Origin of the sequence: Microbacterium sp. KRD172, assembly GCF_017168295.1 — a bacterium.
GTDB classification, from domain to species: Bacteria; Actinomycetota; Actinomycetes; order Actinomycetales; family Microbacteriaceae; genus Microbacterium; species Microbacterium profundi.
Window position 1 is genome coordinate 1018357 of the sequence record NZ_JABFAS010000002.1, and the last position, 53992, is coordinate 1072348.

A 53992-nucleotide genomic window follows, 5' to 3' on the forward strand; every position below is an offset into this window, starting at 1 on the left:
ACGAGATCGTCACCGAGATCAACAACCGACCCCGCCGAGTCCTCGGCTGGGCAACCCCCGCCGAGATCTTCAACGAACTATGCTCAAGCCAAGCCACACCACGTTGCACCTCGAACTAGAACCCGGGCTCGCCGCCGTGCACCCGCCCCGGGGGTAGAGTGGGGGTCATGGATCTCGTCGCACTCGAACTCTTCTTCATCGGTCTGCTGGGCCTTGCGAGTCTCGCGATCGCCTTCGTGGCCGGCACCGTGCTGTGGAACCTTTTCCGCGGTCAGCGCTGATCCGAGACGACTGCTGATCGGAGAGCGCCATGCTCGAGCTTCCCACTGACCTCCCGGCAGATCTTGCCCCGCTGAGCTGGCTCATCGGCGTGTGGGAAGGCACGGGCGTCATCGAGTACACCGCTGACGGCCACCGCTTCGAGGGCGAGTTCACGCATCGCGTCAGCTTCAGTCACGACGGCGCCGGGTACCTGAACTATTCGGCCACGGGATGGATGGCGGTCGCCGAGGGCGAGTCGTCGGTCGCGCTGGTCGCCGAGTCCGGATTCTGGCGCCTCTCCCGGCCCGCCACTGCGGCGGATCCTGGGCCGGCCCTGCTGCCGCCCATCGAGAGCATACCTGCGCGCACGGTAGACGACGTCGAGCGACTGCGAGCCGACTCGGGCGGGTTCCCGATCGAGGTGTCCCTCGCGCACTCGGACGGCACGCTCGAGCTGTATCTGGGCGAGATCAACGGGCCCCGTATCGACATCGCGACTGACGCGATCGTGCGCGGCGCCGGCGGCAAGGAGTACGGCGCGGCGAGTCGTATGTACGGCCTGGTCGAAGGTCATCTGCTGTGGGCCTGGGACATCGCAGCGCTCGGATCCGAGCTCGCCTCGCATGCGTCGGCTCGTCTGGCGAAGGTCTGACGATGAGCGCCTTCTCCGCCCTGCCCGGCGCCGTGTCAGAAGACGAGGTCGTTCTCCATTTCGGGGATCCGATCCGCGAGCAGCGACGACTCGTCGCCGGCACCGCAGTGGCGCCTCTCGGCGATCGTGTCGTCATCGAGGTCGCGGGAGAAGACCGCCTGAGCTGGCTGGACTCCATCACGTCGCAGTCGGTCGCCCGCCTCGGCGCCGGCGACAGCACCGAACTGCTGATCCTCGATCCGCAGGGGCGCGTCGAGCACGCCGCCGGTGTTCTGGAGGACGGTTCGTCGGTCTGGCTGATCGCGGATGCCGCGGATGCCGAATCGCTCGCGACCTGGTTGCAGCGCATGGTGTTCCGCTCCCGCGTGACCGTCGCCGTTCGCCCTGAACTCGACCTGGTCGGCTTCTTCGCCGGCGGCGACGCCGAGGCCGTCGTGCGTGGGCTGGCACTCACGCCGAACGGCACCGCCCTCGTGTGGGCCGACCCGTGGGCTGCCGTGCAGCTGGGCGGCCACCAGTACGCGACGATCGAACAGCACCCGTCCGCCTCGTACGAGTGGCGGGTGGCGATCGTCGATGCGGATGCCGCGGCATCCGCAGTCGGTCTGATCGACGAAACCGCGGTGGGCGTCGCAGGCATCCTCGCAACAGAGGCTCTGCGCGTCGCCGCCTGGCGTCCCCGCTGGGCGAGCGAGGTCGATGAGCGCTCGCTGCCGCACGAATCCGACTGGATCCGCAGCGCGGTGCACCTGAGCAAGGGATGCTATCGCGGCCAGGAGACCGTGGCGAAGGTGCACAACCTCGGCCATCCTCCACGCCGCCTCGCAGCGCTGCAGCTCGATGGCAGCGATGACGTCCTTCCCTCACCTGGCGACGCCGTGTTCGCGGCCGAAGACGAGGTCGGTCGCATCACGTCCGTGGCGCGGCATCATGAGGACGGACCGATCGCCCTCGCGATCCTGTCGCGGAGGGCGCCGATCGGCGACCTGATCGTGAAGGCGGAGGGCGCCGACATCGCGGCCTCGCAGCAGGTGATCGTTCCGGCCGACGCCGGAGCCACGGCCGACGTGCCACGCCTGACGCGCCTCTCGCGGCGCCCGGCCGGTCAGGATCCGCGCAACGCCTGACCGGGTGCCACGGCATCCCAGGCCACGATTGTCCCAGACCTCATAGACTGAACGCATGACTGCGACGCGCACCCTCATCCTGCTCCGCCACGGCCAGAGCGAGTGGAACGAACTGAACCTCTTCACCGGCTGGGTGGATGTCCGCCTCACCGAGCAGGGCGAGAACGAGGCCCGTCGCGGCGGTGAGCTGCTCGCAGAGTCCGGTCTGCTGCCCGACGTGCTGCACACCTCCCTGCTCAGCCGCGCCATCCAGACCGCCGACATCGCGCTGGACGCCGCCGACCGTCTCTGGATCCCGGTGACGCGCTCCTGGCGCCTCAACGAGCGCCATTACGGCGCGCTGCAGGGCAAGGACAAGGCGCAGACGCTCGAGGAGTTCGGTCCTGAGCAGTTCCAGCTGTGGCGTCGCTCGTTCGATGTGCCGCCGCCCCTGCTCGACGATGACAGTGAATTCAGTCAGGTGAATGACCCCCGGTACGCCGACATCGACGGAGAGGTGCCTCGCACCGAGTCGCTGAAGATCGTCATCGACCGGATGCTGCCCTACTGGGAGGGCGCGATCGTGCCGGACCTCGATGCGGGCAAGACGGTTCTCGTCGCAGCACACGGCAATTCGCTGCGCGGCCTGGTCAAGCACCTCGACGGCATCAGCGACGACGCGATCGCCGAGCTGAACATCCCCACCGGCATCCCGCTGGTGTACGAACTGGACGAGAACAACATGCCCACCGGCCCCGGCCGCTACCTCGACCCCGAGGCCGCAGCCGCAGGCGCTGCCGCTGTCGCCTCCCAGGGCAAGAAGTAACACCCGTCACGCTCGACGAAGGAACCCCCTGCAGAGATCTGCAGGGGGTTCCTTCATTAAACCGGAGGACCTGGGTCAGGCGAGGCCCTTGCCGTCGGGATCTTGAACTTCTGCCACCTGAGCTTCCGCCTCTGCAGCGGCAAGGGCGATGTCTTCCTCGTCGACCGCCCAGTCGCCGGTCGCGAGGTAGACGACCTTCTTCGCGATGGCGACCGCGTGATCGGCGAAGCGCTCGTGATAGCGGCTCGCGAGGGTCGCGTCGACGGTGGCGCCCGCCTCGCCCTTCCAGTTGTCGCTGAGCACCTTCTCGAAGACCTTGGCGTGCAACTCGTCCACGTCGTCATCCGAATTGCGGATCTCGTCTGCAAAGCGCAGATCCTGGGTGCGCAGGAGCTCGCTGAGCGTACGCGCGATCTCGACGTCGAGCTCACCCATCCGGGTGAACGTGCTCTTCAGACCCTTCGGGATGGCGCGCTCGGGGAAGCGCAGTCGCGCGAGCTGGGCGATGTGCTCCGACATGTCGCCCATGCGCTCGAGGGACGCGCTCACTCGGAGCGCGAAGACGACGATGCGCAGATCGCGTGCGACGGGCTGCTGACGGGCGAGGATCTCGATGGCCTGCTCGTCGAGCTTCACCGCGAGCTCGTCGATCTTCGCGTCGTCGGCGATCACCTCTTCTGCGAGCGCGACATCGCCCGTGGCGAAGGCGCGGGTGGCCTTGTCGATGGAGACGTTGACGAGGTCGGCGATCTCCACGAGACGGGACTGCACATCCTCGAGGGACTGGTGGAAGAGTTCACGCATGAGCGGCGCAACCTTTCGTTCGGAGCTCGGGTGGTCTGGCCGGCTGATGACGGGGCGCTGCCATGTGCGCACGCCCTTGCTGATTGTGTTCGTCGAAGGTTAACGAACGGTGCCCAGCACGTGAATACTAGTTCGCCTGCATCCGCTGTGGCGCGCAAACCCGCCAGAGCCGAGGTGAACGCACTCTACGCTGGTGACATGACCACGCCGCAGATCGCGCTGCTCGCCCTCGCCGTCGGGCTGGCGATCGGCATAGGGCTGGCCGTGCTCGTTTTCTGGGCGTACCGTGCTCGCGCCAAGGTGGTGGAGGAATCGTCCACGACGGTTCCGCAGGGCACGGTCGACGTTCTCGAGAGCATGGACGATGCGGCGTGCGTGATCGACTCGTCCGGACTCGTGCTGGCCATCTCCCATGCTGCTGCGCGCTTCGGCATCGAGGTCGGGGCGACGCTCGACAACCCGGAGCTGCGAGAACTCGTGCGCACGGTCCGCTCGATCGGCGCGTCATCCACCGAGACGATGCGCATCACGCGTCCAGGGGTCAGCCTCGATCCGCGGCTGGTGTCCGCCAGGGCGAGCGAGCTGGCGGCGCGCCTCACCTTGCTGATCATCCGCGATGTGACGGAGCAGGAGCGCCTCGACCAGATGCGCCGCGACTTCGTCGCCAACACCAGCCATGAGCTGAAGACCCCTGTCGGGGCCGTGAGTCTGCTCGCCGAAGCCATCGAGTCCGCCGCCGACGATCCGGCGCAGGTGCGGATCTTCGCGTCACGCATCTCTGCCGAGGCGACAAGGCTCGGACAGCTCACCGGACGCATCATGAGTCTCTCGCGTCTTCAGACCGCCGACGGCGCCAACGACTTCGGTCCGGTGGCCATCGACGAGGTCGTCGCCGCGTCGATCGAGGCTCACGCCGTGCAGGCCGATTCCGCCGGCGTTGAGCTCATGCGCGGAGGCGACAGGGGAGTGTTCGTCCGCGGCGATCTGCAGATCCTGATCGAGGCGGTCGGCAACCTCGTCGCCAACGCGATCCTTTACTCTCCGACCGGCTCGCGCGTCGGCGTCGGCGTCAAGATCGAAGGGGAGACAGTGGAGATCGCCGTCTCCGATCAGGGCATCGGCATCTCGGAGTCGGATCGGGAGCGCATCTTCGAGCGTTTCTATCGCGCCGATGAGGCTCGCTCGCGGCGCACCGGCGGCACGGGGCTCGGACTCTCGATCGTGAAGCACGCCACGCAGCGTCACGGCGGTGAGGTGCGCGTATGGTCGAGGCCGAGTCGCGGATCGACCTTCACCATGGTGCTGCCTCGGATCGATGCTCCGATGCCCGACACGACAGACCGCAAGAACAAGAAGAAGCGCGCCAAGAAGGCGGCCAAGGCCGCGGCAGTGCGCGCCCGAAACGGAGAGACCGTATGACCCGAATTCTTCTCGTCGAGGACGAACCCGATCTCGCCGACCCCCTTGCCTATCTGCTGCGTCGTGAAGGCTACGAGGTGGAGATCGCAGAGGACGGCCCCGGCGCGCTGACGGCGTTCAGAGAGCGAGGTGCCGACATCGTCCTTCTCGATCTCATGCTTCCCGGCATGCCGGGCACCGAGGTGTGCCGGCAGATCCGCTCGACCTCGGCGGTTCCGATCATCATGCTCACGGCGAAGGACTCGGAGGTGGACATCGTCGTCGGGCTCGAGCTCGGCGCGGACGACTACATCACCAAGCCCTATTCGTCCCGTGAGCTGCTCGCACGCATGCGCGCCGTGCTGCGCCGTGTGGTGCAGGCCGACAGCGATCTCGATGAGCGCGTGCTCGACGGCGGGCGCGTCACGCTCGACATCGATCGGCACACCGTCACGGTCTCCGGTGAGGAGATCAACATGCCATTGAAGGAGTTCGAGCTGCTCGAGGTGCTGATGCGCAACTCAGGTCGAGTGCTCACTCGCGGTCAGCTGATCGACCGCGTATGGGGCAGCGACTACTTCGGCGACACCAAGACGCTCGACGTGCACATCAAGCGCATCCGCTCCCGAATCGAGGAGAACCCGGGCGAGCCGGTCATGCTCGTCACCGTGCGCGGACTCGGATACCGCTTCGAGGGCTGATATCCGCAGACGCAGAGAGGCCGGTCGCACCCATGGGGTGACCGGCCTCTCTGCGTGAAGAGCGCGGTAACGCCCGATCAGGCGTCGTCCTCCTGCGGGACCAGATCGGCGTAGTACGAGAGAGCGCCGTCGAGGACGGGCACGTCTGCAGCAGTACCGGTGGCGTCGCCCGACTGGAAGTAGATCTTGATCGTGGCGCCGGGCATCGTGTCGAGGTCGTCGATGCGCAGCGGCTCGGCGTTCGCGCCGAGGCTCACGGTGTCTCCCGCGCCCACCCGCAGGGTGAGGGGATCGAGACCCTCGATCTCGACGGTGAGTGTCGCGGGCTTGTCGGTCGGGTTGACGATCGCGGCGATGAGGTTGCCGGTGGCGCCGTCTTCGGTCGCGATGATCATCGCATTGCGGATCTCGAGCGGACCGTCGGAATCGGCGATGTTCACGCCGTCGGATGCTGAGTACGCGATCTCAGTCGACTGCGGGGTGATGAACGTGCATCCCGTGGCGCCGAGCAGAACAAGGGCGCTGATGGCGGCAGACGCTACAAGGCGCGATTTCACGAGTCCTCCTGGGAGATTTGGGATATCCGCATCCATTCTATGGGTACGCGAGGGGTGCCCACGTGGCCGTGCGGAGCAAACCTTAGTGCATGTCGCCTGTGGTATTCTGGAGGTTGCCGAAAGGACACGATTTTATGCTTTTTGAAGTTGGCGAGACGGTCGTCTATCCGCACCATGGGGCCGCGACGATCATCGAGGTCAAGGATCGCGTCATCAAGGGCGAGACGAAGAAGTACCTGAAGCTGAACGTCACCCAGGGTGACCTCATCATCGAGGTTCCTGCAGAGAACGTCGACCTCGTCGGTGTCCGCGACGTCATCGGCCAGGAGGGTCTCGATCACGTGTTCGAGGTGCTGCGCGCTCCGTTCACGGAAGAGCCCACGAACTGGTCACGTCGTTACAAGGCGAACCTCGAGAAGCTCGCCTCCGGCGATGTGATCAAGGTGAGCGAGGTCGTGCGCGACCTGTGGCGTCGCGATCAGGACCGCGGTCTGTCCGCGGGTGAGAAGCGCATGCTCGCGAAGGCGCGTCAGATCCTCATCTCCGAGCTCGCGCTCGCCGAGAAGTGCGACGAGGACAAGGCCGGGGCGCTGCTCGACGAGGTCCTTGCGTCCTGATGGCCGAGGCCTTCGGGCCTCGCTAGTGTTGAGCGTGTGACTCTCATCCCTGTGCCCGCGACGGCGATCATCGTCGTCGCGGCGGGTTCCGGAACACGTCTGGGCGCTGTCGCGCCCAAGGCGTTCGTCGGCATCGACGAGCACACGGTGCTCAGGCATGCGCTCGACGGCGTCTTCGCGGCTCAGGTCGCGCAGGTCGTCGTCGTCGCGCCCTCGGGGCACGAGGGGGATGCCGAGACCGAGTTGCTCGCAGCCGCGGGGGATCGACGCGACCTCGGTCGTGTCGTGATCGGTGGGGGGACCAGACAGCAGTCCGTCGCTGCTGGTCTTGCGGCGCTGTGGGGAGACATCACCACGGTCCTCGTCCACGATGCCGCGCGCGCTCTGACACCATCGGCCCAGATCGACGCCGTCGCCGTGGCAGTGACCGTCGATGCCGGAGTGATCCCGGCGATCGCCGTCATCGACACGCTCAAGCGCGTGGAGGGGGATGATGTCGTCGCTGCGGTGGATCGGTCGGAGCTGGCCGCTGCCCAGACCCCGCAGGGTTTTCCTCGAGCGCTTCTCGAAGCGGCGTATGCCGCCGCTTCGGCATCGGGCATCGAATACACCGACGACGCTGCGCTGTTCGCGGCAGCGGGGCATCCCGTGCGACACATCGCCGGTTCAGAACGCGCGTTCAAGATCACCACGCCGGGCGACCTTGCGCGCGCGCGACAGATCCTCGACGTGCGGGCGGAGCCGGCGGGCGTGTCTGCTCCCCGCATCGGCGTCGGCACCGACGTGCACGCGTTCGGTGGTGAAGGGAACCTCTGGCTGGCAGGGCTCGAATGGCCGGGTGAGCAGCCGCTGTCTGGCCATTCCGACGGCGACGCGGTCGCGCATGCCATCGTCGATGCCCTGCTCGGCGCTGCCGGACTCGGTGACATCGGCGAGCACTTCGGCACCTCGCATCCCGAGTACGCCGGTGCGCACGCCGATGTCTTCCTCGCACGCACAGCCGAACTCGTGACAGAGGCGGGTTTCGTGATCGGCAACGTCTCGGTGCAGTTCCAGGGAAACCGTCCGCGATTCAGCGCGCGTCGCGGTGAAGCCGAGCGCTCACTGTCTGCCGCACTCGGCGGAGCATCCGTCGCCGTGACCGCGACGACGACTGACGGCCTCGGATTCACCGGCCGCGGTGAAGGCGTCGCCGTCACAGCGGTCGCGCTCATATACCCCGGGTAGTCTGGTGCAGTGACTCTCCGCCTCTACGACACACGCGCACAGCAGCTGCGCGACTTCGTGCCTCTCGACCCCGAGAACGTCACGATGTACGTATGCGGACCCACGGTGCAATCCGGCCCTCACATCGGTCACGTCCGCGCGGCCCTGAGCTTCGACCTCCTTCGCCGCTGGCTCGCACATCGATTCGGTCGTGTGACCTTCGTGCGCAACGTCACCGACATCGACGACAAGGTTCTCGCCGGCGCCACCGCGAGTGAGCCGTGGTGGGCGCTGGCGTACCGGATGGAGCAGCAGTTCACGGCGGCATATGCCGGCGTCGGCATCCTCGCTCCGACGTACGAGCCGCATGCGACGGCATCCGTTCCTCAGATGCAGGAGCTCATCGAGACTCTGATCGGCCGCGGGCACGCCTACGCCGCGCCCGACGGCTCGGGCGACGTGTACTTCGACGTGCGATCGTGGTCGCAATACGGTGCGCTCACGCATCAGTCCGTCGACGCGATGGAGGCTGCTGAGGATGCCGATCCTCGAGGCAAGCGCAATCCGCAGGACTTCGCCCTCTGGAAGGGCTCCAAACCAGATGAGCCCGCCGACGCGATGTGGAGTTCGCCGTGGGGTGCTGGCCGACCCGGCTGGCATATCGAATGCTCGGCAATGGCCAGGCGCTACCTCGGATCAGAGTTCGACATCCACGGGGGTGGGCTCGATCTGCGCTTCCCGCACCATGAGAACGAGCTCGCGCAGTCGACGGCGGCAGGCGAAGGCTTCGCGCAGTACTGGGTGCACAACGGCCTGGTGACCGTCGACGGGCAGAAGATGTCGAAGTCGCTCGACAACTTCACACTCGCAGCCGACGTGCTCGCCGCGCACGACCCACTCGTCGTGCGCTACGCGCTCGCCGCCGCGCACTATCGATCGAGCCTCGATCTGACCGAGTCGTCATGGGCAGAGGCAGAGGCTGCCCTCGGACGCATCCACTCGTTCGTCGAGAGGGCGGGGCGGGCAGCCGAACGCAACGAGATGCGGCGGCGGGGGCGCGACCTGGACGACGAGGCCGTGGAGTACATCTCGTTGATCCCCGGAGAGTTCGCGGAAGCCATGGACGACGACCTCGGTGTGCCGCAGGCACTGGCCGTGGTGCACGATCGGGTGCGACGTGGAAACCAGGCGCTCGACCACGGCGACGATGCGGCCGCCGAACGGGCGTTGCATGAAGTGCGCGAGATGATCCAGGTGCTGGGGCTGGATGCGGCATCCGCGGCATCCGGTGATGCTGACGCCGAGGCATCCGCTCTCGACGCCCTCGTGCAGACCATGATCACGCAGCGCGCTCAGGCACGGGCCGACAAGGACTGGGCGACGGCCGACCGCATCCGCGACGCGATCGCGGCGGCAGGCATCGCTCTTGAAGACACAGCAGACGGAACTCATTGGAGTATTGATGGTTAAGCCACAGCGCCCCGGCGCAAGCAACGGCAAGAAGAAGGGCCCTCTCAAGGGCACCGGCGGACTCGGGCGCAAGTCGCTCGAGGGCCGTGGACCGACCCCGAAGGCGGAGGATCGAGCCTGGCACCCGGCCGGCAAGCGCAAGGCCGCCGCCGAACGCTTTGCGGCATCCGGCGGCAAGGGCAGGCCCGGTGGACGTCCCAGTAACGCGAGCAGCCAGAACCGCTCGTCCAAGGCGAAGGCCGGCGACGAGACCGAGAACGTCACCGGACGCAACTCGGTGCTGGAGGCGCTGCGCGCCAAGATCCCCGCGACGGCGTTCTACATCGCGCAGCGCGTCGAGATGGACGACCGCGTCAAGGAGATGCTCTCGATCGCCACGCATCGCGGAATCCCCGTGATGGAGGTCACGCGGCAGGAACTCGACCGTATGGCCGGTTTCGATGGAGTGCACCAGGGTGTCGCGCTCAAGGTCCCACCGTACGAGTACGCGCACCCGCAGGATCTGCTCGAACTGGTCTCAGGTCGCGGTGAGCTGCCGCTGTTCGTCGCGCTCGACGGCATCACCGATCCGCGCAATCTCGGAGCGATCATCCGCTCGACGGCCGCGTTCGGCGGGCACGGCATCATCCTGCCGCAGCGTCGCTCGGCCGGCGTGAACTCCGCGGCATGGAAGACGAGCGCCGGTGCCGCCGCCCGCATCCCCGTGGCGATGGCGACGAACCTGACCACGCAGCTGAAGGAATTCAAGAAGCAGGGCGTGTTCGTGATCGGCCTCGACGGCGGCGGTGATGTGTCGCTGCCCGACCTCGCACTCGCCGATCGCCCCGTCGTGATCGTCGTCGGCTCAGAGGGCAAGGGTCTCTCGCGTCTCGTGACGGAGAACTGCGACCAGATCGTCTCGATCCCGATCTCGGCGGCCACGGAATCGTTGAACGCAGGCATCGCGGCATCCGTCGCGCTGTATCAGGTCGCCACGGTGCGGGCGCAGCTCGCCGGAAAGTAGTCGGGAGAAATCATGGCTCGTATCGCCGTCATCGGAGGAACCGGCTACGCCGGCTCGAACATCGTCGCCGAGGCCGTCTCGCGCGGCCACTCCGTCGTCTCGTTGGCGCGTTCCGTGCCGACCGAGCGGGTGGAAGGCGCCGTGTACGTCGAAGGGAACATCCTCGACGTGCCAGGACTGCTCACCCAGATCGAAGAGGTCGACGTCGTCATCCAGGCGCTTTCGCCGCGTGGCGACATGATCGGCAAGGTGCGTCCGGCGACCGCGGAGCTGTTCGCGGCGCTGCCCGACGGCGTGCGTCTCGGCGTCGTCGGGGGAGCGGGCGGCAGCCTGGTCGCACCGGGCGGTCCTCGGCTCGTGGATGCGGGCTTCCCTGAGGAGTTCAAGGCCGAAGCCATGGAGGCGGTCGGCGTGCTGGAGGACCTTCAAGGGGCGCCGGAGGGCAAGGACTGGTTCTTCGTGCACCCGGCCGGCGGCTTCGGCAACTGGGCACCGGGTGAGCGCACCGGCACGTACCGCGACGGCGGGCCGGTCCTGGTGACGGATGCCGCGGGCGAGTCGTTCATCTCCGGACGAGATCTCGGTGTCGCATTCGTCGATGAGATCGAGAACCCGAAGCACCACCGCGAGAACTTCGCCGTCGGCTACTGAGGCGTCGGCTACTGGCCGTCAGACGAGGTCGCGCCAGTCGACCTCACCGGTGTCGTCGGCGACCGCCACGGCGCCGGTCATCACCGGCAGCGACATGGTCTCGGTCGGCGGGCCCATGATCGTGGCCTCGTCGCGGCGATGGCGCAGCACATCGTTGATGTACGAGGTGAGCACCTCTGCCAGCGGCACTGAGCGGTCGTTGGCCTGTGACAGGTACCAGCGGTGCTCGAGAACCTGGTGGAACACCTCTGCCGGCTCCAGCTTGGCGCGCAGCTCGTACGGGATCGCCCGCACGACGGGTTCGAACACCCTGGTCAGCCACTCGTGCGCGTACATCTCCTCATCCGCCCACTCCTTCTTGGAGCGTGCACGGAATTCATCCAGGTCGTTCAACAGCCGACGCGCCTGGTTCTCCTCGACATCGAGCCCGGTGAGCCGGATGAGGCGGCGCTGGTGATGACCGGCATCCACGACCTTCGGCTGGATCTCCACGACCGTCCCGTCTCCGGTGGTCGTCATCGACATCTCATCGATGTCGAAGCCGAGCGCGTTCAACTGCTCGACGCGCTCCGTGATGCGCCAGGTCTCGTTGGCCGAGAACGACTCCTCTGCGGTCAGCGCCGCCCACAGCGAGTGATACGACGACACGATGCCGTCGGCGATGGCGACCGCATCCACTCCGTGCTCCAGGCGCCCGCCGGCTGCGAGGTCCATGATCTCGCCGGCGATGTTCGTGCGGGCGAGGTCGAGGTCGTAGAGGCGCTGTCCTTCCGTGAGGCCCTCTTCGTGCAGTTCGCCGGTCTCGGCATCCACCAGGTAGGCGGCGAAGGCGCCGGCGTCGCGACGGAACAGCGTGTTCGACAGCGAGACGTCACCCCAGTAGAAGCCGACGTTGTGCACCCGGACGAGCAGCAGCGCCAGGGCATCGACGAGTCGGGTGGCGGTGTCGGGGCGCAGGACGCGCGTGAACAGCGCCCGGTAGGGCATGGAGAAGCGCAGGTGCGATGTCACCAGTACAGCCGGAAGCGGAGTACCTGCGTCGTCCGAGCGCCCGGCGATCACGGCGACGCGATCCACGCATGGCACGTCGAGGCGTGCGAGGTTGCCGAGCATGTCGTACTCGCGCTGCGCCATCTCGGCGGTGGTCTCTTTGACGGCGACGACACGGCCGGACAGATCGGCGAATCGCACGAGGTGCCGGGAGAGACCCTTGGGCAGCGAGACGATGCGCTCAGATGGCCATTTCGCGAGCGGAGTCGACCAGGGCAGCGACAGCAGCTCAGGGTTGACCTTGCTGGCGGTGATGCGCAGTGCGTCCTGCATGTGGCTCCCGGGGAAACGACACGGCGCGGGTGACCCGAAGGTCAGCCCGCGCCGTGTGCGATGGAACTTACGAGGCCGAGACGACCGGCTTGTCGTTCAGACGCAGACCGGACTCGATGTCGAACGCGTGAACGTGTCCGACGGATGCCGCGAGCGTGACCGTCTCGCCGGCATTCGGGTGGCTGCGGCCGTCGACGCGAGCGACCAGGTCGGTGCGCTTGCCGTTGATGTCGGTGTGGCCGTAGAGATAGCCGTCAGCACCGAGCTCCTCGACGAGGTCGACCGTGACCGAGAGGCCCTTGCCGTCGGCGGGGCCGACGACGATGTCCTCGGGGCGGACGCCGACCGTGACCTGGCTGCCGTTCGCGCGGCCGACGGTGTCGCGGTCGAGTCCGACGACCTCGGTGCCGAAGCGCACGCCACCCTCTGCAAGGTCAGCTGAGAAGAGGTTCATGGCAGGCGAGCCGATGAAGCCGGCGACGAACACGTTCTCCGGCTTCTCGTACAGGTCGCGCGGGGTGCCGACCTGCTGCAGGAGACCGTCCTTGAGGACGGCGATGCGGTCGCCCATGGTGAGGGCCTCGGTCTGGTCGTGCGTGACGTAGACCGTGGTGACGCCGAGGCGACGCTGCAGGGAAGCGATCTGCGTACGCGTCTGCACACGCAGCTTCGCGTCGAGGTTCGACAGCGGCTCGTCCATGAGGAACACCTGCGGCTGACGGACGATCGCGCGGCCCATGGCGACGCGCTGACGCTGACCACCCGAGAGGGCCTTCGGCTTGCGAGTCAGGTACTCCTCGAGGTCGAGCAGCTTGGCGGCCTCGAGCACGCGGGCTGCGCGCTCTTCCTTGTTGACGCCGGCGATCTTCAGGGCGAAGCCCATGTTCTCGGCGACCGTCATGTGCGGGTACAGCGCGTAGTTCTGGAAGACCATGGCGATGTCACGGTCCTTCGGCGGTACGTCGGTGACATCGCGGTCGCCGATGAGGATGCGGCCGTCGTTGACCTCTTCGAGGCCGGCGAGCATGCGCAGGGACGTGGACTTGCCGCAGCCGGAAGGGCCGACGAGGACGAGGAATTCGCCGTCAGCGACCTCGAGGTCGAGCTTGTCGACTGCTGGGCGGGTGCCGCCCGGGTACAGACGCGTGGCCGCGTCGAAAGTGACAGATGCCATTGTTTTCTCCTTCACCGGCAGGTACGTGCCGGACGATCCGTTGTGATGGATGCGGTGGGTATGAGCCACCGTGGCCCGCCTTCGGGCCGAGTCAAGTATGGCACGGAGGGGAGGCACCTGGGTATTTCCCAGCCTGACTGGTTAACATCGATTGCGGTCCTGCTTGTGCAGAGGACATCGGGGAGCCCGTCCCCACCACGACTTTCAAGAGGAACGATGTCGAGCGACGAAACGCCGAACGTCCCCTCCCCTCGCAGCTCCCGTGAGGCGGTTCGGGAAAAGGCCCAGCAGGTGCACGCCAAGCAGTCCAGGGCGCGGATCATGCGACGGATCATCGTCGGTGCCGTCGCCGTCGTCGCGGTGGGCGCCATCGGCACTGCGGTGGCGATGGCGGTGAACTCATCGGTATCGGAGCCGACCATGAGTCCGAGCGGTATGGACTCCGACGGCATCGTCGTGAACTCGGCGCCGAACGTCGGTGCCGAGGACGTGCCTGAGACGCCGGCTCCGGAGGAGACGACGTCCGGCGCGACCGAGACGCCTGATCCGACACCGCAGCCGACGGCATCGGCTGCGGCCGTCGATGTGCACATCTATGTCGACTACCTCTCGCCCGGTGCCGGAGAGTTCGAGCGAGCGAATGCGCGCCAGCTGGCGGGCTGGATCAACGAGGATGCCGTCACCGTGACATATCACCCGGTGTCGATGCTCACTGCCAGCTCCAACGGCACGAAGTACTCGCTGCGTGCGGCTGCGGCGGCGGCGTGCGTGTCCACGTATTCTCCGGCGCAGTTCTACTCGTTCAACAACGAACTGCTCGTCGACCAGCCCGAGGTCGACACCAACGGCCGGTCCAACGTCGAACTCGCCGACCTCGCCCAGGCGGTCGGCGTCGATGACCCCAAGGTCGTTCGCAAGTGCATCGAGAAGGAAGACTTCGTCTCTTGGGCGAAGGAGGCCACCTCGCGTGCCCTCGAAGGCCCACTCGTCGGCTCCGACGATCTCGTGCTCACGAGCGCTCCGATGATCGTCGTGAACGGCGAGGCCTACGTCGGCTCCCTGAAGGATCCTGCCGAGTTCGCGCAGTTCGTGCTGACAGTGGCCAGCGAGACCGACGAGACCCAGGCGCCGACGCACACTCCGGCCCCGACAGAGACACCCGCGGAGTAGCCCGGTTCGGAGACGTGCTCCACTCTCGCTAAACTGGACCCGTTCGCCGACTTAGCTCAGCTGGTAGAGCACCTGTCTTGTAAACAGGATGTCACGGGTTCGAATCCCGTAGTCGGCTCCATTCTTCGTGGGTCGCAGCGTCATCGCGCGCTGTTCGGCTTACGCCCGCGCCGCGGCCGATCGTGCCAGGCTGCGATCGCCTCGGGTGTGAGGTCGTCGCGATCCCACAGGTATCCCGAGACATTGCCGATCGGATCGATGAATGCATCGCTGGCGGATGACGCATCACCCGCATCGCGGCGGCGCATCGTCTGGCGCAGTGACACGGGTGTGACTCCGAGCAGCTCTGCGACCTCATCGATCGTCGCGTAGCGGGCCGCGAACCGCGGTTCTGCCGTGCCGTCGCGCAGAGCGCGCGGCCGGGAGCCGTTCTGTTCAGATGACATGGAAACCCTCCGTGTATGAACGCTCACGATAGCTCACGGCTGCAACGTCGCAGATAGCATGACCGCATGGATGAGCCCGTCAACCGCCTCGAGCTCGCGGGCACGCACAACTTCCGCGAGGTCGCTCCTGGCGTGCTGACACCCGGCATGCTGTACCGCTCCGACGCACTGCACCGGCTCACCCGCGAGGGACGCGGCACGTTGCACGAGCTCGGCATCCGGCAGGTCATCGACCTTCGTTCGGCATTCGACCGGCGCATCGGCGGGCGCGACCGGCTCCGTGGGACGGGCGCGACCCGGCTATCCGTGCCGATCGATGGCGCTCCGCGCGCGTTCGATCCGCGCACCCTCACCCTGCAGGAGATCTACGAGACCGTGCTCCGCCGTCATCAGAGCGATCTCGGGCGCGTCGTCCGCGCAGTCGCGTCGACCGACGGCCCTGTCCTCGTGCACTGCACCGCCGGCAAGGATCGCACCGGCCTCGTCGTGGCGCTCATCCTCACCGCGCTCGACATCGATCGCGACATCATCCTCGCCGACTACTCGGCCACTGCGGCGAACCTCTCGGGAGAGTGGACAGAGCGGATGCTGCGCAAGATCCGGCGCTTCCGCGTACCGATGACGGACAACCTGATGGAGGTGCTGACGAGATCGCCGGCCGCGGTCTTGAGCGGTACGTTCGACTGGCTCGACCGCGAACACGGCGGTGCCTTGGCCTACCTGCAGCAGGCCGGCGTCGACGGCGCTGTGCGCGACCAGCTGCGAGAGGCACTGCTTCCCCGCACCGGTTGACGCGAAGCGGCGTCAGGCGATCTCTTCGCCGACCTTTCGCCGATTCACGAGCAGCGGCGCGGCCAGTCCGTGCAGCAGAATGCTGCCGACGACGGTGGCGACCATGATCGTCAGCACGGCCACGCCCTCGTCCTCGGGGAGCGCGTTGTACGCCAGCAGCCCGAACACGATCGACGCCGTGCCGCGCGGGCCGAGCGCGCCGATCAGAAGCCGGTCGCGCCTGCCCACCGAGCTGCCCATGAGCGACAGGTACACCGGGACGACGCGCAGCAGAGTCAGCGCGAGCACGGCGAACAGCAGCATCCACCAGTCGATCCCCGACGTGATCACCAGGAGCGTGGCTCCGCCGAGTACGAACCACACGAAGTTCGCGGCCAGAGCCCCCACTTCCTCCACCAGGAGCAGCTCGCTGCGGTCGATCCCTTCGGATCGATGACCTCTCGTACGTGTCAACCGGTATCCGATCCCGGCCACGAAAGCGGCGACGAAGCCATTCGCGTTGAAGATCGGGATGCTCGCCACCCCGTAGGCGATGAGCGGGAGGATCAGCATGACGTAGCGGGCGCCGAGTGCGTCTGCGATGAGCCGTGCACGCGCGATGCGCACGAGGTATCCGATTCCGGTACCCAGCACGATGCCGATCACGACGGCGATCACGGTCGACGGAACGGCGTTGATGAATGCGTCCATGAACTGGATCGCCGGGCCCTCGAGCGCGTCGTCGGTGATATCGGACTCCGGGGTGCGCACAATGGTCGACCAGATGACGGCCAGCGCCAGCGACATGCCGAAGACGGGGGAGATCAGTCCGTCGTTGTAGCCGCTCTCCACGTTCAGGAACTGACGCAACCGCGCGGGGAGTCGTCGATTGCGAAGCAGAGATGCGGCCGGCGCGAAATCGATCGGCAGGATCACGCACGCCACGACGAGAAGCACGAGCAGACCGGTGTCAGGGATGAGCAGCATGCCTGTCGCGACCGTCAACACGATCGACAACGGCAGCGCGATGAGCACGAGGCGAGCGATCACCCTTCCTTCGCGACCGAAGATGCCGCCCTTGACCTCGGTGGCATCGGCGAAGAGCAGGATCGCGAGGATCACCTCGACGATCTTCTCGGAGATCGGAGAATCGATCGCGGTGCCGAAGGAGTCGACGTCCCAGATGACCGTCACGGCTCCGAGCAGCACCAGGCCGATCGGCCCGGCGACGCCCCAGCGCTCGAAGCGGTGCGAGATCAGAGACCAGAGCAGGATCGCGGCGAGCCCGATCAGGACGAGATGCGGCATGGCCGACGCCTAGGGTCGTGCCGAGACGGTGATGCGCTCAGCCAGTTCGCCCGAGGCGAGGATCGCCTCGTCGATCAGTTCTCGGCTCGGCGTGCCTGTCAGCCACTCCTGACTCATTCCAGGCGGGATGAGCACAGGCATCCGGTCGTGGAACTCCTTGAGATGATCGGCGGCCGGCGCCATCACGATGGAGTAGCACGTGATCCACTCCCCGTCCGGGGTGCGTCCGCGCTGGGTCACGGCGGCCATGCCGAACAGTGCTTGGTTGTCGAGGGCGAACTCGTGCCAGAGCCTGGCCGGCTTCTGCATCTCGAACCACCCGGTCGTCGGCACGATCGCGCGGGTCCTCAGCCCACCCGGACGCTCTTGAAGACGCTCGGAGCGGGTGTTGATCGAGGGGAACTTCGCCGGCTCGCCGTCCACGAGGTAGCCCCACCACGCCGGCTCCAGCGCGGCGGCGTCGCCACCCGGAACGACCAGCGGATTCAGATTGCGCAGGTTCTTGCCCGTGGGGCGCAGGGTCTCGCCCGCGTTCTGCTCAGCCCAGTCGCGCAGCCCCTCGATGACATCGGCATCCGCCTCGGCAAGCAGCTCGGCATCAGTGAATCGGGGATCCAGTCCGTAGCTCGCACACATGTGAGCAAGAGTAGCGCCGACCGGCGACCTCGAGCAGGGGTGAACGCTCGGGTAGTGTGCTCGAGTGACCGCGACCCGAAGTCTTCCCGCGCCCCTCGCACTGGGTGGAGCCGTCGCGATCGGCGCGATGACTGCGATCCAGGCGCGGATCAACGGGGTGCTCGGCGTTCGCATCGATGACGGTATCGTCGCCGGGCTCGTCTCCTTCGGCACCGGGCTCATCGTCCTCATCGTGGTCACGCTCGCGCTCCCATCGGCGCGTACCGGCGCCGTACGCCTCTGGCGCGGCATCCGCACACGCACCATCCCGAACTGGATGCTGCTGGGCGGCGCCTGCGGGGCGCTCACCGTCTCGACGCAGGGCGTCACGGCAGGCGTCCTCGGCGTCTCCCTGTTCACCGTCGGCGTCGTCGCAGGGCAGACGGTGCATGGGCTGGTCCTCGATCGGATCGGCTTCGGACCCGCCGGAGTCGTCGCGGTGACTCCGGGGCGCGTCCTCGGCGGTGCGTTCGCGCTCGCTGCTGTGGGCGTCTCGCTCAGCGGCGACGTGATCTCGCGGACGCCGCTCTGGCTTCTCCTGCTGCCGTTCGCCGCTGGTGTCGGCATCGCATGGCAGGCGGCCACGAACGGGCGCCTCGCCCAGCGCGTCGGCTCGCCCATGTCGGCGACCCTGATGAGCTTCGTCGCGGGTACAGCCGTGCTCATCGTCGCGGCTTCGGTCAGTGTGGGGGTGCGAGGGATGCCGAATGCGCTCCCCGTAGAACCGTGGCTGTACCTCGGCGGACTGCTGGGCTTCGCCTACATCCTGCTCGGTGCCGCGATCGTCGCGCACACCGGGGTGCTGCTGCTCGGCCTCGGCTCCGTGCTCGGGCAGCTGACGGCCTCGGTGGCCATCGATCTGCTCTGGCCCCCGGCATCCGGCCCCGCGCACTGGCAGCTCGCCCTGATGGTCGCCGTCGCCGTGGCCTCCGTCGTGGTGGCGCTGCCCTGGCGGCGTCGCCGGCGCTGACTACTTCGCCGGCTTCTTCTTCGTCTTCGCGGGCATCCGGGTCAGCATCGCACGGGCGTCGACGCTCTTGCGGCGCCCCGCTTTCTTGCCTGCGGGCTTGCCGCCGACGTAGAGCCACCCGAGGAGCGCTTCGTCCTTGTGTAGCCCATGCGCCTTGGCGACCGCCTTCGAGCGCGTGTACTCGCCGGTACGCCAGAAGACGCCCCACCCGGCGTCGTCGAGCAGCAGGCTCATGGTGTGCGCGACGCCCGAGGCGACGGCCTCCTGCTCCCAGCGCGGCACCTTGCTGCTCGTGCGGAAACTCGCCACGACCGCGATCAGCAGGGGAGCGCGCAACGGCTTGGACGAGGGCTTCTTGTCGCCCTCGGCTTCGGCGATCGCCTTGCCGAGCACCACGCGATCGTCGCCGCGCAGTTCGATCAGGCGCCACGGACGCAGTGACGAATGGTCGGCGACGCGCCCTGCGGCGGCGACCAGCGTCAGCAGCTCTTCACGGGTCGGAGCGTCGTCTGTGACCTTCGACCAGGAATGCCGCGCCCTGACGGCGTCGAGCGCGCTCACGCCTCGGCGTCGCCGGGGGTGAAGTTCAGCGCCAGGGAGTTCATGCAGTAGCGGTCACCGGTCGGGGTGCCGAACCCGTCGGGGAAGACATGCCCGAGGTGCGAACCGCAGTTCGCGCACCGCACCTCTGTGCGCTGCATGCCGAGGGTGTTGTCCTCGATCAGCTGCACGGCGTCAGGGCGGATCGACTCGTAGAAGCTCGGCCAACCGCATCCGGAATCGAACTTGGTGCCGCTCTTGAACAGCTCGACGCCGCACGCGCCGCATGTGTAGAGGCCGGCACGCTTCTCGTCGAGCAGTTCGCCCGTCCACGCGCGCTCTGTGGCCGCCTGTCGCAACACCGAGTACTGCTCATCGCCGAGCTCTGCGCGCCACTCGTCTTCTGTCTTCTTCACGCTGTAGTCCATCGTGCCTCCTGAGTCCCTTCCATTCTGCCCCTCCTGCGCACCCGTGGCGTCGCAGTTACGCAATGCCCGGCATCAGAATGGGGAGATGACGGATGCTGTGCGCGAACGCTACGGGCGCTTCGCCAGGGACGAGGCGCCAGGGCGCTCGCCGCTGTATGAGGAGTGGGCGCTCGGGGTCGAGCGCGATGCAGCCGCGCAGGAGGTTCTCGCCCGCATTCCGGCGACGCACCGGCAGCCGCCGCTCGTCTTCGCGGTGACCAGGATGCTGGGCGCCCCTCTCGCTGGTTTCGATCGGTGGCGCACCTTCCTGCTCGCGCACGCCGACGAGATCGTCGCCGAGTGCGCGGCCCGCCGCGTGCAGACCAACGAGCCGCTGCGGCTCGCTCCGCTCCTGCCGGTGCTCTCCGAGATCGACGGTCCGATCGCGCTGCTCGAGATCGGGGCATCCGCGGGTCTCTGCCTCTTTCCCGACCGGTATTCGTACCGCTTCGTCGACTCGAGCGGCGCGCTGCGCGCGGCGCTCGACCCGGACGACGGGGCGTCGCCGGTCTCGCTGGTCAGCGAGGTCCGCGGTGAGATGCCACCGGTCCGGATGCCGCAGATCATCTGGCGCGCGGGCATCGATCTCGATCCGCTCGACGCGCGGGATCCGCGTGATCGGGCGTGGCTGCGGGGCCTCGTATGGCCGGGGGAGACGGGGCGTGAGGACCGCATCACTGCGGCTCTCGACATCGCCGCCGCCGAACCTCCTGTGCTCGTGCGCGGCGATGCCGGCGCGAACATCGAGTCCGTCGCCGCATCCGCACCTCGAGATGCGACGCTCGTGATCACGACGCCAGGTGTGCTCGCCCACATCCCGTGGGCAGAGCGACAGGCGCTCATCGCCAAGGTGCAGGCGCTGCCCGCCCGCTGGATCACGATCGACGCTCCGTCGCTGCACGACGCATGGCATCCGTCGGTCGATGCCGACACCTGGCCGGATTTCGTCGTCGCGCTCGATGGCGGCGTGCGTGCGGCTGCGGATCCATTGGGGCGCTGGTGGGAGTGGCGCACCGATACAGGCGATCTTCGCGCTTAGCCTGGACGCATGCTCGGAGACCTCACTGATCGCGACCGCGCGATCCTCGCGCTCGAGGCGCGCTGGCCGCGGCACGGCGGGTCCAAGGAAGAGGCGATCCGCAGTTCGCTCGGCATGAGTCCGGCGCGCTACTACCAGCTGCTCGGCCGACTCATCGACACCGAGCAGGCACTTGAGCACGATCCCCTGCTGGTTCGTCGCCTGCGCCGTCTGCGTGAGAACAGGACCGACCAGCGGGTGGCGAGGATGCGCGGATTCGCCGGCTGAGGTGTCGGCGCCACCGGCTGTGAGTGGATTCTCGGCAGTGGGCAGATAGCATCGACGGGTGTCCAAATCCGTCAGAGATCGATTCGATGATGTCGCCCATGCCTCGGGACGTGTAGGAGCGCATCGCGCCGAAGCCCCGGGGATGAACGGCTGGGTCGTGCTGCTGTGGTCGTTCGTCGCAGCCCTCGTCCTCATCGTCGTGGGCATCTTCGTCGCCCTCGTGCTGATGGGTCGCATCAACCTGTTCCCCGCAGCGGAGCCGACGATCGCTCCGACGCCTGAGGTCACCGGTGTCGTTGACCCGACCTACTCGGTGCTGGTGCTCAACGCATCCGGACAGGACGATCTCGACGCCCAGATGCGCGACACGATCGTCAACGCCGGCGGGGCCGCCGACATGGTGAGCAACGCTCCCGCCGGCTCGCAGGACTTCGCCGACACCGCCGTCTACTACGTCTCCGAGGCGGATGAACTCGCCGCGATCGGTCTCGCTGATGTCATCGGCGGTGCGAAGGTCGTGCAGGACGATTTCTACGCCGACCCGAACGATCCCGAGCAGAAGCAGCTCGTGGTCGTCATCGGCACCGATCGTTCGACCGTCGCGCCGGAGTCCGAAGAGACTCCAGCCGGATAGACGTCGCCCGCGGCTTGCACTCGATGGGGTCGAGTGCCAGAATGGGCGTTAGCACTCGCATACCCTGAGTGCTAATCAGAACGTCTACGTCCAGGAGGGACGACAAAACTCATGGCAAAGATCATCGCTTTCGATGAGGAGGCCCGACGCGGCCTCGAGCGTGGCTTGAACATCCTCGCCGACGCTGTCAAGGTGACCCTCGGCCCGCGCGGTCGCAACGTCGTGCTCGAGAAGAAGTGGGGCGCTCCCACGATCACGAACGACGGTGTGTCGATCGCCAAGGAGATCGAGCTGGACGACCCGTACGAGAAGATCGGCGCGGAGCTCGTCAAGGAGGTCGCCAAGAAGACCGACGACGTCGCAGGTGACGGAACCACCACCGCAACCGTCCTCGCTCAGGCGCTCGTCCGCGAAGGCCTGCGCAACGTCGCAGCCGGCGCCGACCCGATCTCGCTCAAGCGCGGCATCGAGAAGGCCGTCGCGGCCATCACCGAGGAGCTGCTCGCCAGCGCCAAGGAGATCGACTCCAAGGAGCAGATCGCAGCCACGGCATCCATCTCCGCCGCTGACCCCGAGATCGGCGAGCTCATCGCCGAGGCTATCGACAAGGTCGGCAAGGAAGGCGTCGTCACCGTCGAGGAGTCGCAGACCTTCGGCACCGAGCTCGAGCTCACCGAGGGCATGCGCTTCGACAAGGGCTACCTGAACCCGTACTTCGTGACGGATGCAGACCGCCAGGAGGCCGTGTTCGAGGAACCCTACATCCTCATCGCGAACTCGAAGATCTCGAACATCAAGGATCTTCTCCCGGTTGTCGACAAGGTGATCCAGGATGGCAAGGAACTCGTCATCATCGCCGAGGACGTCGAGGGCGAAGCCCTTGCGACTCTCGTGCTGAACAAGATCCGCGGCATCTTCAAGTCGGCCGCCGTCAAGGCTCCCGGCTTCGGCGACCGTCGCAAGGCTCAGCTGCAGGACATCGCGATCCTCACCGGTGGTCAGGTCATCACCGAAGAGGTCGGTCTCAAGCTCGAGAACACGACGCTCGACCTTCTGGGCCGTGCGCGCAAGGTCATCATCACCAAGGATGAGACCACCATCGTCGAGGGTGCTGGCGAGACCGAGCAGATCGAGGGTCGCGTGACCCAGATCCGCCGCGAGATCGAGAACACCGACAGCGATTACGACCGTGAGAAGCTCCAGGAGCGTCTCGCCAAGCTCGCCGGCGGCGTTGCCGTCATCAAGGCCGGAGCTGCAACCGAGGTCGAGCTCAAGGAGCGCAAGCACCGCATCGAGGACGCCGTTCGCAACGCGAAGGCAGCCGTCGAAGAGGGCATCGTCCCCGGTGGTGGCGTCGCGCTCATCCAGGCCGGCACGAAGGCGCTCGACGCACTCACGCTGTCGGGCGACGAGGCGACCGGTGCGAACATCGTTCGCGTCGCGATCTCGGCGCCGCTCAAGCAGATCGCGCTCAACGCCGGTCTCGAGCCGGGTGTCGTCGCTCACAAGGTCTCCGAACTGCCCAGCGGTCACGGCCTCAACGCCGCTACCGGTGAGTACGTGGAGATGTTCGCAGCAGGCATCATCGACCCGGCCAAGGTCACGCGCTCGGCTCTGCAGAACGCAGCCTCGATCGCCGGCCTCTTCCTCACCACTGAGGTCGTCGTCGCCGACAAGCCCGAGAAGGCCGTCGCTCCGGCAGGCGACCCGACGGGTGGCATGGACTTCTAAGTCCTGACCGACAGAAACGCCCCGGCCTCGGCCGGGGCGTTTCTGCGTTCCAGGGGGGATGGAACAGGCTCGGGGTCAGCGGAACAGGCTGGCCGAGTACTGATCGGCGTCCGAGTACTGCGTGGCGGCGGAGCCGAGCGCGCCGCTGATCGACTCCAGCACCTGCTCGACGTGCAGTTGCGCGGCACTCCACTGATCACTGCACCCCTGGAATGCGACGGATGCGGTGCCGGTCCAGGACGACTGCAGCTGGGTCAGCTGCGCCTTCAGGGCGAGTGATTCGCTGCGCAGCCGTTCCATTGTTGCTCGGGCCGCACCTGTGGCGGCGAAGACCGCTTCGGTGTCGACGGTGTATACGGACATGGGAACTCCTCTCATCGGAGCTCTGACGATACGAGGGCTGCGCCGTCGATGAACACCGAGAACACAGCATCGGTGGACGCTCTTCCCGATCTCCCGTCTGTGCAGAGGGAGTCAGAGGCTGTCGAGGTCGAGACGCTCCAGCGGCTGGGTGTCCTCCAGCAGATGCTCCGGCGTCGCGTGCGCAGGTGCCAGCGGGAGAGTCACCGTGAATGTCGCTCCGCCGCCGGGTGTCTCGTCGACGCGCACGCTGCCGTGCAGCGCGGACACTATCGAGGCGACGATCGCGAGTCCGAGACCCGAGCCTCCGGTCTCGCGTGCCCGCGAGGTGTCGGCACGCCAGAAACGCTCGAAGATCTGCTCGCGGATCTGAGGCGGGATGCCCTCACCGTGGTCGACGATCGCGATGCTGCCGGTTCCCGCGACGCGATCGGAGTCGACGACGACCTCGATCGGGCTGTCCTCGCTGGAGAACCGTCGGGCGTTTCCGAGCAGGTTCGCCACGATCTGGCGTACCTTGTTCTCCTCGCCGAGAACGATCGGCGGCGTGCGCACCGGGGCATCCTGTGCTTCCGTGAAGTCGATCTCCGGACTTTCGGGTTGGGTGTTGCGCGGCCGGCGACGCAGCCGCGCGAGGGCTCCCGTGCGATTGCGACCCGTGACCGTGGTCGTCGTCGTCGTCGTGGTGGTCGTCGGATTCAGCAGCCGCGGTGCGATGTCGATGGCGTCCGCTGTCCTGTCCACGACCATGATGGTCCGACCGGGAGCTGCAGCACGCACATCGAGGGCGGCGTCTCTGGCGACGGGCCGCAGGTCGATCGGAGCGATCTCGGGCTCGCGCTCCTCATCCAGGCGGGCGAGAGCGAGCAGATCCTCGACGAGCACGCCCATCCGGATCGCCTCCTTCTCGATGCGCTCCATGGCTCTCGCGGTGTCCTCCTCGCCACGGATGGCGCCCATCCGGTACAGTTCCGCGTAGCCGCGTACGCTCACCAGCGGTGTGCGCAGTTCGTGGCTCGCATCTCCGATGAATCGGCGCATGTGCTGAACGGTGCGGTCGCGCTGGGCGATCGACTGATCGATGCGCTCGAGCATCGTGTTGATCGCATAGTTGAGGCGACCGACCTCGGTCGTGGGTTCCAGGTCGGTGAGGCGCTGGCTGAAGTCGCCGGAGGCGATCAGCATCGCGGTCGACTCGACCTGACCGAGCCGGCGGAATGTCAGGGTGACCAGACCGCGGATCAGTAGGGCAGCGATGAGAATCGTCACCAGGGCGACGGTCGTGTACACGCCGAAGTACGTGGCGATGATGCGGTCCGCCTCCTCCAGCGGGAGTGCGACGTACTGCACGTACAACGTGCCGGCGGGGCCGTCGCTGACCACGACCGACCCGTGGAACGCGCCGCCATCCTCCCCCTGCAGCGGGATCGCGGTCTCTTCCTCCTGGGCATGAGCCTGAGCGATCGTCATCGTCTCCGGAAAGACCGGTCGCTCCGAGTCGGCGGTTCCGCCGGCATCCGCGAGCCGTGTGCCGTCAGCGGCATAGATCGCGAAGAAGTAGTCCGATGACCGCGGAGCGTTCTCGGCGGGGGACAGCTCGAGAGCTCCGTCGACCAGGCTCATGTCGAACCAGCGACTGGCCAGGTCGCTGGTGACCAGGGAGGGCAGCTGCGCGTCGATGTTCCTGATCAGGGAGTCTCGCAGCAGCGGCACAGTGCCGATACCGGCGACGACGAGCCCCAGCGCGAGCACGGCGACTGTGACGCCGGTGACCTTCGCGCGAAGGCTGATCCGCCGCCACCACCCGGTGACCGCGTCAGGCTGCTGCCCCATGCGGCTCCCTTTCGAGCGCTACTTCCCCACCTTCAGCATGTAGCCGAAGCCGCGCTTGGTCTGGATCACCGATTCCTCGGTGTGCGGATCGATCTTGCGGCGGAGGTAGGAGATGTAGCTCTCGACGATGCCGGCGTCGCCGTTGAAGTCGTACTCCCACACATGGTCGAGGATCTGCGCCTTCGAGAGCACGCGGTTGGGATTGAGCATGAGGTAGCGCAGGAGCTTGAACTCCGTCGGGCTGAGCTCGATGGGCTCCTTGCCGACGAACACATCGTGCGTGTCCTGATCCATCGACAGCTCGCCGGCGCGGATGATCGACTCCTCATCCGCCTGCATGGTGCGGCGGAGGATGGCCTGGGCCCTGGCGACGATTTCGTCGAGCGCGAACGGCTTGGTGACGTAGTCGTCGCCACCGGCGTTGAGGCCCTCGATCTTGTCCTGAGTGTCGTCCTTCGCGGTGAGGAACAGGATCGGCGCGGTGAACCCTGCGCCACGAAGGCGCTTGGTCACGCTGAACCCGTTCATGTCGGGCAGCATCACATCGAGGATGATGAGGTCGGGCTCCTCCTCGAGAACTGCGGAGATCGTGGCGGCGCCGTTGGCGACCGTCTTCACCTGAAATCCGGCGAAGCTGAGACCTGTGGAGAGCAGGTCGCGGATGTTCGGCTCGTCATCGACGACCAGGATGCGCGCGTCAGTCATGTCCCCATTATGGTGACTAAGCCGATGCAGTGGCTGATCATTTGACGGAGCGCCGCTCAGACGCCCTCGCATTCACGCCGCAGTGAGCGCGTCCGCATCGAGGATCGTGTAACTGTAGCCCTGCTCCGCGAGGAAGCGCTGGCGGTTCTGCGCGTAGTCCTGGTCGACCGTGTCGCGGGCGATGAGCGTGTAGAAACTGGCGGTGTGGCCCGATTCCTTCGGACGCAGCAGCCGGCCGAGGCGCTGTGCCTCTTCCTGACGGGAGCCGAACGAACCGGACACCTGGATCGCGACGGATGCCTCCGGCAGATCGATCGAGAAGTTGGCGACCTTCGAGACCACGAGCAGCTCGATCTCGCCCTCGCGGAACTGCTGATACAGCTCTTCGCGCTCGTCCACCGGTGTGGCACCGGTGATCTGAGGGGCGTTCAGCGCCTCTGAAAGGGTCTCGAGCTGATCGAGGTACTGGCCGATCACGAGGATGCGCTCACCCGGGTGCTTCGCGATCAGCTCGCGGACGGCGTCGATCTTCGCAGGTGCGGATGCTGCGAGACGATACCGCTCGTCATCCGTCGCCGCCGCGTACTCGAGCCGGTCGTACGCGGGCAGGTCGACGCGCACCTCGTAGCAGGCGGCAGGGGAGATGTAGCCCTGCGCTTCGATCTGCTTCCACGGCGCGTCGAAGCGCTTGGGACCGATCAGGCTGAACACGTCGCCCTCACGGCCGTCTTCGCGGACGAGCGTCGCCGTGAGACCGATGCGGCGGCGCGCCTGCAGATCCGCGGTCAGCTTGAAGACCGGAGCGGGCAGCAGGTGCACCTCGTCGTAGATGATGAGTCCCCAGTCCAGAGCATCCAGGAGTGCGAGGTGCGCGTACTCGCCCTTCCGCTTCGCGGTGAGGATCTGGTAGGTCGCGATCGTGACCGGCTTGACCTCCTTGACCTGACCGGAGTACTCGCCGATCTCCTCGGGGGTGAGGCTCGTGCGCTTGAGCAGTTCGTCGCGCCACTGCCGGGCCGAGACCGTGTTGGTGACGAGGATGAGGGTCGTCGTCTTCGTCGCTGCCATGGCACCGGCGCCGACGATCGTCTTGCCCGCACCGCACGGCAGCACCACCACGCCGGAGCCGTCCTTCGAGAACGCGTCCACGGCATCCTGCTGGTATGGACGCACGTGCCAGCCGTCTTCGGCGAGCTCGATGTCGTGCGGTGTCCCCGGCGTGTATCCGGCGAGGTCTTCGGCCGGCCAGCCGATCTTCAGCAGCTCCTGCTTGATCTGACCGCGCGCCCACGCATCGACCGCGTAGCGGTCAGGGGCCGGGTGTCCGATCAGCAGCGGCTGGATGCGCTTGTTGTTCGCCACCTGGGCGAGCACCGCGGGGTCGCTCGAACTGAGGATCAGCACGCCATCCTCGTCGCGCTCGATCACCAGGCGGCCGTAGCGGTTCACAGTCTCACGAAGATCGACCGACACAGACGGCGGCACGGGGAACCGCGACCAGCGCTCGAGGGTGTCCAGCATGTCCTCGGCCGTGTGCCCTGCCGCACGTGCATTCCACAGACCCAGGCGGGTGATCCGGTACGTGTGGATGTGCTCTGGGGCGCGCTCCAGCTCGGCGAAGATCGCCAGTTCGTGGCGGGCGCTCTCGGCGTCCGCGTGCGCGACTTCGAGCAGGACGGTGCGGTCGCTCTGGACGATCAGTGGGCCATCAGACATAGCTGACCAGTCTACCGTCCTCGGGTGTCACGGGCTCGCCGTCGTGGGCGGGGGGAGCGAAGGGTCGAACACCCGGGCGGAGCGGATGCTCCTGACCGGAAGCGTGCGCTCCACATCCGCTGCACGATCGCGGCCGCGCAGGCGACCGCCACCCAGGCCGCTCGCCTCCAGCAGCAGCTCGCGCGTCGATCCGTCCGGCATGCCCACCTCGACCAGCAGCACCGCCTTGGCGCGCACGGCGGCTTCGAGCTCGCGGTCGAGCCATGCCGCATCGGCGTCAGGACCCTGGTGAGCGCGCAGACGTGCGATGAGAGCGTCGTAGGACACGGCGCTCGCCTCCTCGGCCGCGGGCGCAGGATTGCGATCCACGACCTCCGGCTGCCCGTCGGCGCCGACGATCGTGGCGGGGTAGCGCGCATCCGTCAGCGCCCAGTACACGGTGTCGCGGCCGACCCGTGAGGTGAGTCCGGTGGCATCGCGCGACAGTCCCAGAGGGCGAAGGGACTGATCGACACCCATCGCGTCGAGCAGAGTGGCATCCGTGCTGCTGACCCGAGTGCGTCCGGAATCCGCCTCGGCGAACACGCGTACGAGGCCGTGGCGCTGCGCCGTCTGCGTGACGAGGTATTCCAACGGCTGGGGGATCCCCGTCAGTGAGAGCTGTGCGAGGAAGTCGAGGATGGATGCCGCAGTCTCCCCTGATGCGAGCGCGTGCGAGACGGACTCGGCGGTGAACCGGTACGACGAGGCCTGGGCAGCGGACTCACGGACGGCGATTGCGCGCAGACGAACGTCGAGAGCCGGCGAAAGCGGTCCGGGAGCGATCGCCGAGAGGTCGTTCTGCAGGAAGAGCCGATCCACCTCTGCCGGAAGCAGCCGCTGCAGAGTCGCGACCTCGGGCGCATGTCCTTCGCGGATCGGCACCGCCCATGCCGGCTCGCTGTCGCCCTCGGCGATCAGGCCGAGGATCCGCGCGCGGTCTCGGAGGGCTGCGCAGCGCTCCGGCCACGACGGATCCCACGGATGCTGGTGCTCCCACAACGGCACCGAGAGCCATCCGCCCGACGCCGTGCGCAGGCCGCGGGGGAGTGCGCGGCGGAAGGCGTCGGCGAGCCGCGTCCATCTCTCGGACGCGGTCAGTCGCAGCCAGGTGTCGCCGAGGGAAGTGGTGCGGAGTTGCCGATGCGCGGTGGTTACGAGCGCCGCATCGTCTGCAAGTGCGATGAGTGCGTCCATGATGTCGACGGGGAGGCCCGCATCCGCCAGCCGCCGCTTCTCGCCGGCAGCCAGATTCCCGCTGGTCAGAAGCGCCAGCGGCGTCTCCCTCGCCATCATGAGCAGGTCGGCGAGTGCCGCGACACTCGTGAAGGCGCGCTCTGCGGCGTGCGCCTCGGCGATCTCAGAGGCTGGCGCCGTGGCCGCGGCGCTGACGCTGGGTGGAACCGGGCGGTTCATAACGGCGTCGACGACGGGAGGCGAGGGGATGCCGTCGGGGCGAAGCAGCGCGAGTGCGATCAGCGACGACGATTCGCCCGTCGATCCGCCGGCCGGGCCACCGGTACCGCCGGCTGCATGGTCCACTGCGCGGCGCAGGGCAGTCGCCTCCGACAGGGTCAGGCGGGGCAGCATCCGCTCGATGGATGCCGGGTCGAGGAGCGCTTCCGCCGCATCGAAGAAGTCGGACCAGGATGGATCCGTGCGCACGCCATTCGCCTCGAAGAGGGCGGCCAGCTGCGAGTCGCTCGCAGCAGCCAGCCATACAGCGAGCGGGCGGGCATGCGTGCTCATCGTCAGGAGCGCTTGGCTGCGCGTCCCTTCCTCACGAAGCTCATCACCAGCAGCGCGATGATCATCGCGAATGCGAGCGGCAGACCGTACGGCGGGATCGCGACGATGAACGGCCAGATCCCGTCCGAGAAGGACTTCTGCGTCATGCCGGATGCGCTGCCGATGATGATCGCGAAGAAACAGATCACCGAGAGTGCGGCGAGCGTCAAGGCCGTGAAGGCGAGGATACGATCCAGGCGGCGGACGGGAAGGTCCGGTCCGGAATTCTGCGTGCTCATCCGTCTCAGCTTAGTCCCTTGAACACCGGTAGGCTGGTGGTGGGCGCGAATGCGCGCGCCTTCACACCGGCACCATCACACAGCGAGGTTCTCCATGCCCACCGGCAAGGTCAGGTTCTACGACGACGAGAAGGGCTTCGGCTTCATCGCCAGCGATGATGGCCAGGACGTCTTCCTGCACGCCTCCGCCCTGCCCGCAGGCGCGACAGTCAAGCAAGGTGCCCGCGTGGAGTTCGGCGTCGCCGACGGCAAGCGCGGACTCCAGGCGCTCTCGGTGCGGGTCCTCGAGGCTCCCGTCAGCCTCACGAAGGCGAAGCGCAAGCCCGCAGACGACATGGCGATCATCGTCGAAGACCTCGTGAAGCTGCTCGACAGCATCGGAGGGGACCTCCGCCGCGGACGCTATCCGTCCTCCGGTCATGGACGCAAGGTCGCAGCGATGCTGCGCAAGGTCGCCGAGGACCTCGATGCCTGATGCCGACGCACGCCTGATCGGCGCGCACGATCTCGCGCTCGCGGCGCTGCACGAGATCACACCCGCCTCGACGGTCGGCCCAGCAGCGGGCTACCTCGTCGAGGACGACGGTTCGGTGTCGTTGCGGTTCGAGAACCGGCTGCCTGGATACCCGGGGTGGTACTGGACTGTCACCGTCGCCCGCGTCGAGGATGCCGAGCCGACCGTACTCGAGGTCGAGCTGATGCCGACCGACGGCGCGCTTCTCGCGCCGGAGTGGGTGCCGTGGGCCGAACGTCTCGCGGACTACCGCGCGCACCAGGTCGAACTCGCCGAGCAGGCCGCGGCTCTCGCGGCGGAGGCGGGCGAGGCGGCGGATGCCGCAGCATCCGGTTCGGACGACGACGGTGATGACGATTTCGATGCTGACGTCGACGACGACCTGGACGACGATGATGACGACGATGATGACGACGACGACGACGAGGACGGCGACCCGTCAGAGCCGCGCACGCTGCACGCCGGCGACCTCGACGGCGTCGACATCGACGAGCTCGACGACTCGGCTGACGACTCCGACGGCGACTCCGACGGCGACTCCGACGAAGAGGAATAGTCGCCCTTCGCGCGACACGCTTCGACAGTCGCTACACCGATCGATGTAGCGACTGTTGAAAGGTGTATCGCGCGCCGGCCTCAGGCGCCGGTGTTCTCCAGCACGTAGTCGATCGAGCGGATGAGCTGGCGCACATCGTCTGGCTCGATCGACACGAACGTCGCGACGCGCAGCTGATTGCGGCCGAGCTTGCGGTAGGGCTCCGTGTCGACGATGCCGTTGGCGCGCAGGGTCTTCGCGATGCCCGCCGCGTCGATGCCCTCGGCGAAGTCGATCGTGACGACCACGGGGGAGCGGTGCGCCGGGTCGGTGACGAACGGCGTCGCGACTTCGGATGCCTCGGCCCAGTTGTAGAGCGCCTGCGACGACTCGGCGGTGCGGGCGCCGGCCCAGGCCAGGCCGCCGCTCTCGTTGATCCACTTCAGCTGGCTGTCGAGCAGGTGCAGCGTCGCCAGCGCCGGAGTGTTCAGGGTCTGGTTCAGACGTGAGTTGTCGACGGCGTTCTTCAGGCTCAGGAACTCGGGGATGTACCGATCGGATGCCGCGATCCGCTCGATCCGTTCGATGGCGGCCGGCGATACCGCGGCGAACCACAGACCGCCGTCGGAGCCGAGGTTCTTCTGCGGTGCGAAGTAGTAGACGTCGGCCTGGCTCACATCGATGTCGATGCCACCGGCTGCGCTGGTCGCGTCGATGACGGTGAGTGCGCCGTCGGCTACGACGCGCTCGATGGGCGCTGCGACGCCGGTCGATGTCTCGTTGTGCGGCCACGCGTAGATGTCGATGCCCTCGGCCGCCTCGGCGGCCACGAGCGAGCCAGGCTCGGCCGTGCGCACGTCAGGAGCATCGAGCCACGGCGCGCCTGCGGCCTTGGCGAACTTGCCGCCGAACTCACCGAAGGTGAGGTTCTGGCTACGACGCTCGATGAGGCCGAAGGCGGCGGCATCCCAGAATGCGGTCGACCCGCCGTTGCCGAGCACGATCTCGTAGCCGTCCGGAAGGCGGAACAGACTCGCGAACTGCTCGCGGACGCTGCCGACGAGGTTCTTCACGGGCGCCTGGCGATGCGAGGTGCCGAGGATGCTCGCCCCGGCAGTGACCAGCGCTTCGAGCTGCGCTGCGCGCACCTTCGAGGGACCGCAGCCGAAGCGGCCGTCTACGGGCAGGAGGTCACGGGGAATCTCGATCGCCATGCGTCGATTCTAGGGCCGCGGGGCGCAGCGATTCCCCCGTGTGACACGTACCCGCACCCAGTGGAGAATGTAGGCTTGCCTAAGAAGACCCGGAGGGCCTAATGACGGACTTGATCGACACCACGGAGATGTACCTCCGCACCATCCTCGAACTCGAGGAGGAGAACATCGTGCCGCTGCGCGCGCGCATCTCCGAACGACTCGGTCACTCCGGGCCCACTGTCTCTCAGACGGTCGGTCGGATGGAGCGCGACGGTCTCGTCGTCGTCTCGGAAGATCGCACGCTGGAGCTCACCGACGCGGGGCGACGCAAGGCTGTCAATGTGATGCGCAAGCACCGTCTGGCCGAGCGTCTGCTCTCGGACGTGATCGGTCTGGACTGGGCGTTCGTGCACGAAGAGGCCTGTCGCTGGGAACATGTGATGAGCGAGCAGGTGGAGCGGCGCCTCGTCGAACTGCTCGGGCATCCGACGGAGTCGCCGTACGGAAACCCCATCCCCGGACTCGATCAGCTGGGCGACATTCCAGCGCGCACGTTCGACGAGGGAGTGATCGGCCTCGTGAAGAAGCTCGATGCGGCGAACGAGCCGATCGAGGGCACGGTGCGTCGGCTGGCAGAACCCGCCCAGGTCGATCCCGAGTTGCTCGAGCAGCTGCGCGACGCCGGCGTCGTGCCGGGAGCGCACGGCAATTACCGCTTCAACGAGGGATATGTGCTGATCCAGATGGACGGCGTCGAGGAGGGGCTCGAGCTGCCCGTCGAACTCGCGTCGCACATCTTCCTGGTGGGCGCGCCAACCTGATCTTCGGCCGCGCTGCACCGCTCGAGCGACGCGTTCGGGAGATTGCCAGCGTCTCAGGGTGACAGAATCGTTATCTTCCGGTAACCTCGGTCAGGTCGTCAGTGAAGAAGCCCGCTGGCGGCATTCCCGCGAAGATCGCCTCACCGGCTCGTCCTCTCCGCGGACAATCCGCACAGAATGCCACCCGACAAGTGGCACGAGTAGCAGAGTGCAGACGAGCCAGCGCACCCGAAGCGTCGAGGCACTGGAGGATTCCCTTTTGGCCGCAGATATCGAACCGACCGCGAACACATCTGAAAAGTCTCTGAAGCGAAGCAGCAGTGCAGCGCCCCGCGACGTCGCGCGAAAGATGATCAAGCCCATGCGGTCGATCGCCATCTTCGGCGCCGTCGGCGCGCTCGTCGCGGCTGTCGCACTGCCCGCGTACGCCGCCTCGTCGACGCCGGTCGACGCCGCCGCCACGCTGCAGCAGGTAGCGGCAGGTGACGCCCAGTCCCTTGTCGTGGCCTCCGAAGCCACCGCCTCTCCGCTTGTTCGTTCGACGTACAGCGCGACCACGCAGGAAGAGATCGATAAGAAGAAGGCTGAAGAAGCAGCCGCGGCTGCTGCTGCCGCCGCTGCTGCAGCCGCCGCGAATGCGACTGCTTCGTCGTCCGGCGGCGGCATCGACATCGGCAGCTATGCACTCGTCTCCCCTGGCTCCGGTGAAGTGCGCTACCCGCTCCCGCGAGGTTCCTATACCGAGGCGCGTACTACCGTCGGGCCCGACAGCGGCGGACACCAGGGTGCGGACATGCTGGCCCCGGCGGGCACGCCCATCTACGCGGTGGCGGCCGGAGTGGTCAGGGTGTCGTCGGAGAGCTACTACGGCTACGGCGTCGGCATCACGATCGACCACGTCATCGGTGGGCAGAGCGTATCGACCACCTACGGGCACATGACCTACGGGTCCCGCCAGGTCTCGGCAGGGCAGACGGTGGTAGCAGGACAACTCATCGGAGCCGTCGGCAGCACCGGAAATTCCACGGCCAATCACCTCCACTTGGAGGTCAACGTCAACGGCAGTGTCCTCGAGCCCTACTCCTGGCTCGCTGCGAACGCCGGCTGACCATCACCGACCGGATCTGCGAGGCGACACACGTCTGAGTGTTCACTCGGCGTTTCGTCATCCGTCGGCGCGATGGGCTAATCTGATCCCGTCGTCGCACGGACGGGAGAAGCCGATGGAACGTATACCGAGCATCCGCACCATGGATGCGCTCGGTCGTTACGTTCTTCGGCATCGCCCGCAGGGATGCACCGATGTCGTCGTGTGCGAAAGGCGCTGTCTCTGAGACGGCGCCTTTTTTCGTCCATGCGTAGATTCTGCTGTCTGTGTGACGTCGTGTGATTCGAGAGTGCCGGGAAGCCGTCCCGGCGGATCGAGAGGATGACGATGCGCACACTTGTTCTGAACGCCGGGTACGAGCCGCTCGCGGTGGTGTCCTTCAAGCGAGCCCTGGTGCTCGTGATGAATCAGAAGGCCACCGTGATCGAACGGGTGCAAGACGATCCCGTCTGGGGTGCACGCGGAGCGTACGACCGTCCGGCCGTCATCATCCTCCGCAGATACGTCCGGCTGCCGATGAGCAGACGTGTGCCTGTCACGCGGCGTGGAGTGCTGCGCCGCGACAACCACCGCTGCGGGTACTGCGGCAAGTCCGCATCCACGATCGATCATGTGCTGCCACGCTCGCGCGGGGGAGCGGACTCGTGGGAGAACCTGGTCGCCTGCTGCCTTCGCTGCAACAACGTCAAGAGCGACCGCACACCGCAGGAGATGCGGTGGGATCTGCGCTTCACCCCGCGCCCGCCGCACGGCACGGCGTGGACGGTGCGCGGAACGGAGCGCAGCGACCCCTGCTGGGAGCCGTATCTCGCGCTGGCGGCGTGACATCGTCCGGCCCTCAGGACGGATAGACTGAACCAGCCAGCCTCTGTAGCTCAATGGAAGAGCAGTTGCGTCCTAAGCAAACGGTTGGGGGTTCGAGTCCCTCCAGGGGCACCAGTTGCCGCTGTGAACGTGGCCGATGTCAGTCGGTCTCGTTCTCCACCTCGGTCTGGGGCCGACCTACGATGCCGATGCCGACCGCTTCATGGCTCGGTTCCGGATCCGTCCTGTCCGGTGCCTTCGGCTCTTCCCCCGGCTCCTTCTCAGTACTCGGTTCCTTCAGATCCTGGGTCGACGGCTCTTCTGCGTTCTCATGCGGGTCGGACTCGTCCACCGGTGCCGGTTCGACCTTCTCCGGGCCCAGGCCCTGGTCTTCGATGCCACTCATCCGCCGTCCATCCTCTCGATCGATCTGGATCTGTCAGAGTAGGGTCCCGCGGCACAGCGCACGACCCGGTTGACCGGAGCACCCGCGCGCGTTATACGCAATACGATGAGCGGGTGCAGACTCTCGACATCCTCGGCGTGGTCGGCGAGGCGATGTCGTGGATCGGTCTCGGAGTCGGCATCCCGCTGCTCATCGTCGCCGGCATGGTCGCGCTCGCCGAAGGGCGCTGGGAACGCGTCGACATCGCCGTCATCGAGCGCGACGGCGTTCCTTTCGCGCGCTGGTTCGCTCGCGGTGATTTCCACGAGCGACCATTGCGCGGATCCGAGTCGACCGCCGACGACTGGCACAGCGGCTATGTGAGCACCAGGAACCCTGAGAACGCACGGATCCATCCTCCGATGGCCAAGCGCGTGCTGCTCACGCTCGGCATCATCTTCGCCGTCGTCGGTGTGATCGGCTCGGTCGTGTCCTTCCTGCCGGCCTTCGTCTGAAGCAGCCGGCCGGGCAGCGTCAGTCCTCGCCGCGACCCAGCTTCGACGGCCACCAGATCCGTCGGCCGATGTCGTAGCTCAGCGCCGGCACGAGAAGCGAGCGCACGATGAACGTGTCGAGCAGCACACCGAAGGCGACGATGAAGGCCAGCTGTACGAGGAACAGGATGGGGATCACCGAGAGCGCCGCGAATGTCGCCGCGAGCACGAGACCCGCCGATGTGATCACGCCGCCTGTGATCGCGAGCCCTCGGAGCACGCCCTGCCTGGTTCCGTGAGCGATCGACTCCTCGCGCACCCGGGTCATGAGGAAGATGTTGTAGTCGATGCCGAGGGCGACCAGGAACACGAAGCCGTACAGCGGCACCGCAGGGTCGGCTCCTGAGAAGTGGAAGATCCCGTTGAAGACGAGTGCGGAGACACCCATCGCCGTTCCGAACGAGAGCACCGTGGTGAGGATCAGCAGCACCGGCGCCAGGATCGAGCGCAGCAGGAGCATCAGGATCAGCATGATCACGACGAGGATCACCGGGATGATCAGGTTGCGGTCGCGGATCGATGCGTCGTTCGTGTCGATAGCGGTCGCCGTGACGCCGCCGACGAGGGCGTCGTAGTCGGCGAGCTGGGTGCGGATGTCACGGACAGTGGATGCTGCGCCATCGGAGTCCGCGGCATCCGTCAGCGTGGCCTGCAGCATGATGTCGCCGTCGACGACCGTGGGATCCGGCGCAGGAGTGCCTGGAGGGCCCACTGCAGTGATCCCGTCGGCGGTCACGTTCGCGGTGCCGCTGGGGGAGTCCGACGCGGTGACGGCGACAGTATCCACACCGTCGTGCCCGAGCAGCACGTCGGCGACGTCCTGCAGCGAACCCTCGTTCACCACGACGTATGCGGGGCTACCGGATCCACCGGGGAAATGCTCGCCGAGCGCGACCTGGCCGTCGCGCGCCTCTGACGAGCCGATCACGAGGTCGGACTGCGGAACGCCTACGGCGTCGAGCTGTGTGACGCCGATCGCACCAGCCAGGAGTACGAGTGTCGTCGCGATCCAGATCAGCCGGGGGCGCCGCTTGATGAGCGATGCCAGCTTCGCCCAGAGGCCCTTCTTCGGCATACCGTTCTCGGCCGCCACGACCTCCGGCTCGAAGGCGGGGCGGCGCGGCCAGAACACCGCACGGCCGAACAGGAGCAGCATCGACGGGAGCAGCGTGAGCGCCGAGAGCATCGCGAAGAAGATGCCGATCGCCGCGACCGGCCCGAGCGTGCTGTTGGATTTCAGATCGCTCAGCAGCAGGCAGAGGAGTCCTGCGATCACGGTTCCGCCTGAGGCGAGGATCGGCTCGAACGAGCCCTTCCATGCGGCCAGGACTGCGGCGCCCTTGTCGTGGCTGATGCGCAGCTCCTCCCGGAACCGCGCGACGAACAGCAGTGCGTAGTCGGTGGCCGCGCCGATCACGAGGATGAACAGGATGCCCTGCGTCTGCCCGCTCAGCAGCAGTATCCCGGCCTTCGCCAGCCACCACACGGCCAGCAGTGCGACGCACAGCGCGAACAGGCTCGTCGACAGCACCACGATCGGCAGCAGCAGCGAGCGGTACACGAGGATCAGGATCACGAACACGGCGAGGAGGGCGACGCCGAGCAGCAGGCCGTCGATGCCGGAGAACCCCGCCACCAGGTCGGCGCTGAATCCTGCGGGCCCGGTGATGTAGACCTTCACGCCATCCGGTGCATCAGCCTGCAACTGTGCGCCGAGCGCCTTCGCGGCGTCGGCGAGCTCGGCATCGCTCTGGATGGGGATGAAGGCCTGAGCGGCCATGCCGTCATCCGATGCGATCGCAGGGGAGACCTCATCGCTGATGCCTTCCAGCGACGGTGCATCGGCCACGGCATCCGTTATCGTCTCGAGTTCGGCGTCGGTGAGCTCATCCTCGCCGACGAAGACCGCGATCGCGGGGATCGCATCCCCGTCGTTGAACTCGCCGAGCAGAGCCTGCACCTTCGTGGCGTCCGCGGAGGAGGGGAGGTAGCTGGTCTGATCGTTCGAGGACACCTCGTCGACCTTGCCGAACAGCGGTCCGCCGAGTCCGGCGCCGACCAGCCACGCGAGGATCAGCACTACGGGGATGAGCACGCGCGCCCATGAGCGGCGGCGGATGCGCACGCGCTCGGGTGAAGTACTGTCGTCAGTCATCTCATCCTCAATATAGTTAGCCTGGCGAGAAGAAAGCCTAGCATGAAGATAATGAGGGATATCATCGTGATCATGCCCTCCTCCGACGAATCCGAATCGCGAACCTTCGCACTCGGGTCGTCGATCTACCACGTCGACGTCAGCGATCCGAACGGTGAGCTCGTCGACCGTGCGGGCATGTCAGAGGGCGATATCAGCGAGATCAGTGACCTCATGCAGGCACTCGGCGAGCTCCGCGACGCCGAGCAGAAGCTGTCTGAAGCATCGCTTCGCTACATGAAGCTCAACCAGACGGACATGCGGGCGCTGCATTTCCTCATCGCTGTCGAGAACAGCGATGCGACGGCGACACCGGGTGCGATCGCTGCGCATCTCGGCATCTCGACGGCATCGACGACCAAGCTGCTCGACCGCCTCGAGCGCGGCGGTCACATCACGCGGTCACCGCACCCGTCGGATCGGCGCGCATTGGCGATCGCGATCACGCCCGAGACGCGGCGGTCTGCCATCGAGACGGTCGGACGGCAACATGCTCGCCGGTTCATCGCGGCGGCCAGACTGTCGTCGGAAGAGCGCGAGGTCGTCCGAAGATTCCTCGTGGACATGACGTCGGAGATCGCCCTCGGCGATGTGCCGTGGGCGATCTCCGAAGAAGAGTGATCAGAGCAGGTCAGTGCGCGGCGCGGTACGCGTCCACGATGGTGCCGGGGATGCGACCGCGTTCGGAGACGGTGTAGCCGTTCTCATTCGCCCATTCGCGGATCGCCGCCGTCTCGGGAGAGCCCGCCGCGCGTTTGCGCGATGCGCTTCCGCGCGAAGCAGACGCCGAGGACGCCCGACGAGCGGCCGAGACATACGGCTCCAGTGCTTCTCGGAATGCGTCGGCATTCTCTGAAGTCAGATCGATCTCGTAAGCCGTGCTGTTGAGAGAGAAATGGACGGTTTCGCCCTCTCCGATTCCCAGAACGGTTCCATCGATGTCGTCTACGAGCTGATGCACAATACGTCGGGCCATTTCGTCAGCATACGCGCCGGAGAATGCACCGACAAACGATTCAGATGCTATTCATGACCGGGGTCGATGAGTTTCAGACCGACGATGCATCCGACAAGTCCGAGCAGAAGAAGGATTCGCACCCACGAGATATCCGTATCTCCGGTGATCATGGCGTAGATCACCGTCAATGAGGCGCCGATTCCCACCCACACCGCATATGCGGTGCCGGTGGAGATGTCCTTCATCGCCCATGCGAGGCCGAACATCGACAGGGCGAGGCCGACGAAGAACACGACGCTCGGCCAGAGCTTGGAAAGGCCGTCGGACTTTCCCAATGCAGTCGCCCAGACTGCTTCGAGAACTCCGGAGACGATGAGAATGATCCACGACACGGTCTGCTCCTTCGGAGCCAGTCTTTTCGCTCTCCGGGTACTGGTTCACCTCGTCCGGTGCCGCAGATGGCGACATGATCAAGAATACCGGGCGAGCCTGTGCGATGTCAGGGCAGCAATCCCGCCCGCCGGGCCCGCGCGACAGCGGCGTGGCGGGTCGACGCATCCAGCTTCGACATCGCCGTGCCCAGATACGCCTTGACCGTCCCCTCGCGCAGTCCGAGCTGGGACGCGATCTCCGAGTTCGTCGCTCCGAGCGCGACGCATGCCAGCACGTCTGTCTCCCGGGGGGAGAGGCGGATGGATGAGATCGGACCGGTCGTGACGTCATGCTCGCCGCCCACGACGTCGAGCAGCCGGCTCTCCAGCCGGGCGAGCCGCTCTCTCAACGTCGCATCCGTGACATCGGCTGACACGCTGCGCAGCTCTGCGAAGCTCTCCCGCAGTTCTTCGAGCCTGGCCGGGGAGAAGCCCTGTGCGCGCGGGGTGAACGAGCGCATGCGGCGCTCGACCTCGTCGCGGATGCGGAGTTCGGATGCGACGGAATCGGCGACGGTCATCGCCGGTGCCGTGCTGACTCCGCCCACTGGGGTCTCGTGCCACGCCCCGGCGTAGAGCACGCCGCGAGAGCGGCCGCCCACGACGATCGGGATGGCGAGCAGGGTTCGCAGCCCCTCGCCGAGGACGAAGCCGTCGTAGTCGTGGGTGATCTGCCTGGAGGCTCCGTAGTCGCTGGTCATCCGGGGACGCAACTCGGTCATGGCACGCCCGCCGAGACCGCGCTCGGGGCGGACTCGGAGTCCCTCGAGACTGTGGGTGCGGTTGCCGACGATGCTGGTCACCGAGACGACGCCGTCTTCGAAGAGCCCGCCGAAGGCGACGGGGAATCGGGTGCGGCGGGACAGCTCGCGCACTGCACGAGCGACGAGATCTGTGTCTGCATCCAGTGTGATCGTGGTGCTCACCAAAGTACCTACTTTCGGGGGTGGACGACGCCGTGCCCCGTTTCGTAGCGTCGACCCTACCACTCGCACGGTGCCACCATGCGAGTTCCCGACATGTGGCAAGGAGGCCCCATGACCGACCGAATCGACTCAGAATCGGCAGGTGGAATCGACTACATCGCTGTCGAGGAATCACCTCGATTCCGGCAATTGAAGAAGACGCAGCGCTCGTTCATCTTCCCGATGGCCGCGTTCTTCCTGATCTGGTATTTCGTATATGTGCTGCTCGCCGCATTCGCGACGGATTTCATGGGCCAGCGGGTATGGGGAGATATCACCGTCGGACTGCTTTTCGGATTGGGGCAGTTCGTGACGACATTCGCGATCACCATGGGATACGTCTCGTTCGCGAATCGGAAATTGGATCCGAAGGCGCAGGAGATACGTGAGGAACTCGAGAAGGCGCAGGCTCAGGCATGAATGTCATCCCGATGTCCACCACGACCACAGCCGACAACAATCCGATCCTCAACATCGCGATCTTCGCAGCCTTCGTCGCGGTGACGCTGTTCATCGTCATCCGCGCAAGCCGGAACAACAAGACGGCGGCGGACTACTACGCGGCCGGACGTTCTTTCACCGGGCCCCAGAATGGCATCGCGATCGCGGGTGACTATCTGTCCGCGGCATCCTTCCTCGGAATCTGCGGTGCGATCGCGGTGAACGGATATGACGGATTCCTGTATTCGATCGGTTTCCTCGTGGCCTGGCTGGTCGCCCTGCTGCTGGTCGCCGAGCTGATGCGCAACACGGGCAAGTTCACGATGGCCGATGTGCTCTCCTTCCGCCTGAAGCAGCGTCCGGTGCGGATGGCTGCGGCCATCACGACACTCGCGGTGTGCTTCTTCTACCTGCTCGCACAGATGGCAGGAGCAGGCGGACTCGTCTCGCTGCTGCTCGGCATCGACGGACGGATCGGGCAGTCGATCGTGATCGGCGTCGTGGGCGTTCTGATGATCGTCTACGTGCTCATCGGCGGCATGAAGGGCACCACCTGGGTGCAGATCGTCAAGGCCGTCCTGCTCATCGCCGGCGCCGTCGTGATGACGATCTGGGTACTGGCGCTCAACGGCTTCAGCCTCAACACCCTGCTGGAGGCCGCGGTCGCGAAGTCGCCTGCAGGGGAGGCGGTACTCGCACCAGGGCTCCAGTACGGCGCGAACCCCTGGGACTTCCTCTCCCTCGGCATGGCTCTGGTGCTCGGCACGGCGGGGCTGCCGCACGTGCTGATGCGGTTCTACACGGTGCCGACCGCGAAGGAGGCGCGTCGGTCGGTGGTCTGGGCGATCTGGCTCATCGGCGGGTTCTACCTGCTGACGCTCGTGCTCGGCTACGGCGCCGGTGCACTGGTCGGTGCCGACGCCATCCTGGCCGCGCCCGGAGGTGTGAACTCGGCTGCGCCGCTGCTGGCTCAGCACCTCGGCGGTCCGATCCTGCTGGGCTTCATCTCGGCAGTCGCGTTCGCGACGATCCTGGCGGTGGTGGCAGGGCTCACGATCACGGCGGCGGCGTCGTTCGCGCACGACATCTACGCGAACATCATCCAGAAGAACCGCAAGAACGCCGACGGCACAGCCGCCGATCCGGATCCGAACGGGGAAGTCCGAGTCGCCAGGCGCACGGTGGTCGTCATCGGCATTCTCGCGATCCTCGGCGGAATCGGAGCGCAGGGGCAGAACATCGCGTTCCTCGTCGCATTGGCGTTCGCCGTCGCGGCATCCGCGAACCTGCCGACGATCCTGTACTCGCTGTTCTGGCGCCGTTTCAACACGCGCGGTGCGGTGTGGAGCATGTACGGCGGTCTCGGCTCGGCGATCCTGCTGATCGTGTTCTCCCCGGTGTTCTCGGGATCGGAGACGGCGATGATCCCCGGGATCGACATCGTGCTGTGGCCGCTGAACAACCCCGGCATCGTGTCGATACCGCTCGGATTCATCCTGGGCTGGCTCGGCACGATCACGAGCCGCACAGCGGAATCTCCGCAGCTCGCTGCCGAGATGGACGTGCGCTCGCTCACCGGGTTCGGCGCCGAGAAGGCGACGGAGCACTAGCGGAGATCAGCCGGAGCAGGAACCCCCGAAGGCCCACACCTCGGGGGTTCCTGTCGTCTATCGCTCCAGGTCGAGCAGATAGCGCTTGTGCTCGGGGTGAGCGCCGTACTGCCCCGGACTGCCGTCGGAGCGCACGACGCGGTGCACCGGCACGATGATCGAGAACGGCGTCAGCCGGCACGCGGTACCGACCGCGCGCGCCGCGCCCGGGCTTCCTGCGACCACGGCGACCTCGCCGTAGCTCATCGTCTGACCCCACTCGATCGATGCGATCGTCTGCAGCGCGGTGCGATGGAATCCGTCGATCAGGCGCCAGTCGAGCCGGACATGCTCGTCGAAGCGCACCGCGTCACCTGCGAAGTAGTCGTCGAGCAGATGCGCGAGTTCATCGGCCGCCCCCGGGTCGGGCACCGGCACCTCGTGGAGTCGGGCGGAGATGCCTTCCAGAAGCCAGGGAACGGTGGGATCGGACGACTCGGAAAGGTCGAAGCGTACGATCCCCTCGTCGGAGAAGACCACGAGTGCGTCGCCGAACGGAGTGGGGGCGAAGTCGTAGCGGAAGGTCATGACCCCATCCTGACGTGCGCGGCCGACGTCCGTGCGTTCGATGCCGCTGGTGGGGGAGAAGAGCCGATTCAGCCCCCGATGTGCAGGAAAAGTGGATCAATCCGGTGAAACCCGCCCGGGATACCGGGAGTGCGCAGGCTCGGAGCCTAGTCTGTCCTGTGTGTGGCGACGTGAAGAGAAGGCCGCGGATGCCGCGGCAGCGGAAGCCGCGATGACTCTCGGCGACCAACAGGGCGACCAGACGGCCATCGTGGCCTGGCACATCGCCGACGCCGAACGCACCAGACTCCGCGCCGAAGCCGCCGATCTCGGTGGGCCATCGCCGTTGGTCACCTACCGCGACACGGTCGAGGGCGGCATCGACATCTCCCGCGCCCACCCCGGGAGCCTGCCGCAGTTCATCACCGGCAAATCGACTCTGCTCTCGAACCTGTTCCGTGACGAGGTCGGGCTGCGCACCGCACGCCTCGCCGCCGAGCGCATCACGGCCAAGCACACCGAACTGCGCACCGTGCGCGGCATCGAGGCCGTGCATCTCGCCGTCGGACTCGCCGGGTGGCGCATCGGCGGGGCGGACTTCGCCGCCCCTGTCCTGCTGCGCCCGCTCGCCATCCGCCGGCACCACACCGACTTCGAGCTGAAGCTGCAGGGCGCCTTCATCGTGAACCCCGAGCTCGTGCGCGTCACCCGCGAGCACTTCGGCATCACGATCGATGCCGATGCACTTGCGGCACTCGCATACGACGGCGGGATCTTCAAGCCGCAGCCCGTGATCGACAGGCTGCGCGCGGCGACCCAGTCCATCGACACCTTCACCGTCCTGCCGCGCCTGGTCGTCTCGACGTTCGCAGACGTCGGCGCCGCGATGACCAGTGACGGCAGATCGCTGGATCACCCACTCCTCAACGCGCTCGCCGGCCACGTCGCCGACCGTGAGCAGGTCACGGCGGCCCGCCCCGAACCGCACATCACTAGTGCGGACGATCGCGCCCCCGCCTCGGACACCCTGCTGCTGGATGCCGATGCCGAACAGGAATCCGTGCTGACCCGCATCGCCGCCGGGCACTCGCTCGTGGTCGCCACGCTTCCTGGCACCGGCGGCACGCAGACCGTCATCAACGCGCTGGGCGAGCTGGTGCGCGCCGGCAAGCGCGTCCTCGTCGTCTCCGCTCGTCGCTCGACCCTCGACGGAGTGCGCCACAGGCTGGCGGGCATCGCCCTGGACAGTCTCGCGGTGTCGCCTGCCAGCGTCCGACGCGATCTGGTCCGCGCGATCGGGCGCAACGAGAAGGCGACCGCCCCCAAGGTCAGCGATGTGGACGATGCTCTGGTGCGCCTGCGCACGGTGCTGCGTGACTACCGCAAGGCGCTCACGGCTCCCGTGGCAGGACTCGACGTGTCTGTTCTGGACGCCACCCGCCACCTCGCCAGGCTCGCGTCGCTTCCGACGCCCCCCTCGACGACGGCGCGGCTGAGTACCGAGACGCTGCGTCGCCTCGCCGGTGACCGCACCGCGGCAGCTGGGGCACTGGTGCAGGCGGCACGACTCGGGGAGTTCCGCTTCGGTCCGAACGACTCGCCCTGGTACGGGGTGAGCTTCTCCAGCACCGAGGCTGCTCGCTCCGCGCATGAGCTGGCCGGCAGACTGCACGCTTCGAGCGTCCCCGCCCTGCTCGAGCGCGGCTACGAGCTCATCTCCCAGACGCATATGCGCCCGTTCGCGACGATCGACGAACTGGGGGAGTACTTGCGGCTGATCGAGGGCATCCGCGATTCGCTCGACCGCTTCAGCCCGACCGTGTTCGAGCGGCCACTGGGCGAACTCATCCAGGCTCACGGCTCGCGGCGCGACTCGCCCGGCATGTCCGGCGCGAACCGGCGTCGTCTGCGCCGCCTCGCCAAGGAGTATGTGCGCCCAGGTGTGCACATCACCGAGATGCACGAGGCTCTGCTGCGCATCCAGCAGCAGCGCACGCAGTGGCAGCGCTTCGTCGACGCGGGTGTCGCCCCGGAGATCCCGCTCGGCCTCTCCGACGTGTACGGCTCCTGGCAGCGGGTCAGCGCTGAGCTGGCGGAGCTCGACGTCGCCCTCGGCAGACGTGAGCCGTTGGCGACGCTTCCCGTCGAGCGGCTGGTGCGCACCCTCGCCGGGCTCGCCGCCCGCTCGGATGTGTTCGACAACCTGGTCGAGCGTGCGACCATCCGGGACACTCTCGCGACGCTGGGGCTCGAGCCGCTGCTTGCGGAGCTCTCCGTGCGTCACGTCGCCGAGGATCAGGTCGCGGAGGAGCTGGAGTTCGCCTGGTGGCAGTCCCTGCTCGAGCGCGCGCTGCAGGACGACCGTGCCCTGCTGGGCGCCAACACCGCGGTGGTCGACCGGCTTGAGCGCGACTTCCGCCTCGTGGACGAGGCGCACGCGTCGATGGCGGGCCCACTACTCGCATGGCAGCTGGCCAATCAGTGGCGCATCGCGATCGTCGACGAGCCCACCGAGTCCCAGCATCTGCGGCGTGCGCTCACGCAGGGAGTGCCGTCGACCGCAGAGATCATCAGTGCCGCGCCGACGCTCATGAACGTGCTCGCCCCCGCGTGGATATCTTCGCCGTATCAGGTGCCGGAGATCCCCGACTCGGTGGAGTTCGACGCTGTGATGCTGGTGGATGCTGCGGCCATCAACCTCGCCGAGGCCGCGCCCGCGATCCGCAGGGCGCGCCAGGTGGTCGCGTTCGGCGACCCGGTCACCCAGCGCCCGACGCCGTTCGAGGTCGCTGTCGACGCCGATCGCGAATGGGAGGCGGAGGTTCCGTTCGACGACGTCTCGGTGTTCGAGCGCCTCGCCGAGCTTCTGCCGGTGATGACGCTCACCCGCAGCTACCGCGCCGGTGGCGAAGACCTGGCGGAACTCATCAACGACGCGTTCTACGGCGGCGAGATCATCTCCCTGCCGTGGGCAGGTTCGTACCTCGGGCGCGGCAGCCTCACCGTCGACTACGTCGAGGGCGGCGTCGGCGCACCGGATCCGATCTCGGGCGCTGTCGAGAGCCCTGACGCCGAGGTGGCCCGCGTGGTCACGCTCGTGGTCGAGCACGCCGTGCATCGCCCGTCCGAGTCGCTCATGGTCATCACGGCGAGTGCGCGTCATTCCGAGCGCGTCCGCGCGGCGGTCACCAGTGCGTTCGCCGGCCGGTCGGACGTCGCCGACTTCGTCGGTCGTTACACGGCGGAGCCGTTCGCCGTCCTCACCCTCGAGGAGTCGGTCGCGGAGAGCCGAGACCGCGTGATCTTCTCGCTCGGCTACGGCCTGACCAAGCATGGCCGTGTGCTCAGCGATTTCGGTGACCTGTCCACACCGGACGGTGAACGGCTGCTGACCGTGGGAATGACCAGGGCGCGACGTTCGATGGTGCTCGTGTCGTCCATCCGCCCTTCGTCCTTCGACGACGGACGCCTGGAGCACGGCGCATCCACGCTCATGTCCATCCTGGGCGGACTCGCCGCACGCGGGCGCGACTCTCGTCTCGAGGATCTCGCTGATCCCCTCACCCTCGCTCTCGCACGCGAACTGCGCAGGCTGGGCGCCTCGGTCGACGTCGACTACCGCGGTCTGCTGCCGCTGGTCGCGCAGCACGGCGGCAAGGCCGTCGTCATCGAGTCCGACCCCGAGTCACGTGGAGAGTCGCTGCGAGAGACGCTGCGGCTGCGCCCGCACGTGCTGCGCCGGCTCGGATGGCATTATGTGCGCGTGCATGCGTTCGACCTCTACAGCGACCCCGTCACGGCGGCGTCGCGTATCGCGGCGGTGCTCGGCATCGCGGAGGACACCGTGCGCTCCGACACGGACACGCAGCCGATCGACCTTCCCGGCGATGCCTGACGCGAAGTCGAACGAACCGGCCCGCCAGCGCATCGTGCGGGTTCCGGGCAGCAGGCGTGCCCGGCTCACCCCGGCACCTGACACCGACCCTTCGCCGGACGTCGTGACGAATCCGGCGCGTACGAGGAAACCCCATGGCGACGCCGGCCCGAACGACGCACGCCTGCGCGACGACGTGCCACCGCACTACTGACGGACAACAGCAGGAAGCCCCCACCTCCCGAAGGAGATGAGGGCCCGGGCAGCTGCTCCGGTCAGCTCAATGCATCCCTGCGGAGCGCGTCGCGGATCTCGATGAGCAGTTCCTGCTCGGTCGGCAGGGTCTCCTCCTCGACCGCGGGGTTGCGTGCAGCCTGGCGCTCCTTGTACTTGTTCATCGGCACGACGAACACGAAGTACACGACCAGCGCGACGGCGAGGAAGCTGATGATGGCCGAGATCAGATCGCCGATCGGGAATGTGACCTCCTGGTCGTAGATGCCGGTCATCTGAATGCCGATCTCACCCGTCGCACCCGCGTCGAAGAACAGCGAGACGAGTGGGGTGATGATCGCTGAGACCACAGCGTTGACGATCGCTGTGAACGCACCGCCGATGACGACGGCCACAGCAAGATCGATGACATTGCCCTTGGTGATGAATTCCTTGAATCCCTGGAACACGGGAACCCCCATCTTTCGATGCAGACCTCAGGAAGAGGCTGGAGCCGCAGCAGGCGCCGGGTTGGCACTTGTCGACGGTTCCGATTTCGATGATGACGAAGTATCGGCCTTTCCGCCAGAGCCACTCCGAGAGTCGGTCCGATAGAATCCGGAGCCGTTGAACGTCACACCGATCGATCCGTACTGTTTGCGCAACGCGCCGCCGCATTCGGGGCAGATCGCGAGAGCGTCGTCCGAGAAGCTCTGGACGGCGTCGAACTTGTGGCCGCACGATGTGCAGGCGTAGGCATAGGTGGGCATATCGTCTCGGGTGGATCAGGGTCGCGATGGCGACAGGGTGAGCGTGCGGGTGGGCGTCACGATGCCGGTGACCGGCTGGTCGTGCACCTCGCGCGGGAGGGATTCGAGTACCTCGGAATCATAGATCACGGCGTACACGGGAGGGCATTTCTCCATGGATCCGATGGTCTTGTCGAAGTAGCCGCGGCCCCAGCCGAGCCGCATGCCCGTGGAGTCGACGGCAGCGGCGGGGATGATCATGAGATCGACGTCGTTCACGGCGATCGGGCCGAGAACCTCGCCGGTCGGCTCCGGCAATCCGAAGAGCCCCTCGGAGGTCTCGTCGGTGTCGTCGGCGACCGCCCAGTCCAGCAGGCCGTCCGCGCGCGTGACCGGCAGGAGGACTCGGATGCCGCGCTGCACGGCTGCGGCGACGAACTCCCGGGTGCCGGGCTCTGTCATGGCCGAGAGGAAGCATGAGATCGATTCGGCCGAGTGCGCCTCGATCAGGGCATCGAGCTGTTCACGGATGCCGGATGCCGCGGTCGCGCGCTGTGCGTCTGAGAGCAGTTGCCGCCGCTCGCGCAGCTCGGCGCGCAGCGCGCGCTTCTCGTGCTCGACATCGGTGGACATGCCTCGAGTCTACGTGTCGATGAGTGAGGAGCCCCCGCTAAGCTGGCCTGATGGGACACCAGAAAATGAAGGCAGTCATTCCGGCAGCTGGCCTCGGAACGCGGTTCCTGCCCGCGACCAAGGCGATGCCGAAGGAAATGCTTCCGGTGGTGGACAAGCCGGCGATCCAGTACGTGGTCGAAGAGGCCGCCGCAGCCGGCATCGATGACATCCTCGTGATCATCGGCCGCAACAAGAACATGATCTCCAATCACTTCGACTCCGTGCCGGAGCTCGAGGTGAAGCTCACCGAGAAGGGCGATATGGCCCGCCTCGAGCGCGTCATGAAGTCGAGCGACCTGGCCGACATCCACTATCTGCGCCAGGGCGAGCCCAAGGGGCTCGGGCACGCGGTGCTGCGCGCGAAGGCGCACGTCGGCGACAGCTCGTTCGCCGTGCTGCTCGGCGATGACCTCATCGACGAGCGCGATGAGCTGCTGACCACCATGATCGAGATCAACGAGCGCACCGGCGCGACCGTCGTCGCGCTGATGGAGGTCGACCCCTCGAGCATCCACCTCTACGGTGCCGCGGCTGTCGAGCAGACCGACGAGACCGACATCGTGCGCGTCACGGGGCTTGTCGAGAAGCCTTCTCCGGAGGACGCCCCCTCCAACCTCGCCATCATCGGCCGCTACATCCTGCCGGCAGCTGTGTTCCCGATTCTGGAGCGCACCGAGCCGGGCAAGGGCGGAGAGATCCAGCTCACCGACGCGCTGCAGGAGCTCGCCGCGGATTCGGAGGGCCCTGGTGTCATCGGAGTCGTCTTCCGCGGACGACGCTATGACACAGGCGACCGCGTCGACTACATCAAAGCGATCGTGCAGCTCGCGACGGATCGCGACGACCTCGGCGCCGAACTGCGGCCGTGGCTGAAGGAATTCAGCGAGCGCCTCTAGGCGTTTCGAGGGCGGGGATGCGCATGGATCTGCTGCCGGGGCACCGTCACGGTCCGGTCGAGCTGAGGCTCGTCCGCCCCCGCGATGCCCGCGTGCTGCAGCACGAACTGGTGAACAATCGCTCGTGGCTGCAGCGCTGGGAGGCGACGATCCCGAACGGATCGGCGTCGTTCGACATGCGCCTCAGCATCCGTCGCCTGCTGCAGCAGTACCGCGACGGCGGAGGATACCCGTTCGTGATGGAGCACGACGGCGAGATCGCCGGCCAGCTGAACATCTGGGGCGTCGCGCGGGGGTCGCTGTGCTCGGCGACGATCGGGTACTGGGTCAGCGAGCGGTTCGCGGGCAAGGGCATCACGCCGACGGCGGTCGCCCTCGCCACCGATGCGTCGTTCCGGGAGTTCGGCCTGCATCGGATGGAGATCTGCATCCGTCCTGAGAACGAGGCGAGCCTGCGCGTCGTGCAGAAGCTCGGGTTCCGCTACGAGGGACTCCGACGCCGCTACATCCACATCGACGGCGACTGGCGCGACCACTACGCCTTCGCGCTCACTCGTGAGGATGCACCAGAGGGCGTGCTCAACCGCTGGATCCACGGGCGAGCGCCGCAAGACGCCGCAATGGTTCCGCCGTCGGATCGGCTCTCGATCTGAGAATGGTCCTCGCCCGGCCGCGACACGCGCCCGGGGTGAGGGGCAGGGGCGACCGGGTCGCATACCGTTGACCCTATGGATGGGCCGGTGCTGAGTGGGGGCGTGATCGTCCTCGTCGCCGTGCTGCTCTGGATGCTGTATCTGCTGCCTTCGTGGCGCGGTCGCTACCAGTACAACGCCTCCGAACGCAACGCGGTCCGGCTGAACCAGGCCCTGCGCGTGCTCGCCGAGACCAGCGAGACGCCGGCCGAAGTGCACCTCGAGCTCAACGCCCGCACCGCCCACGCCCAGCAGAAGCTTGCGAAACGGCTGCAGTCGGAGAAGGAGTCGGTCGAGCTCGTACGGCTCCGAGAGGAACTCGCAGCGACCCGCGCCGACCCCGTCGTGAGGCAGGCGCGTGCCCGTCGGCGGGTGCGCGTGGTCGCGACGGTGCTCCTGATCGCAGGGCTGGTCGTCGCAGGACTCGGCGTGTGGCAGTTGCTGAGCGGCGGCGCGCAGCTGCTCGTCTGGACCGGCGGCTCTCTCGCGCTCGTGGCCGCGATGACGCTGCAGAAGATGGCATCAGTGTCACGACGTGCGGCTCGTCGCCCCGTCTCCGTCGTCACCGAGAGCACGGCCGCGGGTCGTGTCTCTCCGCCGCTGCACGATCAGGGCCGTGCATCGTGGACACCGAGGCCGTTGCCGGCGCCGCTGGTGCAGGTCGCAGGGTCGGCCACCCAGATCGCGCGGGCCGAGATCGACGCGCAGCAGGCGCTGCGCCGTGCCGCGCGCGTCGCAGCACTTCGCGAGCGTGCGGAGGAGATGGCAGCGCCGGCGCCGGTGTCGCTGCCCGCGGCCAAGGAAGCGACCTCGCCGTACGCGCGGATGGGGTTCGTCGACGACGCCGAGATCGAGCAGCATGTGCGGCAGCTTCTCGAACGACGCGCCGCCGGCTGAGCACCATCGCGACGCAGCCCACCTGTGGAGCGTGATAATCTAACTGAGGTTCACGGGCCTATGGCGCAGTTGGTAGCGCGCCTCGTTCGCATCGAGGAGGTCAGGGGTTCGAATCCCCTTAGGTCCACACTGTGTTGAGACAGTGAAGAACAGGCTCCGCTTCGGCGGGGCCTGTTCTGCGTTCAGGGCTGCGGCGCCGGTCGCTCAGTCGGCCGGCCGTCCGGATTCTTGGATGATCTGGGCCACCACAGCGGCGTCGTAGTGGAAGACGAGATCGTCCGGGGTCAGCCTCTCGACGAACGGCACCACGCGTACGCTGCCTTCGCCTACGGTCACGACCGCGCCGCCGAAGCCGTCGACGGCGGATTCCTCCGCCGGATCGGCGAACGCTCGCGAGAGGTTCGTCACACCGGGCGCCACCGTCACCGGCACGCCCCCGACGATCTCGGTGATCGGCAGGTGATAGTGGCCGCTGAGGATGACGCGCACGTCGGTGCCCCGCACGATGTCGAGCAGCTCCTGCCCATCGTGCTCGTCGAGGGCGAGTGCCTGCAGCAGGTCGGTCTGCGCGCGCAGCGGCGGGTGATGCACGACGACTACGGTTCCGTGCGGGGCGGGCTCTGAGATCGCTTCGCGGAGGAATGACAGCTGCTCGGGATCCAGAGCGCCGTAGCCGGCACCGGGCACCGAGCTGTCGAGCACCACGATCCGCCAGCCGTCCTGCTCGACGAGCGATGCCACAGGGCGGTCGAGGTCGATTCCTCCCAGGGGCACCTCGTCGGCATCGGGCTGTCCTTCGCCCAGCACCGCGCGGAAGGCGTCGCGCCGATCATGATTGCCCATCGCGAACACGGGGCGGGCGCCGCGGGCGAGAGTCCACGGCGTGACAGCATCCCGGATCTGCCGATACGACGCCTCGGAACCGTCCTGACTCACGTCGCCCGACACGACGACGAGGTCGAACGTGAGGTGCGCCACGTGCGAGAGCGCGCGGCGCAGGTGCTCGGCGGTGTCGACCACGCCGTAGTGGCGGCCGCCGTCGCCCGAGAAGTGCGTGTCACTGAGATGCAGGATGCGGAGTGCGCTCATGCTCACACTCTTGCAGGCCCGAGCCCTCAGCCCAAGAGTTCTGACCCGCAGGCCTATCCCAGCAGCAACGTCGCGGCCAGCAGCACCGGCACGCATCCGATCGTCGTGATGAACACCGTGTCGCGTGAGATGGACTCGCCGATGTCGTAGCGCTGAGAGTAGTTGAAGACGTTCTGCGCGGTCGGAAGCGCCGCGAGCACGACGACGATCAGCACCTCGTGGGCGGACAGGCCGAACACGAACTGGGCGACGACCCAGGCGAGCAGAGGCATGACGAGCAGCTTGAGCACGCTGGCGAGCAGCACGTCGCGGCGGTGGCCCGAGGAGCCGAGAACCCGCTGACCGTGCAGCGAGATGCCGTAGCTGATCAGCAGCACCGGCACGCAGGCGTTCGCCAGGAGGACAGCGGGCTCCATCACGATCGGCGGCAGATCGATGCCGAGTACCGAGACGAGCGTACCCAGAGCGGAGCCCAGGATGATCGGATTCGTCGCCGTGCGCACGAACGTGCGCCATGCCGAGGTCCTCCCGCTGGTGACGGCATCGAGGATCGTGAGGGAGACCGGCGTGAAGACCAGCAGCTGCATCAGGATCACCGGTGCAGGATAGGCGGCGCTGCCCAGCAGGTAGAGCGAGAGCGGGATGCCGATGTTGTTGGAGTTGACCTGGCCGGCAGAGAGCGCGCCGATCACGCTCTCGCCGACGTCGCGCTTCCAGATCAGCCTGGCGATCACCGCGTATACAGCGATCACGAGCACCGCCGCGATCGCCGACACCGGCAGCAGCGAGGAGAACAGCACCTTGGCGTCGGCCTGTGCGAGCACGGTGAACAGCAGGAACGGTGACAGCACGAAGAACGTCAGTCGACCGAGCACGTGCCGTGCGTGTTCGCCGAGCAGATCGATGCGGCCGACGATGTACCCGACGGCGATCGCGAGTCCCACAACCACGAATCCGGTGAGAGTATCGAGCACCATTAGAGCGTAGTGCTCACTCGATCCGCCCATGCGATCCGGTTTCGGTTTTTTCCTCCTCACCGGGTAATTTGACTTCCCCGTGGAACCGGCTATGGTCATGGGTTACACCGCCAGCCGAACGAGAGGGGAAGCGAGTCCCGATGTCTGGAAAGACACCCAACCCAAAAGCAGGAAAGAAGACTGCGCAGTCATCGCTGAAGGAGAAGCGAGCGGCGAAGCGCGCGAAGCAGGAGCCGGCCACATTCCTCAAGCCCCGCAAGGGCGCGAACGGCTGATCGGACACTGAGCCGGTTCCTGTGGAGGGGGTCGTCGGGCGGGTGGCCCGGCGGCCCCCTCCACCTTTTGGGCCGTGCTTTCGGGCCGAGCGGATCAGCGCAGGCGGCGCTGGAGCTCTGCCACCGTCTCGCGCACTGCGGCGGCG

General features: G+C 67.0%; 60 protein-coding genes, 3 tRNA genes and 1 riboswitch (1 of these 64 cut by a window edge). Of the genes, 35 read left to right on the forward strand and 28 right to left on the reverse strand.

All coding sequences use genetic code 11. The annotated features are described in order from the left end of the window. Positions 1-310: 310 nt before the first annotated feature. Genes J1M43_RS05190 through J1M43_RS05200 form a run of 3 tightly spaced genes read left to right on the forward strand, consistent with a single transcriptional unit; the run spans position 311 to position 2845 of the window. Positions 311-913: an FABP family protein gene (locus J1M43_RS05190; RefSeq protein ID WP_206476137.1), complete on the forward strand. Its 603-nt coding sequence runs from the start codon at positions 311-313 to the stop codon at positions 911-913. A gap of 2 nt (positions 914-915) precedes the next feature. Then, complete coding sequence (locus J1M43_RS05195; RefSeq protein ID WP_206476139.1) at positions 916-2040, forward strand: folate-binding protein YgfZ; 1125 nt, start codon at positions 916-918, stop codon at positions 2038-2040. A gap of 55 nt (positions 2041-2095) precedes the next feature. Continuing rightward, positions 2096-2845: a phosphoglyceromutase gene (locus tag J1M43_RS05200; protein WP_206476140.1), complete on the forward strand. Its 750-nt coding sequence runs from the start codon at positions 2096-2098 to the stop codon at positions 2843-2845. 75 nt (positions 2846-2920) lie between these two features. On the opposite strand, the gene phoU is transcribed toward J1M43_RS05200, so the two are convergent. Next, positions 2921-3649, reverse strand: a complete 729-nt coding sequence (phoU, locus tag J1M43_RS05205) for a phosphate signaling complex protein PhoU (RefSeq protein WP_033106643.1) — start codon at positions 3647-3649, stop codon at positions 2921-2923. 198 nt (positions 3650-3847) lie between these two features. On the opposite strand from phoU, the gene J1M43_RS05210 reads away from it, so the two are divergent. Together J1M43_RS05210 and J1M43_RS05215 are read left to right on the forward strand one after the other, a co-directional pair. Then, entirely contained in the window at positions 3848-5068 is a 1221-nt protein-coding gene (locus J1M43_RS05210) for a cell wall metabolism sensor histidine kinase WalK (protein ID WP_033106926.1), read from the forward strand. Further along, entirely contained in the window at positions 5065-5748 is a 684-nt protein-coding gene (locus J1M43_RS05215) for a response regulator transcription factor (protein ID WP_188437158.1), read from the forward strand. The genes J1M43_RS05210 and J1M43_RS05215 overlap by 4 nt, the downstream gene beginning before the upstream one ends. A 77-nt stretch (positions 5749-5825) precedes the next feature. Here the strand turns inward: J1M43_RS05215 and J1M43_RS05220 are convergent, their stop codons facing one another. Continuing rightward, positions 5826-6305 carry a hypothetical protein gene (locus J1M43_RS05220; RefSeq protein ID WP_033106645.1) on the reverse strand — a complete coding sequence of 160 codons (480 nt, stop codon included), beginning with the start codon at positions 6303-6305 and terminating at the stop codon, positions 5826-5828. A 134-nt stretch (positions 6306-6439) separates the two neighbouring features. Between J1M43_RS05220 and J1M43_RS05225 the strand changes: the two genes are divergently transcribed. The 5 genes from J1M43_RS05225 to J1M43_RS05245 are packed head-to-tail and all read left to right on the forward strand — an operon-like array spanning position 6440 to position 11252. Beyond that, entirely contained in the window at positions 6440-6922 is a 483-nt protein-coding gene (locus tag J1M43_RS05225) for a CarD family transcriptional regulator (RefSeq protein WP_033106646.1), read from the forward strand. Between the two features lie 36 nt (positions 6923-6958). After that, on the forward strand, positions 6959-8149 hold the full coding sequence (gene ispD / locus J1M43_RS05230; protein WP_206476142.1) for a 2-C-methyl-D-erythritol 4-phosphate cytidylyltransferase: 1191 nt from the start codon (positions 6959-6961) through the stop codon (positions 8147-8149). Positions 8150-8158: 9 nt separating this feature from the next. Further along, complete coding sequence (cysS, locus tag J1M43_RS05235) at positions 8159-9598, forward strand: cysteine--tRNA ligase (RefSeq protein ID WP_206476144.1); 1440 nt, start codon at positions 8159-8161, stop codon at positions 9596-9598. Beyond that, a complete protein-coding gene (gene rlmB / locus J1M43_RS05240; RefSeq protein WP_033106649.1) occupies positions 9591-10601 on the forward strand; it encodes a 23S rRNA (guanosine(2251)-2'-O)-methyltransferase RlmB in 1011 nt (336 codons plus the stop codon). The genes cysS and rlmB overlap by 8 nt, the downstream gene beginning before the upstream one ends. Positions 10602-10613: 12 nt before the next feature. Continuing rightward, positions 10614-11252, forward strand: coding sequence for an NAD(P)-dependent oxidoreductase (locus J1M43_RS05245; protein ID WP_206476146.1), 639 nt, complete (start codon positions 10614-10616; stop codon positions 11250-11252). A gap of 18 nt (positions 11253-11270) precedes the next feature. Here the strand turns inward: J1M43_RS05245 and J1M43_RS05250 are convergent, their stop codons facing one another. Both J1M43_RS05250 and J1M43_RS05255 read right to left on the reverse strand, forming a co-directional pair. After that, positions 11271-12575: a DUF4032 domain-containing protein gene (locus tag J1M43_RS05250; RefSeq protein ID WP_033106651.1), complete on the reverse strand. Its 1305-nt coding sequence runs from the start codon at positions 12573-12575 to the stop codon at positions 11271-11273. Between the two features lie 67 nt (positions 12576-12642). Continuing rightward, the gene (locus tag J1M43_RS05255) at positions 12643-13749 is read right to left on the reverse strand and encodes an ABC transporter ATP-binding protein (RefSeq protein WP_033106652.1); all 1107 of its coding nucleotides are present in this window, start codon (positions 13747-13749) and stop codon (positions 12643-12645) included. A 216-nt stretch (positions 13750-13965) separates the two neighbouring features. Between J1M43_RS05255 and J1M43_RS05260 the strand changes: the two genes are divergently transcribed. Both J1M43_RS05260 and J1M43_RS05265 read left to right on the forward strand, forming a co-directional pair. Next, the gene (locus J1M43_RS05260; RefSeq protein WP_033106653.1) at positions 13966-14919 is read left to right on the forward strand and encodes a thioredoxin domain-containing protein; all 954 of its coding nucleotides are present in this window, start codon (positions 13966-13968) and stop codon (positions 14917-14919) included. Positions 14920-14964: 45 nt separating this feature from the next. Further along, positions 14965-15040 (forward strand) — tRNA-Thr (locus J1M43_RS05265). 19 nt (positions 15041-15059) lie between these two features. On the opposite strand, the gene J1M43_RS05270 is transcribed toward J1M43_RS05265, so the two are convergent. Beyond that, complete coding sequence (locus J1M43_RS05270) at positions 15060-15365, reverse strand: hypothetical protein (protein WP_033106654.1); 306 nt, start codon at positions 15363-15365, stop codon at positions 15060-15062. A gap of 66 nt (positions 15366-15431) precedes the next feature. Between J1M43_RS05270 and J1M43_RS05275 the strand changes: the two genes are divergently transcribed. After that, positions 15432-16157 carry a tyrosine-protein phosphatase gene (locus J1M43_RS05275; RefSeq protein WP_206476148.1) on the forward strand — a complete coding sequence of 242 codons (726 nt, stop codon included), beginning with the start codon at positions 15432-15434 and terminating at the stop codon, positions 16155-16157. A gap of 12 nt (positions 16158-16169) precedes the next feature. On the opposite strand, the gene J1M43_RS05280 is transcribed toward J1M43_RS05275, so the two are convergent. After that, positions 16170-17444, reverse strand: a complete 1275-nt coding sequence (locus J1M43_RS05280; RefSeq protein WP_206476150.1) for a cation:proton antiporter — start codon at positions 17442-17444, stop codon at positions 16170-16172. Positions 17445-17453: 9 nt separating this feature from the next. Next, positions 17454-18080, reverse strand: a complete 627-nt coding sequence (locus J1M43_RS05285) for an SOS response-associated peptidase family protein (RefSeq protein ID WP_206476152.1) — start codon at positions 18078-18080, stop codon at positions 17454-17456. Between the two features lie 64 nt (positions 18081-18144). Between J1M43_RS05285 and J1M43_RS05290 the strand changes: the two genes are divergently transcribed. Beyond that, a complete protein-coding gene (locus J1M43_RS05290) occupies positions 18145-19089 on the forward strand; it encodes a DMT family transporter (RefSeq protein ID WP_206476154.1) in 945 nt (314 codons plus the stop codon). Here J1M43_RS05290 and J1M43_RS05295 read toward each other — a convergent pair whose 3' ends face one another. Then, complete coding sequence (locus tag J1M43_RS05295) at positions 19090-19650, reverse strand: nitroreductase family protein (RefSeq protein ID WP_033106658.1); 561 nt, start codon at positions 19648-19650, stop codon at positions 19090-19092. It lies immediately after the preceding gene. Further along, positions 19647-20057, reverse strand: coding sequence for a peptide-methionine (R)-S-oxide reductase MsrB (gene msrB / locus J1M43_RS05300; protein WP_033106659.1), 411 nt, complete (start codon positions 20055-20057; stop codon positions 19647-19649). Before msrB ends, J1M43_RS05295 begins: the two co-directional genes overlap by 4 nt. 85 nt (positions 20058-20142) lie before the next feature. Between msrB and J1M43_RS05305 the strand changes: the two genes are divergently transcribed. The 4 genes from J1M43_RS05305 to groL all read left to right on the forward strand — a co-directional run bounded on the left by J1M43_RS05305 (position 20143) and on the right by groL (position 23767). Further along, the gene (locus J1M43_RS05305; protein WP_033106660.1) at positions 20143-21135 is read left to right on the forward strand and encodes a DUF2332 domain-containing protein; all 993 of its coding nucleotides are present in this window, start codon (positions 20143-20145) and stop codon (positions 21133-21135) included. 9 nt (positions 21136-21144) lie between these two features. After that, positions 21145-21402, forward strand: coding sequence for a DUF3263 domain-containing protein (locus J1M43_RS05310; RefSeq protein WP_033106661.1), 258 nt, complete (start codon positions 21145-21147; stop codon positions 21400-21402). Positions 21403-21460: 58 nt separating this feature from the next. Then, complete coding sequence (locus J1M43_RS05315; protein ID WP_307823265.1) at positions 21461-22036, forward strand: LytR C-terminal domain-containing protein; 576 nt, start codon at positions 21461-21463, stop codon at positions 22034-22036. Between the two features lie 111 nt (positions 22037-22147). Further along, a complete protein-coding gene (gene groL / locus J1M43_RS05320) occupies positions 22148-23767 on the forward strand; it encodes a chaperonin GroEL (RefSeq protein ID WP_033106663.1) in 1620 nt (539 codons plus the stop codon). 75 nt (positions 23768-23842) lie between these two features. Here the strand turns inward: groL and J1M43_RS05325 are convergent, their stop codons facing one another. The 6 genes from J1M43_RS05325 to J1M43_RS05350 all read right to left on the reverse strand — a co-directional run bounded on the left by J1M43_RS05325 (position 23843) and on the right by J1M43_RS05350 (position 30447). Continuing rightward, on the reverse strand, positions 23843-24130 hold the full coding sequence (locus J1M43_RS05325; RefSeq protein WP_033106664.1) for a WXG100 family type VII secretion target: 288 nt from the start codon (positions 24128-24130) through the stop codon (positions 23843-23845). Between the two features lie 111 nt (positions 24131-24241). Further along, the gene (locus J1M43_RS05330; RefSeq protein ID WP_206476156.1) at positions 24242-25960 is read right to left on the reverse strand and encodes a HAMP domain-containing sensor histidine kinase; all 1719 of its coding nucleotides are present in this window, start codon (positions 25958-25960) and stop codon (positions 24242-24244) included. Positions 25961-25978: 18 nt separating this feature from the next. Continuing rightward, on the reverse strand, positions 25979-26665 hold the full coding sequence (locus tag J1M43_RS05335) for a response regulator transcription factor (RefSeq protein WP_033106665.1): 687 nt from the start codon (positions 26663-26665) through the stop codon (positions 25979-25981). 72 nt (positions 26666-26737) lie between these two features. Beyond that, on the reverse strand, positions 26738-28381 hold the full coding sequence (locus tag J1M43_RS05340; protein ID WP_206476158.1) for a DNA repair helicase XPB: 1644 nt from the start codon (positions 28379-28381) through the stop codon (positions 26738-26740). Between the two features lie 27 nt (positions 28382-28408). Continuing rightward, a complete protein-coding gene (locus J1M43_RS05345) occupies positions 28409-30169 on the reverse strand; it encodes a helicase-associated domain-containing protein (RefSeq protein ID WP_206476160.1) in 1761 nt (586 codons plus the stop codon). Between the two features lie 2 nt (positions 30170-30171). Next, on the reverse strand, positions 30172-30447 hold the full coding sequence (locus J1M43_RS05350) for a hypothetical protein (protein ID WP_033106667.1): 276 nt from the start codon (positions 30445-30447) through the stop codon (positions 30172-30174). A 94-nt stretch (positions 30448-30541) separates the two neighbouring features. On the opposite strand from J1M43_RS05350, the gene J1M43_RS05355 reads away from it, so the two are divergent. Together J1M43_RS05355 and J1M43_RS05360 are read left to right on the forward strand one after the other, a co-directional pair. After that, positions 30542-30922: a cold-shock protein gene (locus J1M43_RS05355; protein WP_033106668.1), complete on the forward strand. Its 381-nt coding sequence runs from the start codon at positions 30542-30544 to the stop codon at positions 30920-30922. Next, a complete protein-coding gene (locus tag J1M43_RS05360) occupies positions 30915-31517 on the forward strand; it encodes a DUF3027 domain-containing protein (protein WP_241245192.1) in 603 nt (200 codons plus the stop codon). The genes J1M43_RS05355 and J1M43_RS05360 overlap by 8 nt, the downstream gene beginning before the upstream one ends. An 80-nt stretch (positions 31518-31597) precedes the next feature. Here J1M43_RS05360 and serC read toward each other — a convergent pair whose 3' ends face one another. Then, a complete protein-coding gene (gene serC / locus J1M43_RS05365; RefSeq protein WP_033106670.1) occupies positions 31598-32710 on the reverse strand; it encodes a phosphoserine transaminase in 1113 nt (370 codons plus the stop codon). Between the two features lie 101 nt (positions 32711-32811). Between serC and J1M43_RS05370 the strand changes: the two genes are divergently transcribed. From J1M43_RS05370 to J1M43_RS05385, 4 genes are all read left to right on the forward strand, one after another. Next, positions 32812-33513: a metal-dependent transcriptional regulator gene (locus tag J1M43_RS05370; RefSeq protein WP_033106671.1), complete on the forward strand. Its 702-nt coding sequence runs from the start codon at positions 32812-32814 to the stop codon at positions 33511-33513. A 361-nt stretch (positions 33514-33874) separates the two neighbouring features. Beyond that, complete coding sequence (locus J1M43_RS05375) at positions 33875-34621, forward strand: M23 family metallopeptidase (RefSeq protein ID WP_033106930.1); 747 nt, start codon at positions 33875-33877, stop codon at positions 34619-34621. A gap of 327 nt (positions 34622-34948) precedes the next feature. Further along, positions 34949-35446, forward strand: coding sequence for an HNH endonuclease (locus tag J1M43_RS05380; RefSeq protein WP_206476164.1), 498 nt, complete (start codon positions 34949-34951; stop codon positions 35444-35446). Positions 35447-35485: 39 nt separating this feature from the next. After that, positions 35486-35560, forward strand: a tRNA-Arg gene (locus tag J1M43_RS05385). A gap of 25 nt (positions 35561-35585) precedes the next feature. Here the strand turns inward: J1M43_RS05385 and J1M43_RS05390 are convergent. Next, on the reverse strand, positions 35586-35831 hold the full coding sequence (locus J1M43_RS05390; protein WP_052166982.1) for a hypothetical protein: 246 nt from the start codon (positions 35829-35831) through the stop codon (positions 35586-35588). Between the two features lie 113 nt (positions 35832-35944). Here J1M43_RS05390 and J1M43_RS05395 point away from each other — a divergent pair, with 113 nt between their 5' ends. Continuing rightward, the gene (locus tag J1M43_RS05395; RefSeq protein WP_033106672.1) at positions 35945-36325 is read left to right on the forward strand and encodes a hypothetical protein; all 381 of its coding nucleotides are present in this window, start codon (positions 35945-35947) and stop codon (positions 36323-36325) included. 19 nt (positions 36326-36344) lie between these two features. Here J1M43_RS05395 and J1M43_RS05400 read toward each other — a convergent pair whose 3' ends face one another. Beyond that, complete coding sequence (locus tag J1M43_RS05400) at positions 36345-38519, reverse strand: efflux RND transporter permease subunit (protein ID WP_033106673.1); 2175 nt, start codon at positions 38517-38519, stop codon at positions 36345-36347. A gap of 72 nt (positions 38520-38591) precedes the next feature. On the opposite strand from J1M43_RS05400, the gene J1M43_RS05405 reads away from it, so the two are divergent. After that, positions 38592-39179, forward strand: coding sequence for a MarR family winged helix-turn-helix transcriptional regulator (locus J1M43_RS05405; protein WP_033106933.1), 588 nt, complete (start codon positions 38592-38594; stop codon positions 39177-39179). Positions 39180-39189: 10 nt separating this feature from the next. Here J1M43_RS05405 and J1M43_RS05410 read toward each other — a convergent pair whose 3' ends face one another. The 3 genes from J1M43_RS05410 to J1M43_RS05420 all read right to left on the reverse strand — a co-directional run bounded on the left by J1M43_RS05410 (position 39190) and on the right by J1M43_RS05420 (position 40873). After that, a complete protein-coding gene (locus tag J1M43_RS05410; protein ID WP_033106674.1) occupies positions 39190-39534 on the reverse strand; it encodes an Lsr2 family protein in 345 nt (114 codons plus the stop codon). Between the two features lie 47 nt (positions 39535-39581). Then, complete coding sequence (locus J1M43_RS05415) at positions 39582-39908, reverse strand: multidrug efflux SMR transporter (protein ID WP_033106675.1); 327 nt, start codon at positions 39906-39908, stop codon at positions 39582-39584. A gap of 11 nt (positions 39909-39919) precedes the next feature. After that, positions 39920-39987: riboswitch (guanidine-III (ykkC-III) riboswitch) on the reverse strand. Between the two features lie 28 nt (positions 39988-40015). Next, the gene (locus J1M43_RS05420) at positions 40016-40873 is read right to left on the reverse strand and encodes a LuxR C-terminal-related transcriptional regulator (protein WP_206476166.1); all 858 of its coding nucleotides are present in this window, start codon (positions 40871-40873) and stop codon (positions 40016-40018) included. Positions 40874-40984: 111 nt separating this feature from the next. Between J1M43_RS05420 and J1M43_RS05425 the strand changes: the two genes are divergently transcribed. Together J1M43_RS05425 and J1M43_RS05430 are read left to right on the forward strand one after the other, a co-directional pair. Continuing rightward, complete coding sequence (locus tag J1M43_RS05425; protein WP_052166983.1) at positions 40985-41332, forward strand: DUF485 domain-containing protein; 348 nt, start codon at positions 40985-40987, stop codon at positions 41330-41332. After that, positions 41329-42963 carry a cation acetate symporter gene (locus J1M43_RS05430; RefSeq protein WP_033106677.1) on the forward strand — a complete coding sequence of 545 codons (1635 nt, stop codon included), beginning with the start codon at positions 41329-41331 and terminating at the stop codon, positions 42961-42963. The genes J1M43_RS05425 and J1M43_RS05430 overlap by 4 nt, the downstream gene beginning before the upstream one ends. A gap of 57 nt (positions 42964-43020) precedes the next feature. Here J1M43_RS05430 and J1M43_RS05435 read toward each other — a convergent pair whose 3' ends face one another. After that, complete coding sequence (locus J1M43_RS05435) at positions 43021-43530, reverse strand: methylated-DNA--[protein]-cysteine S-methyltransferase (protein ID WP_033106678.1); 510 nt, start codon at positions 43528-43530, stop codon at positions 43021-43023. 211 nt (positions 43531-43741) lie between these two features. Between J1M43_RS05435 and J1M43_RS05440 the strand changes: the two genes are divergently transcribed. Both J1M43_RS05440 and J1M43_RS05445 read left to right on the forward strand, forming a co-directional pair. Next, positions 43742-47404, forward strand: coding sequence for an ATP-binding protein (locus J1M43_RS05440; RefSeq protein WP_052167019.1), 3663 nt, complete (start codon positions 43742-43744; stop codon positions 47402-47404). Further along, positions 47397-47597, forward strand: a complete 201-nt coding sequence (locus J1M43_RS05445; RefSeq protein WP_033106679.1) for a hypothetical protein — start codon at positions 47397-47399, stop codon at positions 47595-47597. The genes J1M43_RS05440 and J1M43_RS05445 overlap by 8 nt, the downstream gene beginning before the upstream one ends. A 61-nt stretch (positions 47598-47658) precedes the next feature. On the opposite strand, the gene mscL is transcribed toward J1M43_RS05445, so the two are convergent. From mscL to J1M43_RS05460, 3 genes are read right to left on the reverse strand one after another with little or no spacing between them, the layout of a single operon-like run. Beyond that, a complete protein-coding gene (gene mscL, locus J1M43_RS05450) occupies positions 47659-48066 on the reverse strand; it encodes a large conductance mechanosensitive channel protein MscL (protein ID WP_206477324.1) in 408 nt (135 codons plus the stop codon). A 27-nt stretch (positions 48067-48093) separates the two neighbouring features. Further along, on the reverse strand, positions 48094-48366 hold the full coding sequence (locus tag J1M43_RS05455; protein ID WP_033106680.1) for an FmdB family zinc ribbon protein: 273 nt from the start codon (positions 48364-48366) through the stop codon (positions 48094-48096). A 15-nt stretch (positions 48367-48381) separates the two neighbouring features. Then, a complete protein-coding gene (locus J1M43_RS05460; protein WP_033106681.1) occupies positions 48382-48978 on the reverse strand; it encodes a 5-formyltetrahydrofolate cyclo-ligase in 597 nt (198 codons plus the stop codon). A 50-nt stretch (positions 48979-49028) separates the two neighbouring features. Between J1M43_RS05460 and galU the strand changes: the two genes are divergently transcribed. The 4 genes from galU to J1M43_RS05480 all read left to right on the forward strand — a co-directional run bounded on the left by galU (position 49029) and on the right by J1M43_RS05480 (position 51632). Then, positions 49029-49916 (forward strand): UTP--glucose-1-phosphate uridylyltransferase GalU, encoded by an 888-nt coding sequence (gene galU, locus J1M43_RS05465; protein WP_033106682.1) that lies wholly within the window; start codon positions 49029-49031, stop codon positions 49914-49916. Positions 49917-49939: 23 nt separating this feature from the next. After that, positions 49940-50569, forward strand: coding sequence for a GNAT family N-acetyltransferase (locus J1M43_RS05470; RefSeq protein ID WP_084595841.1), 630 nt, complete (start codon positions 49940-49942; stop codon positions 50567-50569). A gap of 75 nt (positions 50570-50644) precedes the next feature. After that, on the forward strand, positions 50645-51505 hold the full coding sequence (locus J1M43_RS05475; RefSeq protein WP_206476168.1) for a hypothetical protein: 861 nt from the start codon (positions 50645-50647) through the stop codon (positions 51503-51505). 54 nt (positions 51506-51559) lie between these two features. Beyond that, positions 51560-51632: transfer RNA gene (locus J1M43_RS05480), tRNA-Ala, on the forward strand. 77 nt (positions 51633-51709) lie between these two features. On the opposite strand, the gene J1M43_RS05485 is transcribed toward J1M43_RS05480, so the two are convergent. Both J1M43_RS05485 and J1M43_RS05490 read right to left on the reverse strand, forming a co-directional pair. Beyond that, the gene (locus J1M43_RS05485) at positions 51710-52594 is read right to left on the reverse strand and encodes a metallophosphoesterase (protein ID WP_206476169.1); all 885 of its coding nucleotides are present in this window, start codon (positions 52592-52594) and stop codon (positions 51710-51712) included. Between the two features lie 53 nt (positions 52595-52647). Beyond that, positions 52648-53571: an AEC family transporter gene (locus J1M43_RS05490; protein ID WP_234000808.1), complete on the reverse strand. Its 924-nt coding sequence runs from the start codon at positions 53569-53571 to the stop codon at positions 52648-52650. Between the two features lie 140 nt (positions 53572-53711). On the opposite strand from J1M43_RS05490, the gene J1M43_RS16965 reads away from it, so the two are divergent. Continuing rightward, positions 53712-53846, forward strand: coding sequence for a hypothetical protein (locus J1M43_RS16965; protein WP_268746247.1), 135 nt, complete (start codon positions 53712-53714; stop codon positions 53844-53846). A 94-nt stretch (positions 53847-53940) separates the two neighbouring features. Here J1M43_RS16965 and J1M43_RS05495 read toward each other — a convergent pair whose 3' ends face one another. After that, positions 53941-53992, reverse strand: the 3' end of a protein-coding gene (locus J1M43_RS05495; RefSeq protein ID WP_372460275.1) for an IclR family transcriptional regulator. Its footprint extends 719 nt past the window's final position; only the last 52 of its 771 coding nucleotides appear in the window; the start codon falls outside the window, past its right edge — the gene reads right to left on this strand; its stop codon occupies positions 53941-53943.

What these genes read in the sequence shown, in the direction of transcription:
- J1M43_RS05370 (WP_033106671.1), top strand. Translation starts at nt 32,812, where the DNA reads ATGACGGACTTGATCGACACCACGGAGATGTACCTCCGCACCATCCTC.
- J1M43_RS05460 (WP_033106681.1), bottom strand. Translation starts at nt 48,978, where the DNA reads ATGTCCACCGATGTCGAGCACGAGAAGCGCGCGCTGCGCGCCGAGCTG.
- J1M43_RS05255 (WP_033106652.1), bottom strand. Translation starts at nt 13,749, where the DNA reads ATGGCATCTGTCACTTTCGACGCGGCCACGCGTCTGTACCCGGGCGGC.
- J1M43_RS05470 (WP_084595841.1), top strand. Translation starts at nt 49,940, where the DNA reads ATGGATCTGCTGCCGGGGCACCGTCACGGTCCGGTCGAGCTGAGGCTC.
- J1M43_RS05260 (WP_033106653.1), top strand. Translation starts at nt 13,966, where the DNA reads ATGTCGAGCGACGAAACGCCGAACGTCCCCTCCCCTCGCAGCTCCCGT.
- galU (WP_033106682.1), top strand. Translation starts at nt 49,029, where the DNA reads ATGGGACACCAGAAAATGAAGGCAGTCATTCCGGCAGCTGGCCTCGGA.
- phoU (WP_033106643.1), bottom strand. Translation starts at nt 3,649, where the DNA reads ATGCGTGAACTCTTCCACCAGTCCCTCGAGGATGTGCAGTCCCGTCTC.
- J1M43_RS05430 (WP_033106677.1), top strand. Translation starts at nt 41,329, where the DNA reads ATGAATGTCATCCCGATGTCCACCACGACCACAGCCGACAACAATCCG.
- J1M43_RS05445 (WP_033106679.1), top strand. Translation starts at nt 47,397, where the DNA reads ATGCCTGACGCGAAGTCGAACGAACCGGCCCGCCAGCGCATCGTGCGG.
- rlmB (WP_033106649.1), top strand. Translation starts at nt 9,591, where the DNA reads ATGGTTAAGCCACAGCGCCCCGGCGCAAGCAACGGCAAGAAGAAGGGC.
- J1M43_RS16965 (WP_268746247.1), top strand. Translation starts at nt 53,712, where the DNA reads ATGTCTGGAAAGACACCCAACCCAAAAGCAGGAAAGAAGACTGCGCAG.
- J1M43_RS05475 (WP_206476168.1), top strand. Translation starts at nt 50,645, where the DNA reads ATGGATGGGCCGGTGCTGAGTGGGGGCGTGATCGTCCTCGTCGCCGTG.
- J1M43_RS05390 (WP_052166982.1), bottom strand. Translation starts at nt 35,831, where the DNA reads ATGAGTGGCATCGAAGACCAGGGCCTGGGCCCGGAGAAGGTCGAACCG.
- J1M43_RS05330 (WP_206476156.1), bottom strand. Translation starts at nt 25,960, where the DNA reads ATGGGGCAGCAGCCTGACGCGGTCACCGGGTGGTGGCGGCGGATCAGC.
- J1M43_RS05380 (WP_206476164.1), top strand. Translation starts at nt 34,949, where the DNA reads ATGCGCACACTTGTTCTGAACGCCGGGTACGAGCCGCTCGCGGTGGTG.
- J1M43_RS05210 (WP_033106926.1), top strand. Translation starts at nt 3,848, where the DNA reads ATGACCACGCCGCAGATCGCGCTGCTCGCCCTCGCCGTCGGGCTGGCG.
- J1M43_RS05355 (WP_033106668.1), top strand. Translation starts at nt 30,542, where the DNA reads ATGCCCACCGGCAAGGTCAGGTTCTACGACGACGAGAAGGGCTTCGGC.
- J1M43_RS05360 (WP_241245192.1), top strand. Translation starts at nt 30,915, where the DNA reads ATGCCTGATGCCGACGCACGCCTGATCGGCGCGCACGATCTCGCGCTC.
- J1M43_RS05335 (WP_033106665.1), bottom strand. Translation starts at nt 26,665, where the DNA reads ATGACTGACGCGCGCATCCTGGTCGTCGATGACGAGCCGAACATCCGC.
- J1M43_RS05275 (WP_206476148.1), top strand. Translation starts at nt 15,432, where the DNA reads ATGGATGAGCCCGTCAACCGCCTCGAGCTCGCGGGCACGCACAACTTC.
- J1M43_RS05270 (WP_033106654.1), bottom strand. Translation starts at nt 15,365, where the DNA reads ATGTCATCTGAACAGAACGGCTCCCGGCCGCGCGCTCTGCGCGACGGC.
- J1M43_RS05325 (WP_033106664.1), bottom strand. Translation starts at nt 24,130, where the DNA reads ATGTCCGTATACACCGTCGACACCGAAGCGGTCTTCGCCGCCACAGGT.
- J1M43_RS05375 (WP_033106930.1), top strand. Translation starts at nt 33,875, where the DNA reads ATGCGGTCGATCGCCATCTTCGGCGCCGTCGGCGCGCTCGTCGCGGCT.
- groL (WP_033106663.1), top strand. Translation starts at nt 22,148, where the DNA reads ATGGCAAAGATCATCGCTTTCGATGAGGAGGCCCGACGCGGCCTCGAG.
- J1M43_RS05435 (WP_033106678.1), bottom strand. Translation starts at nt 43,530, where the DNA reads ATGACCTTCCGCTACGACTTCGCCCCCACTCCGTTCGGCGACGCACTC.
- J1M43_RS05190 (WP_206476137.1), top strand. Translation starts at nt 311, where the DNA reads ATGCTCGAGCTTCCCACTGACCTCCCGGCAGATCTTGCCCCGCTGAGC.
- msrB (WP_033106659.1), bottom strand. Translation starts at nt 20,057, where the DNA reads ATGGACTACAGCGTGAAGAAGACAGAAGACGAGTGGCGCGCAGAGCTC.
- J1M43_RS05485 (WP_206476169.1), bottom strand. Translation starts at nt 52,594, where the DNA reads ATGAGCGCACTCCGCATCCTGCATCTCAGTGACACGCACTTCTCGGGC.
- J1M43_RS05245 (WP_206476146.1), top strand. Translation starts at nt 10,614, where the DNA reads ATGGCTCGTATCGCCGTCATCGGAGGAACCGGCTACGCCGGCTCGAAC.
- J1M43_RS05340 (WP_206476158.1), bottom strand. Translation starts at nt 28,381, where the DNA reads ATGTCTGATGGCCCACTGATCGTCCAGAGCGACCGCACCGTCCTGCTC.
- J1M43_RS05440 (WP_052167019.1), top strand. Translation starts at nt 43,742, where the DNA reads ATGACTCTCGGCGACCAACAGGGCGACCAGACGGCCATCGTGGCCTGG.
- J1M43_RS05410 (WP_033106674.1), bottom strand. Translation starts at nt 39,534, where the DNA reads ATGGCCCGACGTATTGTGCATCAGCTCGTAGACGACATCGATGGAACC.
- J1M43_RS05455 (WP_033106680.1), bottom strand. Translation starts at nt 48,366, where the DNA reads ATGCCCACCTATGCCTACGCCTGCACATCGTGCGGCCACAAGTTCGAC.
- J1M43_RS05285 (WP_206476152.1), bottom strand. Translation starts at nt 18,080, where the DNA reads ATGTGTGCGAGCTACGGACTGGATCCCCGATTCACTGATGCCGAGCTG.
- J1M43_RS05350 (WP_033106667.1), bottom strand. Translation starts at nt 30,447, where the DNA reads ATGAGCACGCAGAATTCCGGACCGGACCTTCCCGTCCGCCGCCTGGAT.
- J1M43_RS05305 (WP_033106660.1), top strand. Translation starts at nt 20,143, where the DNA reads ATGACGGATGCTGTGCGCGAACGCTACGGGCGCTTCGCCAGGGACGAG.
- J1M43_RS05425 (WP_052166983.1), top strand. Translation starts at nt 40,985, where the DNA reads ATGACCGACCGAATCGACTCAGAATCGGCAGGTGGAATCGACTACATC.
- J1M43_RS05345 (WP_206476160.1), bottom strand. Translation starts at nt 30,169, where the DNA reads ATGAGCACGCATGCCCGCCCGCTCGCTGTATGGCTGGCTGCTGCGAGC.
- J1M43_RS05200 (WP_206476140.1), top strand. Translation starts at nt 2,096, where the DNA reads ATGACTGCGACGCGCACCCTCATCCTGCTCCGCCACGGCCAGAGCGAG.
- J1M43_RS05225 (WP_033106646.1), top strand. Translation starts at nt 6,440, where the DNA reads ATGCTTTTTGAAGTTGGCGAGACGGTCGTCTATCCGCACCATGGGGCC.
- J1M43_RS05250 (WP_033106651.1), bottom strand. Translation starts at nt 12,575, where the DNA reads ATGCAGGACGCACTGCGCATCACCGCCAGCAAGGTCAACCCTGAGCTG.
- J1M43_RS05310 (WP_033106661.1), top strand. Translation starts at nt 21,145, where the DNA reads ATGCTCGGAGACCTCACTGATCGCGACCGCGCGATCCTCGCGCTCGAG.
- J1M43_RS05405 (WP_033106933.1), top strand. Translation starts at nt 38,592, where the DNA reads ATGCCCTCCTCCGACGAATCCGAATCGCGAACCTTCGCACTCGGGTCG.
- serC (WP_033106670.1), bottom strand. Translation starts at nt 32,710, where the DNA reads ATGGCGATCGAGATTCCCCGTGACCTCCTGCCCGTAGACGGCCGCTTC.
- J1M43_RS05215 (WP_188437158.1), top strand. Translation starts at nt 5,065, where the DNA reads ATGACCCGAATTCTTCTCGTCGAGGACGAACCCGATCTCGCCGACCCC.
- J1M43_RS05400 (WP_033106673.1), bottom strand. Translation starts at nt 38,519, where the DNA reads ATGACTGACGACAGTACTTCACCCGAGCGCGTGCGCATCCGCCGCCGC.
- J1M43_RS05280 (WP_206476150.1), bottom strand. Translation starts at nt 17,444, where the DNA reads ATGCCGCATCTCGTCCTGATCGGGCTCGCCGCGATCCTGCTCTGGTCT.
- J1M43_RS05490 (WP_234000808.1), bottom strand. Translation starts at nt 53,571, where the DNA reads ATGGTGCTCGATACTCTCACCGGATTCGTGGTTGTGGGACTCGCGATC.
- J1M43_RS05195 (WP_206476139.1), top strand. Translation starts at nt 916, where the DNA reads ATGAGCGCCTTCTCCGCCCTGCCCGGCGCCGTGTCAGAAGACGAGGTC.